The 51,769-nt window shown below is 68.5% G+C and carries 45 protein-coding genes (1 of these 45 cut by a window edge); 33 read left to right on the top strand and 12 right to left on the bottom strand.

The annotated features are described in order from the left end of the window. Together EZM51_RS14395 and EZM51_RS14400 are read left to right on the top strand one after the other, a co-directional pair. A protein-coding gene (locus tag EZM51_RS14395; protein ID WP_136709000.1) for a hypothetical protein crosses the window boundary here: on the top strand, positions 1 to 705 show its 3' portion. The gene continues 33 nt to the left of window position 1, outside the view; the window shows 705 of its 738 coding nt (coding positions 34-738); its start codon lies beyond the left edge, outside the window; it ends in the stop codon at positions 703 to 705. 406 nt (positions 706 to 1,111) lie between these two features. Then, positions 1,112 to 3,382 carry a family 78 glycoside hydrolase catalytic domain gene (locus EZM51_RS14400; protein WP_136709050.1) on the top strand — a complete coding sequence of 757 codons (2,271 nt, stop codon included), beginning with the start codon at positions 1,112 to 1,114 and terminating at the stop codon, positions 3,380 to 3,382. Positions 3,383 to 3,459: 77 nt separating this feature from the next. On the opposite strand, the gene EZM51_RS14405 is transcribed toward EZM51_RS14400, so the two are convergent. From EZM51_RS14405 to EZM51_RS14420, 4 genes are read right to left on the bottom strand one after another with little or no spacing between them, the layout of a single operon-like run. Next, entirely contained in the window at positions 3,460 to 4,401 is a 942-nt protein-coding gene (locus EZM51_RS14405) for a U32 family peptidase (RefSeq protein ID WP_136709001.1), read from the bottom strand. After that, positions 4,398 to 5,456, bottom strand: coding sequence for a Gfo/Idh/MocA family oxidoreductase (locus EZM51_RS14410; RefSeq protein WP_169053920.1), 1,059 nt, complete (start codon positions 5,454 to 5,456; stop codon positions 4,398 to 4,400). Before EZM51_RS14410 ends, EZM51_RS14405 begins: the two co-directional genes overlap by 4 nt. Further along, positions 5,393 to 6,247 carry a cyclase family protein gene (locus EZM51_RS14415; RefSeq protein WP_136709003.1) on the bottom strand — a complete coding sequence of 285 codons (855 nt, stop codon included), beginning with the start codon at positions 6,245 to 6,247 and terminating at the stop codon, positions 5,393 to 5,395. Before EZM51_RS14415 ends, EZM51_RS14410 begins: the two co-directional genes overlap by 64 nt. 59 nt (positions 6,248 to 6,306) lie before the next feature. After that, entirely contained in the window at positions 6,307 to 7,029 is a 723-nt protein-coding gene (locus EZM51_RS14420) for a GntR family transcriptional regulator (protein ID WP_136709004.1), read from the bottom strand. 126 nt (positions 7,030 to 7,155) lie between these two features. Between EZM51_RS14420 and EZM51_RS14425 the strand changes: the two genes are divergently transcribed. From EZM51_RS14425 to EZM51_RS14465, 9 genes are all read left to right on the top strand, one after another. Beyond that, a complete protein-coding gene (locus EZM51_RS14425; RefSeq protein ID WP_136709005.1) occupies positions 7,156 to 8,232 on the top strand; it encodes a sugar ABC transporter substrate-binding protein in 1,077 nt (358 codons plus the stop codon). Between the two features lies 1 nt (position 8,233). After that, positions 8,234 to 9,235, top strand: coding sequence for an ABC transporter permease (locus EZM51_RS14430; RefSeq protein WP_136709006.1), 1,002 nt, complete (start codon positions 8,234 to 8,236; stop codon positions 9,233 to 9,235). Further along, positions 9,232 to 9,993, top strand: a complete 762-nt coding sequence (locus EZM51_RS14435) for an ATP-binding cassette domain-containing protein (RefSeq protein WP_136709007.1) — start codon at positions 9,232 to 9,234, stop codon at positions 9,991 to 9,993. Before EZM51_RS14430 ends, EZM51_RS14435 begins: the two co-directional genes overlap by 4 nt. A gap of 71 nt (positions 9,994 to 10,064) precedes the next feature. Further along, on the top strand, positions 10,065 to 11,162 hold the full coding sequence (locus tag EZM51_RS14440; RefSeq protein ID WP_169053921.1) for a mandelate racemase/muconate lactonizing enzyme family protein: 1,098 nt from the start codon (positions 10,065 to 10,067) through the stop codon (positions 11,160 to 11,162). Positions 11,163 to 11,174: 12 nt separating this feature from the next. Continuing rightward, positions 11,175 to 13,295 carry a DUF6259 domain-containing protein gene (locus EZM51_RS14445; RefSeq protein WP_136709009.1) on the top strand — a complete coding sequence of 707 codons (2,121 nt, stop codon included), beginning with the start codon at positions 11,175 to 11,177 and terminating at the stop codon, positions 13,293 to 13,295. Further along, positions 13,292 to 14,668: an aldehyde dehydrogenase family protein gene (locus tag EZM51_RS14450; protein ID WP_136709010.1), complete on the top strand. Its 1,377-nt coding sequence runs from the start codon at positions 13,292 to 13,294 to the stop codon at positions 14,666 to 14,668. Before EZM51_RS14445 ends, EZM51_RS14450 begins: the two co-directional genes overlap by 4 nt. Next, complete coding sequence (locus tag EZM51_RS14455) at positions 14,665 to 15,099, top strand: helix-turn-helix transcriptional regulator (protein ID WP_136709011.1); 435 nt, start codon at positions 14,665 to 14,667, stop codon at positions 15,097 to 15,099. Before EZM51_RS14450 ends, EZM51_RS14455 begins: the two co-directional genes overlap by 4 nt. A 57-nt stretch (positions 15,100 to 15,156) precedes the next feature. Beyond that, positions 15,157 to 16,800, top strand: coding sequence for a haloalkane dehalogenase (locus tag EZM51_RS20610; RefSeq protein ID WP_169053922.1), 1,644 nt, complete (start codon positions 15,157 to 15,159; stop codon positions 16,798 to 16,800). Further along, the gene (locus EZM51_RS14465; protein WP_169053923.1) at positions 16,797 to 17,237 is read left to right on the top strand and encodes a nuclear transport factor 2 family protein; all 441 of its coding nucleotides are present in this window, start codon (positions 16,797 to 16,799) and stop codon (positions 17,235 to 17,237) included. Before EZM51_RS20610 ends, EZM51_RS14465 begins: the two co-directional genes overlap by 4 nt. Before the next feature lie 95 nt (positions 17,238 to 17,332). Here the strand turns inward: EZM51_RS14465 and EZM51_RS14470 are convergent, their stop codons facing one another. Then, entirely contained in the window at positions 17,333 to 18,070 is a 738-nt protein-coding gene (locus EZM51_RS14470) for an SDR family oxidoreductase (protein WP_136709013.1), read from the bottom strand. Then, complete coding sequence (locus tag EZM51_RS14475; protein WP_136709014.1) at positions 18,063 to 18,698, bottom strand: TetR/AcrR family transcriptional regulator; 636 nt, start codon at positions 18,696 to 18,698, stop codon at positions 18,063 to 18,065. Before EZM51_RS14475 ends, EZM51_RS14470 begins: the two co-directional genes overlap by 8 nt. Before the next feature lie 207 nt (positions 18,699 to 18,905). Between EZM51_RS14475 and EZM51_RS14480 the strand changes: the two genes are divergently transcribed. The 13 genes from EZM51_RS14480 (at position 18,906) to EZM51_RS14540 (ending at position 33,090) form a co-directional block, all read left to right on the top strand. Next, positions 18,906 to 20,261: an MFS transporter gene (locus tag EZM51_RS14480; RefSeq protein WP_136709015.1), complete on the top strand. Its 1,356-nt coding sequence runs from the start codon at positions 18,906 to 18,908 to the stop codon at positions 20,259 to 20,261. Positions 20,262 to 20,322: 61 nt separating this feature from the next. Then, entirely contained in the window at positions 20,323 to 21,258 is a 936-nt protein-coding gene (locus tag EZM51_RS14485) for a 3-carboxyethylcatechol 2,3-dioxygenase (RefSeq protein ID WP_136709016.1), read from the top strand. Continuing rightward, positions 21,255 to 22,145: an alpha/beta hydrolase gene (locus EZM51_RS14490; protein ID WP_136709017.1), complete on the top strand. Its 891-nt coding sequence runs from the start codon at positions 21,255 to 21,257 to the stop codon at positions 22,143 to 22,145. The genes EZM51_RS14485 and EZM51_RS14490 overlap by 4 nt, the downstream gene beginning before the upstream one ends. After that, the gene (locus EZM51_RS14495) at positions 22,142 to 22,936 is read left to right on the top strand and encodes a fumarylacetoacetate hydrolase family protein (RefSeq protein ID WP_136709018.1); all 795 of its coding nucleotides are present in this window, start codon (positions 22,142 to 22,144) and stop codon (positions 22,934 to 22,936) included. The genes EZM51_RS14490 and EZM51_RS14495 overlap by 4 nt, the downstream gene beginning before the upstream one ends. 14 nt (positions 22,937 to 22,950) lie before the next feature. Beyond that, positions 22,951 to 23,421, top strand: coding sequence for a nuclear transport factor 2 family protein (locus tag EZM51_RS14500; protein WP_136709019.1), 471 nt, complete (start codon positions 22,951 to 22,953; stop codon positions 23,419 to 23,421). Beyond that, positions 23,418 to 24,188 carry an aldolase/citrate lyase family protein gene (locus EZM51_RS14505; RefSeq protein ID WP_136709020.1) on the top strand — a complete coding sequence of 257 codons (771 nt, stop codon included), beginning with the start codon at positions 23,418 to 23,420 and terminating at the stop codon, positions 24,186 to 24,188. The genes EZM51_RS14500 and EZM51_RS14505 overlap by 4 nt, the downstream gene beginning before the upstream one ends. Beyond that, positions 24,185 to 25,810 carry a bifunctional 3-(3-hydroxy-phenyl)propionate/3-hydroxycinnamic acid hydroxylase gene (locus tag EZM51_RS14510; protein ID WP_211195924.1) on the top strand — a complete coding sequence of 542 codons (1,626 nt, stop codon included), beginning with the start codon at positions 24,185 to 24,187 and terminating at the stop codon, positions 25,808 to 25,810. Before EZM51_RS14505 ends, EZM51_RS14510 begins: the two co-directional genes overlap by 4 nt. A gap of 116 nt (positions 25,811 to 25,926) precedes the next feature. Then, entirely contained in the window at positions 25,927 to 26,922 is a 996-nt protein-coding gene (locus tag EZM51_RS14515) for an ABC transporter substrate-binding protein (RefSeq protein WP_136709021.1), read from the top strand. Positions 26,923 to 26,996: 74 nt separating this feature from the next. Then, on the top strand, positions 26,997 to 27,842 hold the full coding sequence (locus tag EZM51_RS14520; protein ID WP_248305669.1) for an ABC transporter permease: 846 nt from the start codon (positions 26,997 to 26,999) through the stop codon (positions 27,840 to 27,842). Further along, positions 27,839 to 28,612, top strand: a complete 774-nt coding sequence (locus EZM51_RS14525; protein ID WP_136709022.1) for an ABC transporter permease — start codon at positions 27,839 to 27,841, stop codon at positions 28,610 to 28,612. Before EZM51_RS14520 ends, EZM51_RS14525 begins: the two co-directional genes overlap by 4 nt. After that, a complete protein-coding gene (locus EZM51_RS14530) occupies positions 28,602 to 29,444 on the top strand; it encodes an ABC transporter ATP-binding protein (RefSeq protein ID WP_211195925.1) in 843 nt (280 codons plus the stop codon). The genes EZM51_RS14525 and EZM51_RS14530 overlap by 11 nt, the downstream gene beginning before the upstream one ends. Next, positions 29,441 to 31,099 (top strand): FAD-dependent monooxygenase, encoded by a 1,659-nt coding sequence (locus EZM51_RS14535; RefSeq protein WP_136709023.1) that lies wholly within the window; start codon positions 29,441 to 29,443, stop codon positions 31,097 to 31,099. The genes EZM51_RS14530 and EZM51_RS14535 overlap by 4 nt, the downstream gene beginning before the upstream one ends. Further along, on the top strand, positions 31,096 to 33,090 hold the full coding sequence (locus EZM51_RS14540; protein WP_136709024.1) for an NAD(P)/FAD-dependent oxidoreductase: 1,995 nt from the start codon (positions 31,096 to 31,098) through the stop codon (positions 33,088 to 33,090). Before EZM51_RS14535 ends, EZM51_RS14540 begins: the two co-directional genes overlap by 4 nt. 21 nt (positions 33,091 to 33,111) lie before the next feature. Here EZM51_RS14540 and EZM51_RS14545 read toward each other — a convergent pair whose 3' ends face one another. Next, on the bottom strand, positions 33,112 to 33,849 hold the full coding sequence (locus EZM51_RS14545) for a GntR family transcriptional regulator (protein ID WP_248305670.1): 738 nt from the start codon (positions 33,847 to 33,849) through the stop codon (positions 33,112 to 33,114). 62 nt (positions 33,850 to 33,911) lie between these two features. Between EZM51_RS14545 and EZM51_RS14550 the strand changes: the two genes are divergently transcribed. From EZM51_RS14550 to EZM51_RS14560, 3 genes are read left to right on the top strand one after another with little or no spacing between them, the layout of a single operon-like run. Then, positions 33,912 to 34,802 (top strand): VOC family protein, encoded by an 891-nt coding sequence (locus EZM51_RS14550; RefSeq protein WP_169053924.1) that lies wholly within the window; start codon positions 33,912 to 33,914, stop codon positions 34,800 to 34,802. Between the two features lie 24 nt (positions 34,803 to 34,826). Then, entirely contained in the window at positions 34,827 to 35,678 is an 852-nt protein-coding gene (locus EZM51_RS14555; RefSeq protein WP_136709026.1) for a fumarylacetoacetate hydrolase family protein, read from the top strand. A gap of 22 nt (positions 35,679 to 35,700) precedes the next feature. Beyond that, on the top strand, positions 35,701 to 36,588 hold the full coding sequence (locus EZM51_RS14560) for an alpha/beta hydrolase fold domain-containing protein (RefSeq protein WP_169053925.1): 888 nt from the start codon (positions 35,701 to 35,703) through the stop codon (positions 36,586 to 36,588). Between the two features lie 67 nt (positions 36,589 to 36,655). Here EZM51_RS14560 and EZM51_RS14565 read toward each other — a convergent pair whose 3' ends face one another. Both EZM51_RS14565 and EZM51_RS14570 read right to left on the bottom strand, forming a co-directional pair. Continuing rightward, positions 36,656 to 37,144, bottom strand: coding sequence for a DUF6326 family protein (locus EZM51_RS14565; protein WP_136709028.1), 489 nt, complete (start codon positions 37,142 to 37,144; stop codon positions 36,656 to 36,658). Between the two features lie 95 nt (positions 37,145 to 37,239). After that, the gene (locus EZM51_RS14570; RefSeq protein WP_136709029.1) at positions 37,240 to 38,280 is read right to left on the bottom strand and encodes an NAD(P)-dependent alcohol dehydrogenase; all 1,041 of its coding nucleotides are present in this window, start codon (positions 38,278 to 38,280) and stop codon (positions 37,240 to 37,242) included. A 117-nt stretch (positions 38,281 to 38,397) separates the two neighbouring features. Between EZM51_RS14570 and EZM51_RS14575 the strand changes: the two genes are divergently transcribed. Further along, positions 38,398 to 39,072, top strand: coding sequence for a TetR/AcrR family transcriptional regulator C-terminal domain-containing protein (locus tag EZM51_RS14575; protein WP_136709030.1), 675 nt, complete (start codon positions 38,398 to 38,400; stop codon positions 39,070 to 39,072). A gap of 82 nt (positions 39,073 to 39,154) precedes the next feature. Here the strand turns inward: EZM51_RS14575 and EZM51_RS14580 are convergent, their stop codons facing one another. Beyond that, the gene (locus tag EZM51_RS14580; RefSeq protein ID WP_136709031.1) at positions 39,155 to 40,390 is read right to left on the bottom strand and encodes an IS110 family transposase; all 1,236 of its coding nucleotides are present in this window, start codon (positions 40,388 to 40,390) and stop codon (positions 39,155 to 39,157) included. 537 nt (positions 40,391 to 40,927) lie between these two features. Next, the gene (locus EZM51_RS14585) at positions 40,928 to 42,103 is read right to left on the bottom strand and encodes an AAA family ATPase (protein ID WP_136709032.1); all 1,176 of its coding nucleotides are present in this window, start codon (positions 42,101 to 42,103) and stop codon (positions 40,928 to 40,930) included. 750 nt (positions 42,104 to 42,853) lie between these two features. On the opposite strand from EZM51_RS14585, the gene EZM51_RS14590 reads away from it, so the two are divergent. Then, on the top strand, positions 42,854 to 44,608 hold the full coding sequence (locus EZM51_RS14590) for a family 16 glycoside hydrolase (protein ID WP_136709033.1): 1,755 nt from the start codon (positions 42,854 to 42,856) through the stop codon (positions 44,606 to 44,608). A gap of 42 nt (positions 44,609 to 44,650) precedes the next feature. Here EZM51_RS14590 and EZM51_RS14595 read toward each other — a convergent pair whose 3' ends face one another. Beyond that, on the bottom strand, positions 44,651 to 45,670 hold the full coding sequence (locus EZM51_RS14595) for a LacI family DNA-binding transcriptional regulator (RefSeq protein WP_136709034.1): 1,020 nt from the start codon (positions 45,668 to 45,670) through the stop codon (positions 44,651 to 44,653). A 188-nt stretch (positions 45,671 to 45,858) separates the two neighbouring features. Here EZM51_RS14595 and EZM51_RS14600 point away from each other — a divergent pair, with 188 nt between their 5' ends. The 4 genes from EZM51_RS14600 (at position 45,859) to EZM51_RS14615 (ending at position 51,389) form a co-directional block, all read left to right on the top strand. Further along, complete coding sequence (locus tag EZM51_RS14600; protein WP_136709035.1) at positions 45,859 to 47,235, top strand: extracellular solute-binding protein; 1,377 nt, start codon at positions 45,859 to 45,861, stop codon at positions 47,233 to 47,235. A 66-nt stretch (positions 47,236 to 47,301) separates the two neighbouring features. Then, the gene (locus EZM51_RS14605) at positions 47,302 to 48,234 is read left to right on the top strand and encodes a sugar ABC transporter permease (RefSeq protein WP_136709036.1); all 933 of its coding nucleotides are present in this window, start codon (positions 47,302 to 47,304) and stop codon (positions 48,232 to 48,234) included. Positions 48,235 to 48,237: 3 nt separating this feature from the next. Beyond that, positions 48,238 to 49,206 carry a carbohydrate ABC transporter permease gene (locus EZM51_RS14610; RefSeq protein ID WP_248305671.1) on the top strand — a complete coding sequence of 323 codons (969 nt, stop codon included), beginning with the start codon at positions 48,238 to 48,240 and terminating at the stop codon, positions 49,204 to 49,206. Between the two features lie 59 nt (positions 49,207 to 49,265). Beyond that, positions 49,266 to 51,389, top strand: coding sequence for a glycoside hydrolase family 2 TIM barrel-domain containing protein (locus tag EZM51_RS14615; RefSeq protein WP_136709037.1), 2,124 nt, complete (start codon positions 49,266 to 49,268; stop codon positions 51,387 to 51,389). Positions 51,390 to 51,769: the final 380 nt, after the last annotated feature.

A 51,769-nucleotide genomic window follows, 5' to 3' on the forward strand; every position in this document is an offset into this window, starting at 1 on the left:
ATGGCCGGCATCGCGGTCTGCGCCGCCGCGGTCGCCCTCACCGTCACCGGTGCGTTCGGGATCTCGCTGTTCGAGCCGCCGGGTACCGAAGTCGTGGCGGCGGGCGAGACCGGGGGCCTCGACGGCGAGGAAGCGAGCGGGGCCACCGTCGACCCACCGGCCACGGAGCTGTTCCACTCCGAGCTCGTGTCGATCGAGGACCAGTCCGAGTACATGGGGCGCGAGCAGGTCATCGCCGAGTGCATGGCCGAGAAGGGCGTAGACTACCTGCCCGCGGCGCCGTGGCTCAATCAGGATCGGCAGCCGCGCGGGCTGAGCTACGAGCAGTCGATCATCTGGCTCAACGCGTTCTACGGCGAGGCGCGCGAGTCCTGGTCGGCGCCCGCTTCAGACTGGCAACGGCGAGGATGCCTTGGGGTGGGCGATCACGCCGTGGAGGTCGCCCGGGCGGCCGGAACCCCGCTCTCCGCGCCCCTGCCCGAACCCGACCCGAACGCGTTGACCGAGGAGGAGGAGTGGGCGGCGTTCCAGGAGGCGATCGCGTCGTGCATGGCCGAGGAGGGCTTCGGTGCGTTCGACGACGGCACGGACGAATGGTGGGACGCGATGTACGGTGACGCAGGCACCGGTGCCGCCTATCGCTGGGAGGACGCGGGATGCGACGGTTACGCCGTGCACGTGACCGGTAACGACAACATGCATTGAGCGTTCGGGCGCGGCATCCGCTCGCCGATTGTTCCGGTCGCGGGCGGCAGCGCGTTCGCCGGTCCACCTTCTGCATATCGACCCGGCAGAGAGCGACGAGTCAGTCGATGATCCGTTGAGGGCTGCGGTGCGCATGGACTCCGCTGAACTCGTTCCGCCGATCGGAAGCGGGCTCGTCCGATCGAGTACCTCGAGATCGAGTGCTCCGCGGCGCCGACACCATGATCCGAATGTCGTCGAAGTGATATTGGATTGCAAGCACTATGGGCGAACACGTGGAACGGCCGGCCCGGCCGAGGAATCGGCATTAATGCGGATGCCGACGAGCGACGATCCTGCTTACCGTGTATCGGTGACCGCCGTTGAGATGGAGTCCGCCCTGCCGATGATCGCGTGGCGTGCCCGCATGATCGCCGCCGACACCGACTTCGACGGTGCTCCGTTGTTCCGGGGGGAGTTCCAGCTCGATGACGGGCACGGGGATGTCGTGGCGGCCACGTTGCGCGTGTCGGCACTGGGGGTCGTCGAGGCTTGGGTGAACGGTTCCGCGGCCTCCGACGAACTGCTCACGCCGGGATGGACGAGCTATGAATGGCGCGTGCGCTATGCGGAGTGGGATGTCACTGCGCTCGTCGCCCCGACGACGGTGATCGGACTCGCGGCCGGCAACGGCTGGTACCGGGGACGCCTCGGTTGGACCGGGGGATCCGGATACTACGGTGACGAACTCGGGGCGTTCGCCGAACTCCGCGTGAGCTTCGCGGATGGACATGTGCAGGTGGTCGGCACCGACGACTCGTGGACGGCCGGACCTTCGCCCACGACCGCCAACGACCTCTACGACGGTCAGAGCATCGATGCCCGCCGGCGCAGCGATGCGTGGCTGCGACCCGGCTTCGACCACGATGCCTGGAGTGGTGTGCATGCGCTCGACTTCGACGTCGCGCGGCTCACGCCATATCTCGGGCCGCCCGTGCGACGGCAGGAGGCGATCGCACCGGTGCGAGTCTGGGAATCCGACCGGGGAACGGTGCTCGTCGATTTCGGGCAGAACCTCGTCGGCTGGGTTCGTGTCGAGGTCGCAGGCGAGGAGGGCAGCACCCTCACGTTGCATCATGCCGAGGTGCTGGAGCAGGGTGAACTCGGAACGCGGCCCCTCCGCACGGCGGACGCAACGGATCGATACACCCTGTCGGGCGGGTTCGACGTGTTCGAGCCGACGTTCACGTTCCACGGATTCCGCTATGCGGAGGTCGAGGGCTGGCCGGGGGGTGCGGCGGCACTCCGCGCGCATGGCGGGCTCGCCGCCGTCGTCGTGACGTCCGACCTGCGGAGGATCGGCCGATTCGCGACATCCGACCCACTGCTCAATCGCCTGCACGAGAACGCCGTCTGGGGCATGCGCGGCAACTTCCTCGACGTGCCGACCGACTGTCCCCAACGCGATGAACGTCTCGGCTGGACAGGTGACATCGCCGTGTTCGCGCCCAGCGCTGTGTTCCTCGCGGACGCGGGCGACTTCCTGAGGGACTGGCTGCACGACCTCGCCCTGGAGCAGCAGCATCACGACGGGCGGGTGCCGTTCGTCGTGCCCGATGTCGTCAAGTACATCGACCATGGATCGTCCCTTCTCAAGGATGAGACGACCGCGATCTGGAGCGACGCCGCCGTCTGGGTGCCGTGGGCGGTCTGGATGGCGTACGGCGATCGCCGGGTGCTGGAGGAGCAGTGGCCGTCCATGGTCAGCCATGCGCGGCGCGTACGGGGGCTGCTGTCGCCGAACGGTTTGTGGGACACGGGTTTCCAGTTCGGCGACTGGCTCGACCCCGATGCGCCGCCCTCGGCTCCATGGGAGGCCAAGGCGGATCGCGGAGTGGTCGCGACGATCTGCGCGTACCGGACGGCATCACTGGTCGCGCGTGCCGCCGGTGCGCTCGGCGAGGACGCAGCCGTCCGCGAGTTCCGGGGGATGGCCGAGGGACTCCGCGCCGCATTCACGCAGCACTACCTCGACTCCGGCCGGATCGTGAGCGACTGCACGACCGTGTACGCGCTCGCGATCGCGTTCGACATCCTCGAGGAAGCCGATCGCCGTGCGGCCGGGGCGCGGCTCGCGGAACTCGTTCGTGCGAGTGGACACCGCATCTCCACCGGTTTCGCCGGAACCCCCTACGTCATGGACGCGTTGACTCGAACGGGGTACCTCGACGACGCGTACCGGCTCCTGCTGCAGCGGGATTGCCCGTCCTGGCTGTACCCCGTGACGATGGGTGCGACCACCATCTGGGAGCGTTGGGATTCGATGCTGCCCGACGGCAGCATCAACCCCGGCGAGATGACGAGCTTCAACCACTACGCGCTCGGTGCTGTCGTCGATTGGCTGCACCGGACGGTCGGAGGCCTGGCTGCGCTCGAGCCCGGGTACCGACGCATCCTCGTGGCGCCCCGGCCCGGCGGTGGGATCGACTGGGCCGAGACGAGCCTCGAGACGCCGCACGGCAGGGCAGCGGTGCGGTGGTCCGTCGAATCAGGAACGTTCACGGTGGTCGCCGAGGTGCCGGAAGGAACCGCCGCGGTGCTTCGGTTGCCCGGCGTGGCTGACGAATCAGTCGGGCCCGGCCGGCACCGTCGATCGGTGCGCCTCCCGGTGGACCTGTTCTCCGTCACCGCCGGCTGACTGGGGGAACGACCCGACAGCGGGCCGTTCCCCTCCCCACCGGCGTTCCCCGTTCGGCCGCCGGATACGCAGGCGCATCACGACACGGGCAGCGCCAAGCCGGCGGCGTGCGGTCGGGAGAAGGCGATCTCGGCTCCAGAACGCTCGACCTCGTCGAGACCGAGGCGCGCCCGGCGCACACGACTCCGGGCGAGCGAGATCGTCGTCGCCTCGAGGTGGCTTCCCGATGGGTACACGTCCGGTGCGTTGCGCAACCCGAACTTCACGTACATCGGCGCCGCCGCGGCGATGAGGTCGGCGATCTCGTGGTGTCGGACGAACCCGCCGATGTTGTCGGGCGCCTCGACGTACACGTCGAGTGGCAACGAGGTCGCCCTGCGCAGGCTTGCGATCTGCGCCAGGGTGAGGTCGGTCGGCACGTTGATGGTCGAGGCGCCGAGCCGTTCTGCGACAGCGGCCGTCGCGGCATTCGCGATCGGCAGCATCACCGATGTCTTCGCCTGCATGTCAGCCGGGAGGTCGCCGCTCCGCTTGAGCTCGCCGAACACTGCGAGAACGCCGAAGTCCGCCACGAGCACGCTGCGGATACCGAGGTCGGCCGCGCGGCGGATCTGGTTGACGGCGGCAGCGAGTTGCTCGGGTCCTCGTGCCGCCGCGGCGATGGCAGCGCCTGCGGCCGAGGAGCTCATCGCGGAGGCATCCCAACCTGCACCGGGCCGCGCGAACAGCGAGACCTCCACCCCCGCGGATGCGGCGATGTCGGCCATCCGCCGGATCTCGCGATCGGTGAGCATACCCACACCGGACCCCTGCGACGCCCGGGTCACCGGGACGTCGAGCCGTGCTGCTTCGTCGAGGACCGCCTCGAGGCACGCCGGCCCTTCGACGCTGGGGATCTCGACTCGGGCGGGAGCTCCGTCGGGGAAGGACTCCGCGGACCGTTGCAGCGGTGCCCACGGGTCGTGCTCGAGGGTCGAGCGCAGGTCTCCTCGGGGAACGATCGTCGTGGCGCTGGTCATGTCTGGTCCTCTCTGTCGGTCGGCGGGCGGATGCCGCGAGTGGTCGTTGCGTTCATCGAGACGGCGTCGATGACCTCGGCGACCACGGCGGCGTCGTCGAGGGTGGAAGCCGGTTCGGCCTCGCCGCGGAGCACGTCGCGGAACGCGCGAGCCTGATGCTCGTAGGTCTCGACGTACAGCGGCATGCCGAAGGTGAAGGGGCCGTCGGGGTCGATGGTCGTGGCGCTGCGCCACGAGTACGACGTCGTTCCCGTCGTCCCGAGCGCTTTGACCGAGAAGGTGCCCGGGTCGGGGCCGAGGTCGTCGACCGCGAACGTGCCGTACAGCATCGCAAGCGTGCCGTCGTCGTACTCCCATACCATCCACGCCTGGTCGTCGGAGTCGAGCCGGGACCATCCGGTCGTGGACACGCCGCCGTGCACCCGGTCCGGCCGGCCGAGGGTCGCAAGTGCGATGTACGCGTGGTGCACCATGACTTCGCGGAGCACCCCTCCGTAGTGACCGGCGAGTTCCTCGTCGTGGCGAATGGCGTACGAGATATGGAGTGACCTGGTCCTGCCGATCATGCCGTCGTGCACGTGCCGGACGAGTCTGGCGCACTCGGGCTGGTGAAGGTAGTTGTGGCCGGGGATGATGACCACTCCTGCCTCTCGCGCGACGCGTTCGAGCGCGCGAATCTCGTCGGGGTGCTCGGCCACGGGCTTCTCGACGAAGACGTGCTTGCCGGACCCGATCGCCCGTCGTGCGATCGGCAGGTGCACGGCGGTCGGCGCGGCGATGAACACGGCATCGACGTCGTCGGCGTCGAGCAGCTCGTCGATACCGGCGCCCCGGGCGTCGAAGCGTCCGGCGAGGTCGGCGGCCCGCTCGGCTCGCATGTCGGCGACGCCGACGAGTGCGAGGCCGGGAACCGCAGCGATCGCGCTCGCGTGCAGTCGGCCGGCGGCGCCGGCGCCGATCAGGCCGATACGGATCGGGCCGTTCGTCGCGGTCAGCACATCAGCACCGGTCGCACCCAGGAGCCCGTTGCGCCGGTGATCTTCAGCGGCAGGCACACGAGCATGCCCACGGCGACCTCGTCGTCGGCGACCTCTTCGAGCGTGAGGTTCTCGATGAGGTGCACGCCGCGATCGACGAGCATCGCCTTGTGGGTGGTGTGTGATTCGTCGGGGAACGGCAGCGGTTCGGTCCCGGTGGTGTCGGTGCCGAGCACGGCCATGCCCTGCTCGTGGAGCCAGATCGCTGCGTCCGGTCCGATGCCGGGTTGTGCTGCCTGGTAGGCGTCGGGATCGCTGAGGTACTGGCGCGACTTGCCGGTGCGAATGCAGACGATGTCACCGAAGCGGATGGACAGCTCGGTCGCATCGAGCACTCGCCGGATGTCGTCGACAGTGACCTCGTATCCGTCGGGCAGCGGGTCGCGTCCGAGGACTCCGGCGACGTCGAGCACGAGAGCACGGCCGACGATCGGCGGCACGCGCTCCATGCCGTGCACGCTGAATCCGCGGTCGCGGCGGACGTCGCCCACCGCGGCGCCGCCGAAGATCCGGCCGTTCGCGGAGACGTGGGCGAGTCCGTCGATGTGGGTGCTCACGTGGAGGGCGCCGGTGATCGTCTCGGCGGCGAACTCGTGCGCGTGCCCGGCACGCACGCATTCCTCGGGCGTCGTGCGCCAGGTGAACGAGAACGGCGTGAACGCACCGGGGGCGCCCTGCGGCACCCGCTCGCTGAGTTCCTGGCCGAGGTCGTACACGCGACCGGTGCGCACCAGTGCAGCCGCGTCTCGCACGTGCTCGTTCGTCAGCCTGGACAGGGCGCCGTGGGTCATCGTCGACTCGTCGGGCAACCGGGTCTCCTCTCAGTCGGTCCGACTGGCGGTCGTTCACTGCCAGTCAGTCGTTGGTGTCAACGCTCCGGTGCCTCGGTCTGCAGGACCGGAAGCAGATGCGACAGCCGCTTCTCCGCCCGACGGATGTGCTTGTCGCTGAGAAACACGAACAACTCGCCGTCGCGGTCGTTCAGCGCGTCGACGAGCGCGTGGTGCTCGGCCTGCGCCTCGTCGAAGTCGATGACGCCGACCCCGGTGTAGAGCCGACTGACGTGGAGGTGGAAGTGCAGGCTCTGCCATGCCGAGAGCAGGAACTCGTTCCCCGACAGCCGCACGATCTCGCGATGCAGGTCGCTGTCGAGCCGGCTGAACGCGGAGTACTGCTCGTACGAACCGCGATGCTCGATCGAATTCATCCGGTCGACCAGCTCGGCGAGGCGATCGACGTCGGACTGCTGGAGGTCGCGCACCCAGGCCAATGGCCGGTCGTCCGCTCCTCGGGCGGCCGCCATCTCGATGGCGTGGCGTGCCGAGAAGAGTCGGTGGAACGCCGAGGAGTCGAGCAGCGGAGCGACGCGGTACCCGCGGTTGGCGTCGGCCCGGGCGAGGCCGACGGCCGCAATGCGGTTCAGCGCCTCACGCACGGGCGTGATGCTCATCTCCAGTTCGCTGGCCAGAGCATCGATTCGAAGGTAGTCGCCGGGTTCGACATCCTGCGCGAAGATCCGTTCCGCGATGAACTCGAAGGCCTCGTCGACACGCGAGGGCCTGGCCCGGCCTGGGACCGTGAGTGTGCTCATAGGAATACATCATGCATCTTCTGGAGGCGAATCTCAATCCTTGCCGTCAAGAATGAGGCTTGTGCAACCCGATCATGCATGATATTCCTTCTGTAACCCGACTCCCCTTTGACAGGAGGCTCCAACGTGAAGCACATCTCCGGGCTGTCGTCCGCCCTGGCCATCTCAGCGACGGTGCTGCTGATGGCCGGTTGCGCGACCGCCTCGAACGATTCCGCAGAACCCGCCGCGGCGGCCGGCGAAGGCCGGTACACGCAACAGGACGTGACGGATGCCACCGGCATCCACGATGTGACATCCGTGTTCTCGGTGCCCAAGCAGCTGCCCGACGACCTGAACCTCGCCTACATCAACCCGTCGCTGGCGACATCGTTCTTCAAGGCGATGAGCGATGGCTACAAAGCCGCTGCCGACTTCTACGGCGTCGACCTGCACGAGGCAGACCTCGGCAACTTCAATTTCGCCGACGCGGTGAACAAGTACGACACGCTTGCCGTCTTCGAGCCCGAAGTGGTCGGCATCCTCACGCCGTCCGGCGCCGGGCTCGTCGACCGCACGCGAGCCGACGGCGTGAAGCTCCTCGCGAGCGGCATCCCCATCGAGGGCGCCGACGGTTTCATCGGTACTCCCGAGCGCGAGACCGGGATGCTCGCCGGAACGGTGCTCGCGGACGGCGTTGCGCCGCTGCTCGAAGACGAGTGGGCGGGTCGCGAGCTCGTGTTCGTCGGTCTCGGCCAGGCCGCGATCCCGACGACGATGGAACGCGTCGAGAGCGGCCTCGAGGGATTCGAGGCGGCCGGCATTCAGCCGGCCTCCGCGGAGTTCCCCGATCTCGGCAAGTCGGCGACGGTCGCCGACGGGACTCGCATCATGGCGGACTTCCTCACCGCGCATCCCGATCAGGTGCTCGCGGTGGTCGCGATGAACGACCAGGCGGGCGTGGGTGCCCTGCAGGCGGTCCAGGCCGCAGGTCGCCAGGACGACGTTCGCATCGTCACGATCGGCGCCGATGAGGTCGGCCGGTCGGCCTTCAAGAACGACGACGGCATCATCGTGGGCGAGGTCGACCTGAATCCGTGGGGTGCGGGTTGGCGATGGGTCGAAGCGGCGATCGCCCTCTCGATGGACGAGGAGTTCGTCATTCCGGCACCCGACCGCGTCATCACTCGCGACAACGTCGCCGAGTTGTACCCGGAGGACTGACATGACCGCGACCACCGTCGCCCAGCAGGGCACCCCGCCCACCTCACCGCCGCCGAAACCGAAATCGGATCCCATCGACCGCATCCTCGACGTCGGGATCTACATCGCCCTCGGCGTGCTGGTCATCGTGTTCAGCATCGCGTCTCCGTATTTCCTCACGGTGGGCAACCTCCTGAACATCGGGCAGGCCGTGGCCCAGACGGGCATCCTCGCCGCAGGTGTCACGATCGCGCTCATCGCCGGTCAACTCGACATCTCGTTCGGTTCGGTCATCGCGGTCACGGCCGTGCTGGTCGCCGTGCTCACCGGAGCCGGACTGCCCGCGGCGGTGGCCGTGCTGGGGGCGGTGGTCGCAGGACTCCTCGTCGGCATCCTCAACGGCGTGCTGATCGTGAACCTGAACATCTCCAGCATCATCAGCACCCTCGCCGTGGGCACCGCCGTCACCGGCGCGGCGTACCTCCTCGCGAACGGACAGGTCATCCCTCTCCCGGATCCCGCCGCGTTCAGCTGGGTGAACGTCAGGGTGTTCGGCCTCCCGGTGCCGATGCTCATCGCCATCGCGGTCTACGTCGCGGGATGGGTGCTGCTTGCGAAGACGAAGCTCGGCGCCCACATCTACGCCGTGGGCGGCAACAGCTCCGCCGCACTTCGCGCCGGGATCCCCGTCAAGCGCATCTACTACACGGTGCTGGTCATCAGTTCGTCGCTCGCGGTGCTCGCCGGGGTGATCGTCCTCGGGCGCACCGGAGCCGGGGATCCGAGTTATGGAGCGGCCGACATGTTCACGGTGCTCGGTGCTGTGCTGCTCAGCGGCATCGGCCTCGGTGGCGGCACGGGGTCGGTGCAGCGCACCTTCGTGGGTGTGCTCATCATCGGCGTGCTCGCCAATGGCCTCGTGCTGCTCGGGGTGCAGTCCTACTACCAGCAGCTCGTCAACGGCGCCGTGCTCGTGCTCGCCGTCGTGATGGAAGCGATCCGACGGAAGAGGCGATCACGATGACCATCGACCGCGTTCCCACAGGCGCCCCCCTGCTTTCGGTGCAGGGGATCTCCAAGTCGTTCGGCCACATCCAGGCGCTCACCGATGTCAGCTTCGACATCGCGCCGGGTGAGGTGCTCGCACTGCTCGGCGACAACGGCGCCGGCAAGTCCACCCTGATCAAGATCCTGAGCGGCCTCTACGCCAACGACACCGGCGAGATCCGCATGCGCGGCATCCCGCAGCGATTCCATTCGCCGGCCGATGCCAAGGCCGCCGGCATCGCCACCGTGTACCAGGATCTCGCGCTCGTCGACACCAGGGATGTCGCCGCCAATCTCTTCCTCGGGCGGGAGTACACGAAAGGCCCCTTCATCGACGTCAAGCGCAACGTCGCGGAGAGCCGTCGGGTACTCGAGGGCCTGAAGCTGGGACACCTACCGGCCAGCGGCGTCGCGGTGGGCGTGATGTCAGGGGGGCAGCGACAGGCCGTCGCCGTCGCCCGAACGGTCGTCTCCGGCGCCGAACTGATCATCATGGACGAGCCGACGGCAGCGCTCGGAGTCAGCGAATCCGCGAAGGTGATGGACCTCGCCCACGAGCTGCGAGACAGCGGATGCGCCGTCATCATCATCAGTCACAACCTGCAGCAGGTCTGGGACTTCGCCGACCGCTTCGCGGTCCTCCATCTCGGGCGACTGGCCGGCATCCGACGACGAAGCGAGACCACCGTGGAGGAGATCGTGCAACTCATCGTGTACGGGGCGGGCGAGGCATGACCACCGAGCTGCAGGAAGTCCCTCACGCCGGACGGACGACGGGTTCTCGTATCGAGCGTATCGAAACCTATGTGCTCCGCCCCCCGTTGCGTCGACCGCTCTCCGACTCCATCTACGACCGCACGCACTGGGTCGTCCCGGTCGTCGAGATCACGACCGCCGATGGGCTGGTCGGCACCGGGTACTCCGGGCTCTGGACGGGTGAGGACTTGGTGGTCCGTGCGATCGTCGAGTACCTGGCGCCACGCCTGCGCGGCGCGGACGCCGCGCTCATCGGTGCGATCTGGCAGGACGCGTACTGGTCGCCACTGCACTGGGTGGGCCGGGCGGGTGTCGCACACATGGCTCAGGCGATGGTCGACATCGCGCTCTGGGACCTGGCGGCACAACGCGCAGGCATGCCACTGTGGCAATTGCTCGGCGGGCGGCATCCCGTGCTCGAGACCTACAACACCGACGGCGGGTGGTTGAACTTCACGGTCGACGAACTGATCGACGACATGCAGGGCATGGTCGAGGCCGGCTGGACGAAAGTGAAGATGAAGGTCGGCGGGCCGTCGCTCCGAACCGATCTCGCCCGCGTCGCCGCAGTCCGCGAGGCACTCCCCGCCGACGTCGAACTGATGGTCGACGTCAACCAGCGCTGGGATCGCGTCACCGCGCTTCGCGCACTACGTCCCCTCGCGGACCTCGGCATCGGATGGCTCGAGGAGCCGCTACATCCCGACGACGTGCTCGGGCACGCCCGACTCGCGCAGACCGGCGCCCTTCCGATCGCGCTCGGCGAGAGCGTCTACTCGGCCGAGAGCTTCGCCACGTTCCTCGATGCCGGTGCGGTGGATGTCGTGCAGGTCGACGTGACTCGGGTGGCCGGCATCACCGAGTGGCTACGCGTGGCGCATGCCGCGCAGGAAGCCTCACGATGGGTCGTCCCGCACGCGGGCGACATGATGCAGGTCCACCAGCACCTCATCGGCGGCGTCGGTGCCGGTCGAGAGGCCATGGTCGAGTACCTCCCCTGGGGCCTCGAGCTGTTCGCCGAGCCCGTGCACGTGGACCGCGGGCGACTGCGACTCCCACTGACGCCGGGAGCGTCCACACGGATCAGCGCCGAGGCGAGGGAACGCTTCGAGGACCGCGAGAACCGACCGACCCCGCACGGAGACTAGGAGCATCACGCGATGACCGGATCGATCGACTTCGCCGACGAGCACATCAGACTGTCCTTCGGCCACCAGACCGGTGTCCTGCTCGCCCTCGAAGACGCCGTCGCGGGGACTTCCTTCGTGGTCGAACAGACGCTGGCCGAGAACTGGCGCCTTCTGATACCGCTGCCCGAACTCCGGCACCACTACGTCAGCGGGCGGGAACAGCTGCTCTCGTCGTTCGACGTCGGCGACGGCGAGCTGCAGCTGACCTGGCACGGGATCCGAAGCGATGTCGTCGGCGACCTCGACATCGACGTGACGCAGACCTGGCGGTTCGCGCGCACGGGCGTCGAGGTCGTCACCGCACTGCGCAACGGAAGCCCTCATCAGGTCGAGGAGGTCGTGTCGCCCGCCCTTGGCGGGCTCGGTCGCCCCGACGAGGACGAGTGGAAGCTGCACCATCCCGGGCCGCTCGGGCCCGGCGACGAGTTCGAGGTCTTCACGGAGTTCCCCGGGACCTACCTCGGACCGCGAAACCCCGTCTGGCTCCTCCCGTACCACACGAAGTCCGGCATGCCGTGGGTCGATGTCTACGCCAAAGGTGCACGGCGCGGTCTCTACCTCGGCATCCACGATCCGGCCGGTGCGCACGCGGTGTTCCAGCTCCAGCTCTTCCCGGGCCCGGTGTACCGCGGCGACCGGCAGGTCTGGCCAGACCCGACCGTCCTCGGCCAGGAGACGCCCATCGGGCTCACGGCGGCATGGTCGTCGTTCCCCTTCCTGACGACCGGAGGCACGTGGACGTCGGCACCCGTGGTCCTGCGATTCCACGACGGCACATGGTGGTCCGGCGCGCGCATCTTCCGGGAGTGGTGGGACGAGCACTTCGACCCCGCTCCCCGCAGCTGGCTGGCCGAGGAGGATGCCTGGCAGTCGACCATCATCAGCTATCCCGACGGGGAGATCGGCTTCCGGTACTCGGATCTCCCTGCGCTCGCCGAAGATGCGCGGACGGCCGGCATCCGCGTCATCCAGATCTGCGGCTGGCATGACGGGGGCCTCGACCGGAACTACCCCGACTACTCCACCGACCCCCGGCTCGGGACGTCAGAGGAATTCACCGAGGCGCTGCGGGCCTGCGAGGAGCTCGGCGTGAAGGTGCTCGTGTTCGGCAACCTCCAAGTGGCGAACCTCGAGACCCCCGAGTGGGAGTCGCTCCGCGGCTACGCCATCACCGACCCGCACGGCCATCACTACGCCACGGTGGGTTGGGACTACAACACCACCACCGGGATCGAGCAGCTGTCCGGGTACCGGATGGCATGGATGAACCCTGCGCACGACGGATTCCGCGAACGCTGGATGAGGGAGATGCGCGGCATCCTCGACCGGCATCCCGCGGGCATCCAGCTCGACAAGGTACTCGGCGGTGGATTCTTCGGCATGGACTACAACCCCGACGCGCCCGGAACGCCGGCCACGACGCTTGCCGTCGGACTCCAGTCCGCGATGGAGGAGCTGCTCGAGGAGGGGCGACGCGAGCGGGAGGACTTCTGCCTCGCCGCCGAATCGCACTGGGATCGCACGCCTCGGTTCGCGAACGCCTCGTACGCGCGCTACTTCACGGGTGACCACCTGCCGACGTTCGCCGCGGTCTTCCCCGAACACCGGCAGACGTGTGCGGTCACCGGCCCGCACGACTTCGGGCTCGTGAACAACTCGCTCAGGTTCGGGCACATCATCTCGCTGGAACCGGCCTGGATGCACGGCTCCGCATCGGACGTGCCCGTCACCTCCGAGTACGTGCGTCGCGCACTCGAGTTCCGCCGCGGCCTCCGAGGGTGGATCTGGGAGAGCTCGCTCGTCGACCCGTGGGGATGGATCGTGGAGGAGCCCGACGCGGTGTCCTCGTCCGCCCATGCGTCCTGGGACGGACGTGGCGAAGCGCTCGTGCTGAACCACTTCGAGACCGGCGCCCGGACGGTGCGGATCCGGCGCCGAGCCGACGCCGGCGAGCTGCTCACCGTGCACCGCATCGGACTTCCCCCGGAGCCGCTCACCGGTGAGGTGACGATCGCGCCCGACGAGGTCGTCGTCGTGACCGCCGCGGTGCCCGGATCCGACGCCGCCGCGCGCGAACGGGGCACACGATGACCGAGCCGGCATCGACCGCAACGGCCCGGAGCGCCGTGCCCGCAGACACCACGGCCGACGCCCTGGCCGCCTTCACTCGTCGCGCCGCGCTTGCGGCCCCGACGCTCGCCGTCGCGCACCCCGAGACGCGTCGGTCCTGGCTCGAGCGCATCGCAGACCGCATCGAGGGGTCACGCGCAGAACTGCGCGAGGTGGCCGCCGCCGAGACGGCGCTCGCCGAGGATCGTCTTGACGCGGAACTGGACCGCACCGTGCATCAGTTGCGCTTCCTCGGAGCGGAGGGCGTGCGTGCTGCGGCCGCCGAGGTCGTCGAGCAGGGCTTCCTTCGACGGACCCGCCCGATCGGCCCGGTCGCCGTCTACGCAGCGGGGAACTTCCCGTTCGCGTTCTCAGTCGCGGGCACCGACACCGCATCGGCGCTCGCCGCCGGATGCCCGGTGGTGGTGAAGACCCATCCCGGCCATCCCGAGACGTCCGCCATGACCGCGGCGCTGGTCGGGCAGGCGCTCAGCGATGAGGCATCCGTCGACGGAGCGTTCGCCGTGGTGAACGGCTTCGATGCGGGGGTCCGGCTCGTCGGCGACCCCGCGATCCGTGCCGCCGCGTTCACCGGCTCGCCGTCCGGCGGACGTGCACTCTTCGACGCCGCGACGAGGCGACCCGACCCCATTCCCTTCTACGGTGAGCTGGGGAGCATCAACCCGGTCGTGATCACGAGCGCCGCCCTCCGCGAACGGAGAGCCGAGATCGCGCAGGGATTCGTCGACTCCTTCCTGCTCGGGAGTGGACAGCTCTGCACGAAACCGGGTGTCGTCTTCCTCCCCGCGGACCACGAATTCGAGGGGCTCCTCCGGAGGGCGATCCGTCGACGCTCGGCGAATCGGCTGCTCACCGAGGCGATCGCGTCGGCCTTCGATGCCAGTCTCGGCGCGGCCACCGCGGTCGCCGAAGTCGTCTGCACGGGCGGTGCGGGGACGGTGCTCAAGACGGATCTGGCGACCTTCCGATCCGCGCCGCAGTTGGCGGACGAGATGTTCGGTCCTGCGGCCGTCCTCGTGGAGGTCGGCAGGGACAGGGACCTGGTCGACGCGCTCTCATCGATCGAGGGCTCGCTCACGGCGACCATCCACGCAGAACACGAGGATGCGGAGCTTGCGCGACGCCTGGTCACGGTCGCCACGCGCATCGCCGGACGCGTCGTCTGGAACGGGTGGCCCACCGGAGTCGCGGTCAACCGCGCGATGCATCACGGCGGGCCGTGGCCGTCGACCACGTCGCCGTTGCACACCTCGGTCGGCGCCGCTGCACTCGACCGCTTCCGCGTGCCCGTCGTCTACCAGGGCGTGCCGGACGGGTTGGTGCCCGCCGGATGAAGCTCAAAGCCGATCGAGACCTCGACGAGATCATGGCACTCATGCGACGCCATGGCGCCGAGCGATTGCCCTTCCTCTGGAGATTCGATCAGATCTGGTTGGCGGTCGAGATCGACGCGCTCCGGCGGGCCGGCCACGGGCCCCCGTCGTTCGACGTTCGCCTTCGGGCGCATCCGACCGAGCTTCCATCCGGGCTCACGCCCGCTGAACTCGATGTGCTCACGCAGCTCATCGTGCGCGACACCGACGCCGAGATCGCGACGGCGCTGCGGGTGAGCGTCCGAACGGTGCACACGCACGTCGCCCGCGTCCGCCGCAAGCTCGGACTCGGCCGGCCCCAAGCGGCGGCGCGCGCCCTCGTACGCGGCTGGTACTGCCCGCAGGGGCCGGGGGCCTCCGCGATGGAAGCCATCCTCGCGCTCAGGAACTGAGCGCTCGGACGACCCCGCCCCCGACCCGACCGGACCTGAGACAAGGAAGTACTGCACATGAAGACGACCCTCACCCACGTCGGCACGGCGACGGTGATCATCGAGTTCGGGGGCATCCGGTTCATCACCGATCCCGTGCTCGACCCGCCCACCGAGTACGACCTCGGCCCGATCACGCTCCGCTCGACCGAGGGCCCCGCGCTGACCCTCGAGGAACTCCCCGACATCGATGCCGTCCTCCTGAGCCATGACGAGCACGTCGACAACCTCGACGCGACCGGCCGAACCCTGCTCGCCGGGCGCCCGACCGTGACGACCGTGGCTGCAGCCGGCCGGCTCGGCGAATCCGCGATCGGGCTGGCACCCTGGGAGTCGACGGAACTCACCTTCCGTGGGCGGTCGGTCAGGGTCACCGCAATGCCGGCGGACCACGGAGACACCGGCGCGGAGGTCATCGGCTTCGTGCTCGAATCGCCGGATGAGGATGGGGCGCTGTATCTGAGCGGTGATACCGTCTACGACTCGGCACTCGACGTGATCGGGCAGCGGTTCGCCATCGGCATCGCCGTCCTCCACCTCGGCGCTGCACGAATCGCGGCGCTCGGCGACGAGCTCATCACGATGGACGGTGCGCAGGCCGCGGAATTCGCCGGGTTCCTCGCGGCGGACGTCGTCGTCCCGATCCACTTCTCCTCGTGGGATCACTTCACCGAAGGGTCCTCGGAGATCACCGCCGCCTTCGGAGCCGCAGGCCTCGCCGGCCGACTGCGGTGGCTGCGTCCAGGCACGGCCGAGTCGATCGAGGTCGACGCTCGCGGGCCGTTCGCGGTCGAGCCGTATGCGACGAAGAAGCGCGTCCTCGCCCACGGGCGGGAGATGGCCGTGATCGACGAGGGGGCGGGACCGGCGTTCGTGTTCGTGCACGGCGACATCATGTCGTCGTACCTCTGGAGGAATGTCCTGCCTCACGTCCGTCCGCTCGGTCGGGTCGTCGCGGTGGACCTCATCGGCGCCGGCGACTCCGAGAAGCTCCCGGACTCCGGCCCCGGACGCTACTCGTTCACCGAACACGCACGCTACCTCGACGGGCTCCTGCAGCACCTCGACCTCGGCGCCGACGTCACCCTCATCGGACACGACTGGGGGTCGAACCTCGCCATCGACTGGGCGATGCGCAACACGTCGCGCGTGCGCGGGATCGTGTTCGGCGAGGCGATCCTGCCGCCGTTCGAATGGTCGGACTGGCCCGAGCCGATCCGACCGGAGTTCGAGTTCCTCCGCACTCCAGACGGCGAGCGCGCCGTGCTCGAGGAGAATCGCTTCCTGAACAACGTGCAACGGGCCGTGTTCCGGCCCATCTCGAGCGTCGAGCTCGACGAGATCGCGCGCCCCTATGCCACCCCCGGCGAAGGGCGACGCCCCACCCTCGAGTGGCCGCGTTCCGTGCCGCTGGGCAACGTCGATACGCCCACCAAGGCTGCCCTGGAAGCCCAGGCGGATTGGATGACCCGGTCGGCCATCCCCAAGCTGCACTACCGCGGCGTGCCGGGTGCGGTCTGCAACGGTCGGCGGGCGGAGACCATCGCGGGGTTCGCGAACCTCACCGAGATCGGCGTCACCGGCACCCACTGGACGCCCGAGGACGACCCCCACGGGATCGGACGAGCGATCGCCGATTGGGTGGAACGGGTGCTGCGGTGACCGCCGACGCCGAACCCGCGGCGCTGGGAACCCGAGGGACACGGTCCGGTTCGGACCGTGACGATCTCCGGCAGATCCTCGACGTCGTCGCCGACTACGTCGAGGGATTCGAGACCGGGAACGCAGCGCGACTCGCGCAGGCCATGCATCCGGCCTGCCGGCTGACCGCAGCGATCGACGGTCGGCTCGTGACCCTCTCCCGCGACGACTTCATCGCGGCCGTCTGCGGGTCGGGGGTGTGCGAACCGGGTGCGCCCGTGCTCCGCCGACGCGAGGGCGAAGGTGTGCTGCTCGTGTCGATCGGTACGGCGAGCACCGCGTTCGTGCGCGTCGCCGACGCGGACGCGGAGGCTGCCTACATCGACGATCTGCAACTCCTCCGGCTCGAGGACGGGTGGACGATCATCGCCAAGTCGTGGCATCCGGAGCCTCGTTGAGCGCGAGCGGGGGCACCGAGTCTCTCAGCCGTTGATGACCTGTGGCACGGCATCCATTGCGTTGGCGTGCGCGCAGTGCGCCCCCGCAGCGCTGGTCAGATCGAGCGGGTCTCCCCGCCGTCGGCACGCAGGTTCTGGCCCGTGATGTACGCCGACTCCTCGGTGGCGAGGAAGCGGATCACACGAGCCAACTCGGCGGTGCTCTGTGCGCGGCGGAGGGGGATGCCCTCCGTCCACTCCGCGGGCACGGCCGACGGATCGTCCTTCGTGAGACCGGGGAGCACGTTGTTCATGCGGACGCCCTGGGGACCGTACTGCGTGGCGTAGAGCTTCGTGAACGACGCCAGCGCCGCGCGCAGCGTCGCAGACACGGGGAATGCCGCGCTCGGCTCGAGCGCGCCGGCAGTGGACACGTTCACGATCGCGCCGCCGCCCGCGGCGACGAGGTGCGGCGTGGCGAGCCGCGCCATGCGCACGACGTTCATGAGGTACAGGTCCATGCCGGTGAGCCACTCGTCGTCGGTGAGCTCGAGGATCGGTCCGCGCGCCGCGTGCCCGCTGCTGTTGATCACGACGTCGATGCGGCCGAAACGGGAGATGGCGAGGTCGACGACGGCTCGCAGCGCCTCGGGGTCGGTGTTCGATCCGTCGACACCCGCCCCGCCGAGCGATTCGGCGAGTTCGCGGGCGCGTCCCGAGGGCGACATCGCGACGACCCTGTAGCCGTTCGCCGCGAACTCGCGGACGCAGGCCCTGCCGATGCCCGAGCCGCCTCCGACGACGATCGCGACCTTCGCACTGGCGGGATCCGGCGCGGCGGGGGTGTCAGGCATTGGCGAGCTCCATGATCCGCGTGTTGATGAGGTATTCGAGGGCGTCCGCGGCCATGTCGGCGGCGCGTTCGAAGTCGGTGTCGTCGCCCGCGGCCGCCGCGACGCGGAAGCCGTCGGTGAGGGCGCGGCCCATGCGTGCGATGTCGAACGCGAGGTCGCGCGCGGCATCCTCCTGCAGAGCCGGGAACTCGTCCTGGAGGCGGCCGGCGATGAGCTCGAACATCTCGGCGCGGATGGCGAGGTACCGCTGGCGCGCCAGGTTGTCGGCGAAGCGGCGCTCGAACGCGAACACCAGGCCGATGCTCCAGAAGGCCGCGGCGGGATCCGTGGACCCACCGGACGCCGCGGCGGAGGACGCGATGCTGCGCCGCAGCCGGTCCCGCATGGTGCCGCTCGGCGGGTTCACCTCCTTCCACACCTCGAAGCAGTAGTCGAGCAGCTCGACGAAGAGCTGCTCCTTGTTCTGGAAGTGCCAGTACACGGAGCCGATCGGCAGACCAGACGCGCGTGCGACGGCCGCCATGGTGGTGCCCTCGTAGCCCGCCTCGACGGCAAGCGACAGCACACCCTCCAGGATCGCGCGCTTGGATTCGGCCGACGCCTGATGGGTCGTCTTCCTCGCGGCCATGGAGCCTCCTCGAGTCGTGTGGCGTGAGCGCCGCACTGGACGGGTCGAATTTGACAGTACGGATGTCGTGCACTCATGATATCCACATATTCTAGAATTACGGTTCTAGAGCCGACCTTCCAGATTCGTGTTCGAACATTCGGACTCGTGCCACCCGGAGACCGACGAAGAAGCGGTCCACCCGATCCCAGAGACAGAGAGGCCTCCATGAGGATCACCGAGCACATCGCCGGCTCGCGCATGAGCGGGCTGCAGATCCGGACCGTCATCATCGCGATCGGCCTCGTGGTGCTGGACGGCTACGACGTGGCGCTCGCCTCCTTCGCGGCGCCGTACATCGAGCAGGACTTCGGCGTGTCGAAGACGGCTCTCGGCCTCGTGCTGTCCGGCGCCCTCATCGGCATGCTCATCGGCTCGATCGTGGTCGCCCCCTTCGCCGACCGCATCGGCCGCCGCAACATGGGGGTGCTCGCGACCTCGACCATCGCGCTCGGCATGCTCATCGGCCCGTTCGCCAATGCCGAGATCGGCACCGGGCTGCTCGTGGTGAGCCGCATCGTCACGGGCGTCGGCATCGGCGCGCTGGTGTCGGTGATCGGCGTCATCCTCGCCGAGTACACCGGCCGACGGGTCTACGCCCTCGTGATGGCGATCTATGCGGCCGCGATCAACATCGGCGGCTTCCTCGGCTCGCTCATCGTCGGACCCATGCTCGGAACGAACGGCTGGCAGTTCGGCTGGTGGGTCGGCTTCGTCCTCAGCGTGTTCGCCGCCGTCGCCACCTTCTTCCTGCTGCCCGAGTCGCTCGCCTGGCTGGCCGAGGGCCGCCGCGCCGACTCCCTGCCGCGCCTGAACGTGCTCCTCAGGAGGATGGGCCAGCCGACCCTGGCCGCCCTCCCCGAGTCCGAGGACGAGGTCGTCAAGCAGACCGGCGCGATCCGCACGATCGCCCGCGGCCCGCTGCTCTGGCAGACGCTCCTCATGGTCGTCTCGTACGTCGCCTTCATGGTCAGCTTCTACTTCATGACCACCTGGTCGCCGGCGACGGTCGCGGGCGCGAACCAGAACCCCGCACTCGCGCCGCAGCTCGTCATGGCGTTCAGCCTCGGCGGAATCCTCGGCAACGTCGTGTTCGGCGTCATCGGCAACCGCGTCAACGTCCGCATCCTGACGCCGGTCTTCCTGGTGCTGGCCACGGCCGCACTGTCGTTCTTCGGCCTCAACGGCCCTGCGTTGCCGGGCGCGTGGTGGGCGCTGTTCGTCGCGTCCTTCTTCGTCTCCACGGGCACCGCCGGCTTCTACGCCATCGTCCCGACCCTCTACCCGACGCTCGCCCGCTCGACCGGCTACGGGATCGTCATCGGCATGGGTCGCTTCGGCGGCATCATGGCGCCCATTCTCGGCGGGATGGCCTTCGACGCAGGCTGGGGCATGGGGACGGCTTTCACCGTCTTCGCCCTGCCGATGCTGGTCGCCGCCGCGGGCGTGCTGATCCTGCACCTCGGCCTCAAGCGCTCCTCGCGCCGCCCCGCAGCGGCCGAGCGCCTCATCGCGGCACCCTGATCCGTCCCGGATCAGCGCCGCTCTTCAGAACCGCAGTCCAGAAATAGAAACGGAGCCAGCAATGTCGATCGCCGTCGCCGCCCTGTCCCACGCGCCCTCCTTCGGCAACGTCGATCCCGGCGGGACCACGTTCGCCGAGATCACCGAGGCCATCGATGAGGTCAAGGCGTTCGTCGCCGACTTCGACCCCGAGGTGATCGTGGTCTTCGGCCCCGACCACTTCAACGGTCAGCTGTACTCGAACATCTCGCCCTGGGTCGTGGGCGCGCAGGCCGAGGGCATCGGCGACTACGGCACCACCGAGGGCCAGATCCCCGTCGACAGCGAGACCGCCCGCGAGCTGCACCGCCTGGTGCTCGAGCAGGGCATCGACATCGGCCGTTCCGAGCGCATGAAGGTCGACCATGGCGTACTGCAGCCGGTGAACTTCCTGTTCGGCACGGAGTTCACCCAGCCGATCATCCCCGTGTTCGTCAACTCGCTCGGGATTCCGCTGACGCCGATGAAGCGCGTACGCCTGATGGGTGAGGCGTTCGGCCGGGCGGCCCAGCAGCTCGACCGGCGCGTGCTGTTCATCGCATCGGGCGGCATCTCGCACGACCCGCCGATCCCGCGCTGGGAGGGAGCTCCCGGCACCCTGCAGGAGCGGCTCATCGACTATGCGCCCACCCCAGAGGAACGACGCGCGCGCGAGAACGCGATCGTCTCGTCGATCCAGAAGATCGCCGACGGCGGCGGTTCCAGCGATCCGCTGAACGAGGAGTGGGACAGCCTGCTGCTCGACACCTTCCGCTCCGGCGACCTGACCCCGGCCGACACGTGGGACAACGCCTGGTTCCTCGCCGAGGGCGGGTCCGCGGCGCACGAGATGCGCAGCTGGCTCGCCGCGTACGCCGCGCTGTCGACCGGCGGCGCGTACGAGTTCCCCGTCGACCACTACTGGGCGGTCAAGGGCTGGGCGGCCGGCTTCGCGATCCAGGCGGCGCGCACGGCATGAGCGGCCTGTCCACCTTCTGGGAGGCGGTCGCGGACCTTCCGCATCTCCTGCACTACGTGCACGTCGGCGCCTGGCGCACGCGCGTGCTCGAGATCGAGCCGGTGGGCAGCGAAGCCGGATCGGAGACGGTCGTCCTCGCGAACGGCACCAGCGGCCACATCGAGGCTTGGACCCAGAACGTCCGCGCGTTCGCCGAGGCCGGCTTCCGGGTGATCGGGTACGACTACCCGGGTCACGGCTACACGACGCTGACGGATCACGACCTCGAGATCCCCGAGTACGAGCAGCACCTCATCGACCTGCTCGACACGCTGGGTCTCGACCGGGTGCACCTCGCGGGCGAGTCGCTCGGCGGATGGCTCGCGGTGAAGTTCGCCGAGCACCACCCCGAGCGCCTGCGCACGGTGATCCTGAGCGCGCCCGGCGGGCGCGTGGTCGGCGAGCAGAAGGTGGACAAGGCGCAGTCGGTGAGCGTGCAGGCGGTCACCGAGCCCACGTTCGAGAACGTGCGGAAGCGTCTCGAAGTCGTCATCCACGATCCGGAGAAGATCACCGACGAGCTCGTCGAGGTGCGCCGCGCGATGTACGGCCAGGACCCGACCGGGCAGAACATGGCGCACATCTCGGTACTGCGCCGACCCGAGCCGCGCTGGCGCAACCGCATCACCGATGAGGACTTCGCCGCGATCCCGGTGCCCGCTCTCTTCGTCTGGACCGACCACGAACCCACCGGAGACGAGGCGGAGGGGCGGCGCCTCGCGGAGCTCATCCCCGACGGCGAGTTCCTGCTCGTCGAAGGAGCCGCCCACTGGCCGCAGTGGGAGGGGGCCGATGTGTTCAACGCTGCGGCGGTCGCCTTCCTCCAGAAGCACAGGAGCAACGAATGACCGTCGACACCGAGACCGTCAAGGCCATCGCGCGCGAACTGCACGATGCGAAGGAAGCGGTATACACCGTCCCCTACGTGAGCCCGCGCCTGCCCGATCACGACCTCGACTCGGCGTACGCGATCTCCGAGGAGTTCGCGTCGCTGCGCGAACGCGAGCTCGGCGTACGCCGGGTCGGCCGCAAGGTCGGCCTGACGAACCCGCTCGTGCAGCAGCGCGTCGGGGTGTTCGAGCCCGACTACGGGATCATCCACGACGACATGGTCTTCGAATCGGGGGTCGTGCTGCCCGCGTCGAAGTACAACCGGCTCCTCATCGAGGCCGAGGTCGCCTTCGTCCTGAAGTCCGACATCCTCGAGTCAACGCTCGAGAACGTCGCGGCGGCGATCGACTACGTCACCCCCGCCTTCGAGATCGTCGACTTCCGGTACGACGGCAGCGTCGGGCAGATCGTCGACACGATCGCCGACAACGCCGGATGCAGCGGCCTCGTGCTCGGCGAGGAGCAGCACCCGTACGGGTCCGTCGATCTCACGCAGGTCGAGATGGTCATCACCGCGGGCGACACCGAGATCACCCGCGGTGTCGGCAGCAACGTGCTCGGCGATCCGATCAACGCCGTTCAGTGGCTCGCCGAGACCGCGATCCGCACGGGGCATCCGTTGCGCGCGGGCGAAGTGCTGCTGTCGGGCTCGATCGGCTTCATCGAACCATGGCCGGCCGACGTCGAGTGCGTCGCCACGATCACCGGGCTCGGCCGCGTCACCGCGACCGTCGACTCGAACGCCTGAGGAAGGACCTGAGGATGACCGACTACCGTCCGGTTCCCGCGATCACCCGTGTCGAGATCGAGCAGCTGATCTCCGAGATGCTGTACCGCCTCGACCACGACCAGGCCGACACGACCTGGGAGCTCTACACCGAGGACGGCGTCTCCGTCGGCCCGATGGGCGACATGGACCGCGAGGCCATGAAGGCCTGGGGCGCCAAGCGTGCCCTGCAGACCGACATCGTCGGCCGCCACTTCATCGGCGCGATCCGCCTCGTCGCCGGCGACGTCCCCGACGAGGTGCGCGGCACCGTGCAGTACCTGACGTTCCGCGACGCCAACGAGCCCTCGACGCAGCCCGCGTCGGTGGGGGAGTTCCGCGAGGTCTACCGTCGCGTCGACGGCGACTGGCGCTACGCGCGCCGCGAGATCGTGCCGGTGTTCGGCGGACAGGCCGCGGCGGCGCACGCCGCGCGCCTCGCTGGTCGAGGGGAGCAGGCGACATGAAGGCCGCGGCGCTGGGCGGCGCGCAGCCGGTGCTGTTCCATCAGTCGTTGCCGTCGTTCTCGGAGTCCGAGTGGGCCCTGAATGCCGGCTACGACGGGGTGATCCTCGACCTGCAGCACGGCGAGCTCGGCCTCGAGGCGGCGTGCGGCATCCTGCGCTCGCTGCCCCGAGGCAACGCGTACGCGTACGCCCGTGTGGGATCGATCGACGCGTGGCCGATCCTGCGTCTGCTCGACAGCGGCGCGCGCGGCATCATCGCCCCGACCGTCGAATCGCGTGCCGAGGCGGAGGCGCTCGTCGCTGCCACGAAGTACCTCCCGGTCGGCAACCGCAGCATGGGGCCCTCGCGGCCGGCGCTGTACACCGGCGACTCGTACGCCGACGCGGGCAATCTCGCCGTGTCGACCATCGCCCAGATCGAGACCCGGATCGGCGTCGAGCATGCCGAGGCGATCATCTCCACCCCGGGCCTCGACTCCATCTACGTCGGCCCCGCCGACCTCGCCGTCTCGTACGGCCTGCCCGGCCGCGGCGACTGGGAGGACGGTCCCGTCCGCGACGCGATCACGCACCTGCGCGAGCTCACGACCGCGCACGACGTGACGCTCGGCATCTACTCGGGCCGCCCCGACTACACGGCCGCCCTCTTCGCCGACGGCCTCGTGGACTACGTCGGCCTCGGCATCGACCTCGTCCTGCTGAACCGCGCGTTCGGCGACACCATCTCCGCCCTGAATGCGGCGCGATCCTCTGGGAGCACTTCATGACGCAGATCCGGATGACTCCGACCTCCGATGTCCTCATCATCGGCGCGGGCCCCGTGGGACTGACCCTGGCGAACCTGCTCGGTCAGCAGGGCGTCGGCGTCCTCCTGGTCGAGAAGGGCGACGAGCTCATCGACTATCCGCGCGCCGTGGGCATCGACGACGAGGCGCTGCGGGCGATGCAGACCGCCGAGATCGTCGACGAGGTGCTGCCGCACACCATCCCGGATCAGAAGATCTACATGGTGAACGGGGATCGTCGCATCCTGTCGGAGGTCGACCCGACGACCCGGGAGTTCGGCTGGCCGCGCCGCAACGGCTTCGTCCAGCCGCTCGTCGACCGGGTGCTGCTCGAGGGCCTCGAGCGCTTCCCGAGCGTCACCGTGCGATTCGGCACCGAGGTCACCGACCTCCTCGAGGAGGCGGACGGCGTGGTCGCCACGCTCGCCGACGGCGAGAAGGTGCGCGCACGCTGGGTCGTCGCCGCCGACGGCGGAGCGTCACCGACGCGCAAGCGGCTCGGCATCTCGTTCGAGGGCGAAACCCGACCCACGGACGGTCTCGTGATCGACGTCGCGAACGACCCCGTCGGCACGCCGCACGCCGTCTTCGGCGGCGACCCGACGCGCAGCTACGCGTCGATCTCGCTGCCGCACGGCATCCGTCGGTGGGAGTTCACGCTCTTCGAGGGGGAGGAGGCGAACGCCGACGACGAGGAGTACGTCCGATCCCTGCTGGCCCCGCACGTGCCGGATCCCTCGAAGCTCGAAATCATCCGCAGTCGTGTCTACCGCCACCACGCGCGCGTCGCGGGCACGTTCAAGGTCGGCCGGATCATGTTGGCCGGCGACGCCGCCCACGTGATGCCCGTCGTCGGAGGCCAGGGATGGAACTCGGGCATCCGCGACGCGTTCAACCTGGGCTGGAAGCTCGCGGCAGTGGTGAACGGGCACGCGGGCGAGGCCCTGCTCGACACCTACGAGCAGGAGCGTCTCGGACACGTCGCCCAGATGGTGTCGGTCTCGCTGGGCATGGCGAAGGAGATGACCGACCACGATCCGGCCGCGGCGGCACAGCGCGACCGCATCGCCGCCAACCGAACCCCCGAGGAGCGCGAGGCGCAGAAGCGCCAGGCGTTCAAACCGCAGCCGAAGTTCGACCGGGGCGTGGTGGTGCACACCCCGCTGCCGACGTCCAAGTCGCTGCCGGCGCGCGACGTGCCGCGGATGGCCGGGTCGATCTTCCCGCAACCGCAGGCGACGGATGCCGCGGGCGTCGAGATGCGTCTCGACGACGCGACCGGGCAAGGGTGGCGCGTGATGATGTGGAACAACGACCCGGCGAAGTTCGTGACGCCCGAGAAGGCGGAGACGCTGGCTCGCATCGGCGGACGTCTGGTGCAGGTCGTGCCGAAGGCGCAGCTGCCGTGGGTGCGCGAGCACGTGTCCGAGGGCGTCACGGTCGTCGGCGACCTCGGAGGCGAGGCGAGCCTGCAGGCCTGGTTCGATGCGCGTCCGGTCGGTGCGTTGATCGTGCGCCCCGACCACGTGGTCGCCGCCGAGTGCCTGGCGCAGGAGCTCGACGAGGTGCTCGGCCGCGTCTACGAGGCCGCCAGCATCCTGTAACGCGCACGCCGCGTTCTGGATAGCAATATACTATTTCTGAATACTGCACTATCTGTAGTATCGTGTACTCACCCGAACCGGCCCGCCCGGATCTGAACTCAAAGAAGAGGTCGACAATGTCGTCAGCACGCAAACTCGCAATCACCGGTGTCACCGCCGCCCTCGCGCTCGGCCTCGTGGGCTGCGCAGGAGGGTCGGTCGACGGCAGCGCAGCCGCTCCTGCCGCCGACATCACCGAGGGCGGCCTCACGCCGATCTCGATCGGCGTCTTCACGTCGCCGTCGGTCGCCGTCATCCAGGCGGGCGAAGACCAGGGCTTCTTCGAGGACCACGGCTTCGACGTCGAGATCATCCAGGCCGCGTCGTCGGCGGCTCAGCTGCCCGCGCTCGACAGCGGCAAGATCCAGTTCATGCTCGCGAGCCCGGTCTCGCCGATCCTCGCCAACACGCAGGGACTCGACGTTCAGATCATCGCCGGCTACGCGCAGAACGACCCGGCCACCGTGAACGACTCCACCGCGCTCGTCGTCGGCGCCGGCTCGGCCGCCACGAGTCCCAGGGATCTCGAGGGCAAGACGGTCTCGATCAATGCCCTCGGCTCGATCGGTGAGATCGGTATCAACGCGGCGGTCGAGGCCGACGGTGGCGACCCGAGCAGGATCACGTACATCCAGCTCGCCCTCGGCGACGTGCCCGCCGCGCTCGAGTCGGGCCAGATCGACGCCGGCATGACCGGCGCACCGTGGATCGGCCAGGTCGAGGCTGCGGGCGGATCTGTGCTGAGCGACTTCATCCAGGAGGACGGCCTCGGCAGGAACGAACTCGTCATCGCCGGCAACGGCACGTTCGCGAAGGAGCACGCCGACCAGACCGCCGAGTTCGTCGCCGCGCTCGAGGAGACCTACGAGTACGCGAACGCCAACCACGACGCGCTCGCGGCGCTGCTGCCCTCGATCCTCAACATCCCGGAGAAGGCGGCTCAGGCACAGGTCTGGACGACCTACTCGTCCGAGCTCGACCCGGCCGTCCTCGACACCTTCGCCGAGCTGATGACGCGCTACGAGATCGTCTCCACCGAGCCCGACATGGACGCGGTGATCTGGAAGCACTGACGCGGACCCGCGGGAGGCGTGGCCCAGCCGCGTCTCCCGCGCCCAGTCACAGAGGAAGGGTGGATGAAGGAAGCATGCTAGCTCCTCTTCCCGTCACCGGCACGCAGGTCATCCGCGTCGTCAAGGCGATGCGCCGCGACCGCCGCGCGCAGTGGGGCCCGGTGGTGCTCGGCGTGGCCGGCGTCGTCGCGTTCCTCGTCACCTGGCAGCTCTATGCCGAGTTCGGGCCGGTGTCCGACGAGTTCCTGCCGTATCCCGCGCAGGTGATCGGCCAGTTCTTCGCGAACTTCGCCCTCACCTCGTTCTGGGCGGCCATCGGCGCCACCTTGTGGGCCTGGCTGCTCGGCCTCGTCATCTCGTCGGTCGCGGGCCTCGTCGTCGGCGTGCTGATCGGATCCAGCCGATTCCTGCGCCGCGCGACCTTCACGGTGCTCGAGTTCCTGCGTCCCATCCCGTCGGTCGCGCTCATCCCGATCGCGGCGCTCGCGTTCGGTCCCCAGCTCGAGGCCGAGCTGCTGATCATCGTCTACGGCTGTTTCTTCGTCGTGCTCATCCAGACCCTCTACGGCGTCGCCGATGTCGACAAGATCGCCTACGAGACGACGCTCACGATGCGCATGACCTGGCTGCAGCGGGCCCGTCACCTCGTCTTCCCGACACTGCTGCCGTACTTCATGACCGGCGTGCGCCTGTCTGCGACGATCGCGCTGATCCTCGGCATCTCGGCCGAACTCATCATCGGTACCGACGGGCTCGGGCAGTCGGTGGCGCAGGCTCAACTCAACGGCGCGCCGGTGGCGATGTACGCCCTGATCGTCACGGCGGGCGCGCTCGGCATCGTCATCAACCTCGCGGCCAGGGCCGCCGAGCGCAAGGTGCTGTTCTGGCACGAGTCGATCCGCGCGGAGGTCCCCGCATGACCATCCTGAAGAACCTCGGGTACTGGCTGGGCCTGCCCATCGTGCTCATCGTCGTCTGGTACCTCGCGACGCTCGGCGACGTGAGCATCTTCGTGCCGCGTCCCCTGCCGCTCTGGGAGAAGTTCGTCTCGGTCTGGCTGGGCGACAACATCCTGAGCGACGTGGTGCCGAGCCTCGGCCGGCTGCTGCTCGCCCTCGCAATCTCGACGGTGCTCGGCGTCGCGCTCGGCGTCGTCATCGGTTCGTTCCGTGCGGCGCGGTGGTTCTCCGAGCCCATGCTGGAGTTCCTCCGTGCGATCCCGTCGACGATCATGATCCCGGTCCTGCTGCTGGTCATCGGCCTGAACGACACGATGCGCACCACCGTGATCGTGCTGGGATGCCTCTGGCCCGTGCTCCTGAACACCATCACGGGTGTGCGGTCGCTCGACGAGGTGCTCTCCAACACGGCGAAGGTGTACGGCGTTCGCGGCTGGAACCGCGTCTGGCACCTCGTGCTGCCCGGCGCGTCGCCGGCCATCATGGCCGGCGTGCGCCAGAGCCTCGCGGTGGGCCTCATCCTCATGGTCGTGTCCGAGATGTTCGCGTCGGCGAACGGCATCGGCACGCTCATCACGAACTTCCAGAACCGGGTTGCGGTGCCCGAGATGTGGAGCGGCGTGCTGCTGCTCGGCGTCGTCGGCGTGCTGCTCTCGGCGATCTTCGCCCTCGTTCAGAAGGGCGTCCTCAAGTGGTACGACGGACTCAAGGCGGCGGCTGATGACAATTGACACGAACGGCAGTGGGCGAATGGGCGGCGATGTCCGTCTCCATGTCGAGAACCTGAGCAAGATCTACCGGGGGCGCGCCGGCGCCGTGGAGGCGGTGCGCAGCCTCACCTTCGACCTGCACCAGGGCGAGTTCGCGTGCCTCGTGGGGCCGTCGGGCTCGGGCAAGACGACCCTGCTGAAGATGATCTCGGGCCTGCTCGAGCCCACGGGCGGCATCGTCGCCCTCGATGGCAAGCGCGTGCAGGGCCCCGCCGAGGGCCTCGCGGTGGTGTTCCAGGAGTACGGGCGCAGCCTCTTCCCGTGGATGACGGTCGAGGCCAACGTCGAGCTTCCGCTCAAGACGGCCGGCCTGCCCAAGGCCGAGCGCAGGGCTCGCGTGCTCGACGCACTCAACGCCGTCTCCCTGGGGCACGCGATGACGTCGTACCCGTGGCAGTTGTCGGGCGGTATGCAGCAGCGCGTGGCCATCGCCCGCGCGGTGGCCTCGCGCCCGACCGTGCTGCTGATGGACGAACCGTTCGCGGCCGTCGACGCTCAGACCCGCGGCGAGCTCGAGGATCTCGTGCGCAAGGTGTGGCGCGAGCACGACATGACGATCCTGTTCATCACGCACGACATCGATGAGTCGGTCTATCTCGGCAGCCGTGTGCTGGTGCTCTCCAGCTCGCCCACGATCATCCAGGACGACATCGCCATAGACCTGCCGGACGAACGCGATCAGGTCGGCACACGCTCCATGACGCGTTTCGCCGAGCTGCGCGCGCTCGTGTACGAGGAGGTGCAGTTCGCCAAGACCAACGCGGGCGGCGCCCGGGAGGATCGTGCCGCATGAGCGACACGATGCTCGATCTTCGCGATGTCATCGTGGTCGGCGGCGGACCGGTCGGGCTGACCGCCGCACTGTGGCTCGCCGACGGCGGTGCGAGCGTCACCGTCGTCGAGTCGCAGACCGCTCCCGGCGATCTGCCCCGGGCGATCAGCATCGCGGATGAGACCTTCCGGATCATGGATCGCCTGGGCATCTGCGACGAACTCAAGGCCGAGACACTGCTCGATACGGGCAGCAAGTACTTCGGATTGAACGACCGCCTGCTCGCGGCGTCGAAGCCACTGCCCAGCCGCACCGGTCATCCGGCCAAGAGCCAGTTCGACCAGCCGGTGCTCGAGGGGCTGCTCTGGGATCGCGCCGTGACGCATCCCCGCATCGACTTCCGAGCGGGCATGCTGGCGGTCGCGGTGAGCCAGGGCGCCGAGCGAGTCGTGGTCGAGGTGCGCGCGCCCGGCGACGACGATGCGCCGTCCGAGCGGATCCAGGCGAAGTTCCTGATCGGCGCGGACGGCGGGAAGTCGTTCGTGCGCACCGCGATCGGCACACGACTCGTCGGCTCGACCCAGCAGGAGCGCTGGATCGTCGTCGACCTGCTGAACGTCGCCACGCCGCGGGGGCCGTACGCCGAGTTCCATGGCAACGGCGAGCGTCCCTACGTGCTCGTGCCCGGGGTGAAGAACCGCCTGCGCCTCGAGTTCATGCTCTTCGACGGCGAGGACGGCGACGCCATGTGCGCGCCCGATCGGATCATCGGGCTCTGCGAGCCGATCCAGCCCGGCGTCCGCCCGGAGGACATCCGGCGGGCGGTCGTGTACGTCGCGCATCAGCGCGTGGCCGAGCACTACCGACGCGGGCGCGCCTTCCTCATCGGCGACGCAGCCCACCTCATGCCGCCCTTCAGCGGCCAGGGGCTGAACGCAGGCCTGCGCGACGCGAGCAACATCGCGTGGAAGCTCCTCGACGTGCTGGCCGGGCGCGGAACCGACGCCCTTCTCGACAGCTATGAATCCGAGCGGCGCACCCACGGCGCGAAGATGGTCACCGTCTCGCGGCGCACGGGCGCGGTCGTGATGGCCATCGGCGCCACGAAGACCCGCCTGCGCGACGCGGCCTTCCGCGCGGTCAGCGTCGTGCCGCGAATCAACGACTACCTGCGCAACATGCGCTTCATCACGCCGCCGCACTACGCCGACGGGGTGGCTGCGCCGGCGTCGAGCCCGAAGATGCCGCTCGCCGGCGTCATCGGGCGCCCCCTCGGGCAGCCCACGGTGACATTCGCCGACGGCACCACGGGCGGCCTCGACCGCGCGCTCGGCGGCGACTGGGCACTCGTGCAGATCGGCGACGGCGCAGGAATCGACGCGCGGGGCGGCTACTGGAGCGGTCTCGGCGCGCGTCACGTGCGGGTGCTGCCCGCCGGCAGCGGCATTCCCGCGCCGGCGGAGCAGGACGACGTCGTCACCGTCGTGGAGACGGCCGACACCGTGGTTTCGCTCTGCGGGGAGGCGCGCGCGGCGGGAGCGGGCGCGGTCGCGTTGCTCGCCCGCCCCGACAAGTACGTCGCCGCGGTCATCTCGCCCGGCGACGAGGACCGGGTCATCGCCGCACTGCGGGCCTACGAGGCCCCGCTCCTCGTCACCAGCAAGGAGGAAGCATGACTCCCGACGCCGGATCGCTCGCCGCACCGCCGGTCGCCCCGCTGACGGTCCCCTACGACGACCTGTTCTGGCGGGACGAGTACGAGCCCATCACCGAGTCGGACGACGAGCTCGCGCGCATCGTGGAGCGGGCCGACCTGCCGGCCCTGCTCGCCGCGCTCGCCGCGGCCCTCGGCGATCCGTCGATCCTCGAGGGCGACCTTCGCCCGCCGCTGACGGTCGTCGACACCTACGCGCAGCCGCACGGCGGGATGACCCCGGTGCAGGTGGACCGGGCGCGGTCGGTGGCGCTCGCGGCCCTGCGGCGGCTGCGCGCCGGCGCCATCCGCTCGGTCGGCGTACTGCCCGCAGAGCAGGTCGACGCGATCCTCGACTTCCTCACCAACGGGCAGCCCGAGTACTGGCCGTCACTCAAGCACGAGCTCGACCTCGCACCCGACAAGAACGGCACCCCCGGCTTCACGTACGCGGATGTCGCCGGCGACCGCGAGTTCAGCGTGCTCGTCGTCGGCACCGGTGTCTCGGGCATCGCGGCGAGCTATCGCCTGCTGCAGGCAGGAGTGCCGTTCACGGTGATCGAGGAGGCGCCTGAGCTCGGCGGCACGTGGTGGAAGAACCGTTACCCGGGTGTGCGCCTGGACACCCCCACATTCGGCTACTCGTACTCGTTCGCGCAGAAGACCGACTGGCCGCATCAGTTCGCCGAGGGCGCGGAGATTCGCGACTACCTCGTCGAGGTCGCCGACCGCGCGGGCATCACGGAGCGCATCGAGTTCGGCACGCGGTTCGAGTCGGCGCGCTGGGACGAGGAGGCCGCGCAGTGGGTGGTCGCCCTGGCCGGGCCGCACGGCACCGAGGAGCGCCGGTTCCATGCCGTGATCTCGGCGCTGGGACAGCTGGACCGGCCGCACATCCCCGACTTCCCCGGCCTCGAGACGTTCGCGGGCAGGGCGGTCCACTCGCAGGACTGGGACGAGACGGTGGACACCTCGGGCAAGCGGGTCGTCGTCATCGGCACCGGCGCGAGCGCGTACCAGATCGTCCCGGCCATCTACGAGGAGGTGGCGCAGCTGACGGTCTTCCAGCGCAGCGCGCCCTGGATGATCCCGGCCGACAGCTACCACGAGCCCATGACCGAGACCTTCGACTGGCTGCAGCGGAAGGTGCCGTACCACGGCCAGTGGTTCCGGCTCTGGACCGTGCTCCTCGGCATCCCGGGGCGGTTCCACACCGTCACCGCCGAGGAGGGTTGGCACGGCGTCCCGCTGTCGGTGAGCGCGAAGAACCACGAGGTGCGCGAAGCGCTCATCGCGCGCATGGCCGAGCAGTACCGGGATCGCCCCGAGCTGCTCGAGCTCGCCATTCCGAACTATCCGCCGGGCGCGAAGCGGATGCTCCGCGACAACGGCGTGTGGGCCGAGGCGATGCAGGCGCCGCGGACCACGGTCGTCTCCTCCGGGGTCGGTCGCATCACTCCCGAGGGTGTGGTCGATGGCGACGGCGTGCTGCACGAAGCCGACGTCATCGTCTTCGCCACGGGCTTCAAGGCGAGCGACTTCCTCGACGGCATCGAGGTGTTCGGCCGCCGAGGAGTGGAGCTGCACGACTACTGGGCGGGCGACTCGCGCGCGTACAACGGCATCGCCGTGCCGGGGTTCCCGAACTTCTTCCTGATCTACGGCCCCAACGTGAACGGCGTCGTCGCCGGGTCCGGCCATCTCATGATGGAGCGCGCGGCCGAGTACGCCGTGCGCGCCGTCGGCGAGCTGCTGCGCCGCGGCGCCCGATCGCTCGACGTCACCGAGGCGGCGACCGATCGCTTCGTCTCGTGGGTCGACGCCGGGAACCGTCGGATGGCGTGGGGCCAGGACTACATCTCGAACTGGTACCAGAACGCCGCCGGCCGCGTCGTCACGATCTGGCCGTACACGAACGTCGAGTACTGGGCGGCCACCGAGACCATCGCCGATGGCGACTACACCTTCGACTGAAGCCGCGGTCAGGTCGCGACTTCAGCCCGCGTCCTCCTGGTGAGCCCTGTCTTCCTGGTGGGCGCGATGCAGCACGATTTCGCTGGTGCGCTGGAAGTGCGCCTGCAGCAGCGCGACCGCGGTCTCCGTATCTCGTGCGAGGACCGCGTCGAGGATGTCCCGGTGCTCCTTCTCGACGTCACGGACGCGTGCGTTCGGGTCGGGGGCCGACCAGCGGCGGAAGAGCTCGGTGGCGTTGGTCAACTGACGCGCGAAGCCGCAGAGCGACGGCACACCGCAGGCCTCGATGAGCTTCTCGTGGAACGCGCGGTGTGCGGCGAGCCAGTCGGCGCTGGTGTGCGTGGGGTCGTCCTCGGTGCGGCGCGGAGTGCGAGCCAGCAGGTGATGGGCGGCGATGAGCTCGCCCTCCCACTCGACGCCGCCGCGCTCGATGGCGAGCTCGAGGGCGCGCCCCTCGATCAGGCAGCGCGCGTCGGTGATGTCGCGCAGGCCGCCTTCGGTGAGCGCCGGCACGAAGAATCCGCGGTTCGGTTCGATGGTGAGGAAGTTCTCGCCCGCGAGCCGGGTGAGCGCCTCGCGGATCACGGTTGTGGATGTCTCATAGCGCTCGGCCAGCTCTCCGGGAGGGACGCGGCTGCCGGGAGGCCAGACCCCGCTCAGGACGTCGGCGCGGATGGCGTCGATCACCTGCCCGCGCTTGCGCGTTCGCTCTGTGGCCATGGCTTCAATCTTGGTCGATGTGAGCGGATCATCCAGCAATGATCCATGAATATACGATACGCTGATAATATACTTTCGAGTCCATCATGAAAGGAGAGCTCATGGCGTTCGGGGTGATCAGTGAGATCGGATACGTCTCGCTCCAATCCAAGGAACTCGAGGGCACGATCGCGCATGCACGCGACATCCTCGGTCTCACCGAGACCCACCGCTCGGGCAACGCGGTCTATCTCTCGAGCCGCGCCCGCCGGCACCACGAGCTCGTCTACCTCGACGCGCCGGAGAACGGCGTCGGTCACATCGGCCTCGTCGCCGCAGGCAAGGCGGGCCTCGATCTCGCCCGCACCCGCATCCTCGACGCCGGCTACCCGATCCTGTCGAACACCCCGCTGCACCCCGGCGTGGCCGACGGGTTCGCCTTCGTCGGCCCGGAAGGCTTCGTCTTCGAGATCTACATCGGCCTCGAGCCCGCAGGCGTCACGCCCACGGGCCATGCGCCAGACCGCTTCGGCCACGTGAACCTGCACCCGCAGCATCTGCAGCCGATGCTGACGTTCTTCACGGACGTCCTGGACTTCCGCATCTCCGACGTCATCGGCGACGACTTCGCCTACTTCCTGCGCTGCAACGCGGAGCATCACGGCGTCGCCCTCATGAAGGGGAAGGGCTGGATGCACCACCACGCGTGGCAGGTGCAGTCGATCGCCGAGCTCGGCAAGCTGGGCGACCGGCTGCATGACGCGGGATCGCGACTGCTCATGGGACCCGTGCGCCACGGCGCCGGCCACAACGTCGCCGCGTACTACGTCGAGCCCACGGGGGCCGTGGTCGAGCTCTACACCGACATGGAGTGGATCCTCGACGACGACCGGCCGCCGATCGTCTGGCCGCAGGACGACCGTGCCTGGGCCACGAAGTGGTCGATCTACGACTTCAGCGAGTTCCGCTCGCACGGACTCTTCCCCGCCCGCGAGCACATCGCGGCGAACTGACCCCTTTCCTCAGGAGCAACCCGATTGACGAAGTTCACCAGTTACTATCGCCCTGCCTCTTCCGGGGAGGGCACCTCGATCGCGTGGGGCCGTCTCGACGGCGAGACGATCTTCGACGCGACATCCGTGGCACCCTCCCTCGCCGCGGCGATCGCCGACAGTGCCCTCGAGGGGCTCGCCGCGCACAGCGAGGACCCCGTCGCCCTCGCCGACGTGCAGCTCGCCCCGGTCATCCCGCACCCGGGCAAGATCATCTGCATCGGCGTGAACTACCGCAGCCACCAGGACGAGATCGGCAAGGCCGCCCCGGCCGCGCCCGTCATCTTCGCCCGCTACGCCGACAGCCAGATCGGCCACGGCGAGGAAGCACTGAAGCCCCGCATCTCGAATGAGTTCGACTACGAGGGCGAGGTCGCCCTGGTCATCTCGAAGCCCGCCTACAAGGTGAAGAAGGCCGATGCGTACGACCACGTCGCCGGCTACGCCGTGTACAACGACTTCTCGGTTCGCGACTGGCAGCGCGCGGCCAGCCAGTGGCTGCCGGGCAAGACGTGGCTGGGCACCGGCGGCTTCGGCCCGTATCTCGTCACGGCCGACGAGGTCGGCGACGTCACCAGGCTCGAACTCACCGCCCGCGTCAACGGCGAGGTGCGCCAGCACGGCGTCGTCGCCGACCTGATCAACGACATCCCGTCGATCATCGAGTACGTCACGACCTTCACCCCGCTCGCCCCCGGCGACGTCATCGTCACCGGTACTCCGGGTGGCGTCGGCCTGTTCATGGAGCCGCAGGGCTTCGTCGTCGACGGCGATGTCGTCGAGGTCGAGGTCACGGGCCTCGGAACGCTGCGCAACGTCGTCCGCGAGGTCGACTGATCCGGGACCTCCGGGAAGACGGATGATCCCCGCCGACGTCTGGGCCGCGCTGCGTGAGCACGGGCGCTCGTTCACGCCCGAAGTGGTCGCCGCCCAGCGTGCGCTGTTCGCGGAGCTGCTCGGGCCGGCCACGGCGCCGGTCGTGATGCGCGACGTCGCCTACGGGCCGCACGAGCGGCAGCGCCTCGACCTGCACGCCGCGGCACCGCTCGAGGCGGGCGCATCGCGTCCGATGCTGCTCTTCGTGCACGGCGGCGGCTTCGTGGGCGGCGAGCGCCGTGATCCGGTGCAGCCGTTCCACGACAACGTCGGCGCCTGGGCCGCGAGCCATGGGTGGATCGGCGCGACGATGTCGTACCGACTCGCGCCCGGGCATCTCTGGCCCGCGGGAGCGGAGGATGTCGGATTCGCGGTGCGTGCGCTGCGGGCGCAGGCGCCGGAGATCGGAGGAGACCCCGACCGGATCATCCTGTTCGGGCACTCCGCGGGCGCCGCACACGTCGCCGGGCACCTGGCCGGGCACGGCGGCGCGATCGAATCGGGACTCGCGGGAGTGGTGCTGCAGTCCGGCATCTACGACCCCGCGACGGCCGGGGAGGAGATCGCCGGCATGGTCGCGCTCTACTACGGCGGCCGCGAGGTGTCTGCCGTGCCCGCGCTCGCCGCGCTGTCCGTTCCGCTGTGGCTGGGCGTCGGCGAGCACGATCCGGTCACCTTCTACGGCCAGGCGGCGCGCGTGGCCGAGCCGCGGATCGCGGCCGGCCACAGCCATTTCACGTCGGTCTACTCGCTCGGCCTCGACACGGCGTACCCGGCTGCGGTGGCGGAGTTCATCCAGGACGCGCTCGGCCGGCCCCCGCGCGGACACCGGATCGTTCGTGAGCAGGTTCTCTGCGCATACCGCGACTGAGTGGTCACGGTGAACTCGGTGTCCGCGGCGGCGGCGGGCTTCACGCGGTACGACGTTGCACGGGCACCTACTGTCGAATGCCCTCTCGAAGGTCGGTTGTCGCGGGACCGGCTTGGACGGCGGGGTTTCGGGGCCATGTCCAGGCCGAGCGCAGGATGAAGGCCAGGAGCAGCACCTCGATTCCGATGGAGAGGCCGTAGAAGAAGGCCCACTCCCAGGTCGCCCCTGCCGCGTTGAACATCGAGTAGGGAATGTAGAGCGACGCGATGACGAGGTTCGTGGCGCGATTCACCCGGGCGGGCAGCGTCATGGAGAGCATCACCATCAGGGCCGGGATCGCCACGGACGCGAGCATGATCGTCAACAACGTCGAGCTGACGTCGAACCTCCAGACGAGGCCATTCAGGATGCCGTCGACGACGCCGGGCTTGTAGAGGTTGAAGAAATCGACGTAGATGTAGAGGAACATGAAGCTGGTCCATGCGGCGGCGAGCTTGACCCGCACGGGGATCGGCGGGTTGTCGAGCATGGTCGGGGTGTTCGTTCGGATGGTCATCGGTTCTTCTTTCATGAGAAGCGGTCCGTCCGCCGGATGGCGGCAGGTCTGGGCGTGCGTACGCACTGGTTGGGTCGTTCTCGCCGGTCCGGTCGTCAGACGGTGATCACGACCTTCCCTCGGGTGTGGCCGGCCGCGACGTAGCGGAGGGCGTCGGCTGCTTCGTCGAGGGGGTAGGTGCGGTCGATGACGGGCGTGACCTGCCCGGTCGCGAGCAGGTCGGCCAGGGTGAGCAGGTCCTGGCGCTTCCCGAACGACGTGAAGGGCTTCAGCCGCTGACGGGTGAACCCGGACAGCAGGCGCGCTTCGACGATCCGGCCGAGGGGGCCGAGCCAGCGGCCGCCGCGTCCACTGTTGGGGATGAGGGTGCCGGTGGGCGCCAGCGCTCGGCGGACAGCCGCCAGCGGCTTCGCTTCCACGTTGTCGAGGATGACGTCGTAGCGCTTCTCGGTGCGGGTGAAGTCCGTCCTCGTGTAGTCGACGACGTGGTCGGCACCGAGTGAGCGGACCATGCCGACGTGGCGGGTGCTGCACACACCCGTCACCTCGGCGCCGAACGCCTTGGCGATCTGCACGGCGAAGGAGCCCACGCCGCCCGACGCGCCCGTGATCAGCACGGTCTGGCCCGGTCGAACCCTCGCGATCTCGCGCAATGCCTGCAACGCCGTCATGGCCGACGTGGGCACCGCTGCCGCCTCCGCGGCCGACAGGTTGGCAGGCACGGAGACGAGGTTGCCCGCCGGGACGCAGGCGTACTCCGCGAGCGTTCCCGTGGTGCTCCAGCCGAACACCTCGTCGCCCGGGCGGAGAGTGGTGACATCCTTCCCGACCGCGGCCACCACGCCGGCGAGGTCCCTGCCGGGGATGCCGTGGCGCGGCCGGCGGAGCCCGAACACCAGGCGCACCACGTAGGGCTCACCGGTCATGACGAAGGTGTCGCCGGGATGCACCGAGGCCGCGCCCACCCGGACGAGCGCGTCGCCTCGACCGGGCAGCGGTATCCCGACCTCGGACGACTCGAGCACCGAGGGCGGGCCGTACCGGTGCTGGGCGGCAGCCCGCATCGTCGCCTCCCCGGCCTGACTCGCCCCCGACACCAGGCGTTCTCCGGCGTTCGTTCGCTGTTCGGTTCCCACAGAAGCCTCCTCATGTCCGAGCTGCGATTCTCCCGTGCTCGTACACTGTACGTCGTACGCTGTACGATAGGCGTACGCTGTACGATTGTCAAGCCGTTCGAGCGAGCGAGGAGACCCATGTCCGCGAAGGAACAAGGCCAGGTCGCGTCAGAGGCGGGGCTGAGCAAGCAGCGGGTGGTGGTCGAGGCGGTCCGGCTCGCCGACCGCGAGGGCGTCGACGGGCTGAGCATGCGCCGACTGGCCGGCGCGCTCGGCGCGGGCGCCATGTCGCTCTACCACTACGTGGCGAACAAGGACGAACTGCTGGACGCCATGATCGACGTCGTGTTCGCGGAGATCGAACTCCCGCCCGAAGAAGCCGACTGGCAGTCGGCGATGCGGTGGGAGGCGGCATCCACCCGACAGGCGCTCGCGCGGCACCCGTGGGCGATCGGCCTGATGGAGTCGCGGACATCGCCGGGGCCTGCGAATCTCCGCCACCGCGAAGCGGTCACCGCCTGCCTGCGAAGGGCCGGCTTCTCTGTCGTGATGGCGACCCACGCCAATTGGTTGATCAACAGCTACGTCTACGGTTACGCCCTGCAGGCAGCCACCCTGCCGTTCGACACCGCCGACGAGCTCGCGGACATGACCGAGGACGTCTACCTGCCCCAGCTTCCTCCTGACGAGTTCCCCTACCTCAACGAGTCCGCCGCAGCGCTCATCGCTGCCGGTTACGACCCAGCGGAGGAGTTCATCTTCGGCCTCGACCTCGTCCTCGCCGCCCTCGAGCCCCTGAGGGCCTCCGCATAGCGACGATCACGGACCGAGTGAATCAACGTGTGAATCAACGTGATGCCGATTTCGTGACTAGTACGAGAGTTGAACGTGCGGTTCAGGCGGCCGTTGGGGTGATCACGACCTTGTAGCCGAGGTTCTCGAGTTGGCGGATGGCGGTGTGCTTGGCGCGGTCGGGGTTGAGGTGGGCGTAGTGGTCGGGGCCGAGGTCGGTATAGCTCTCGCCGTTGTGGAGCATGTGCCAGACGGCGGTGAGGATGGTGTGCTCGATCGCGACGATCGCGCGGGCCGGGCCGCGGCGGGCCAGGATTCGCCGGTACCTCGCCGCGAGGTAGGTGCCCTTGGCGCGTGAGGCGGACATTGCCGCGATCCCGAGCGCGGCCTTCAGGTACGCGTTCCCGTGCGTGGTCGCGGAGGACTTCACCCTCCCGGCGGATTGGTTCAGGCCGGGACAGACACCGGCCCAGGAGGCCAGGTGCGCGGCGGTGGGAAAGGCGGTCATGTCCGCGCCGGTCTCGGCGATGATGATCTCGGCGATCGTGGTGGACACGCCCGGGATGCTCACGAGCGCGTCCCGGGCGGGCCGAAAGGGTCCGATGTTGTGCTCGATGCGTTCGGTGAGCTGATCGATCATCGCCTGGTGCGCGTCGATCTGGGTCAGGTACTGGCGGACCATGAACGCGTGGTGCTCGGTGAACCGGCCCTGCAGTGCGTCGATGAGTTGCGGGATCTTGTGCCGTAGCGTGCGCTGGGCCAGGTCGGCGAGCACGGCCGGGTCGCGCTGGCCGTCGATGAGGGCGTCGAGCATCGCCCGCCCGGACACCCCGGTCAGATCCGACACGACGCTGGAGAGCTTGATCCCGGAGGACTCCAGCTGCTTCTCTAGGCGTTGCACCTGCCGGGCCCGGTCCCGTGCCACGACCTGTCGGGCCCGGGTCAGGTCGCGCAGTTCCCGGATCGGCGGGGGCGGCACGAACGAGGGCCGCAGCAACCCGTGCGCGGCCAGCTGCGCCAGCCACGCCGCGTCGGACACGTCGGTCTTGCGGCCGGGGATGTTGCGGGCGTGCTTGGCGTTGACCAGCATCACCGGCAGCCGGTCCTCCATCAGGTAGTAGAACGGCTTCCAATAGTCACTGGTTGCTTCCATCGCCACCGTCGTGACCTGCTGCCCTGCGAGGTACTCGACCAGTTCGAGCACCTGCGACGTCGTCGAACCCCACGTCGTCACGCTGGTCTGGAACGTGCCCTTGCGTTTGCCCGGCACCCGGACGGCGACCTTCGCATCACGCTTGGACACATCGATGCCCGCAGCCCGCTCGTGGATGATGTCCATCACCAGCCCCCTTCCCCGTCGACATGCCGGTGCGGCGCCAGTCGCGGGGAGGACAGGATGAAAATCTGGAATCTAGTACTCGTGCTCGAGGCAACAATCCACGGTTCCCGTGGGCGTCCCCCGCGTCAAGCTATTCATCGGGCTCGGCGGCACCATAGTCAGCCGACGTCGACCACGACCGGCACCCCCAGCCTGCGCCCTGCCACGCGAGCCGACAAGAGGCGACCACCCACGAAACTCTCGACACCCCACGGCGCGGGCAGCGCCCAACAGCTATTAAGTGACTACGAGGCCCGTTTGCAATCGAAAGTCGCAGGTCGCGGAATGGGAAAATCCCAGATCAGAGCCGATGACGGGAATCGAACCCGCGCTGTCTGCTTGGGAAGCAGAAGTTCCTAAGTGCCGTATCACGGTGCTTCACTACGTCTCACGAGCCGTGGAATCCCGCGAAATGTGAAACGCAGTGAGGCGCCGTGAACTCGGCAAAACCGTGAGTTAACCGTGAGCGGCCAGGTTTCGTGGTCGTTGCTCGGGCCCCTAGTCAGCGAATTGTCGCTGGATGAACGCGGCCATGTTCGGGACGGTGAATGCGACGCGGCCGCGTTCCGGCATGAAGATGATGCCCTTGCTGATCAGGTTCTGTCGCGCGGGGCTGAGACTGGCGGGCTTCACCTTGAGGCGTTCAGCGAGCTCGGACGTGCGTGAGCCGTCTTCGCCGTCTCGAGCCATCGCGCGGAGGTAGTTGCGTTCGGCTGGTGTGGCTCTGTCCCAGCGGGCGGGGAAGAAGCCCATATCCAGCTCGGCGTTTCCCTCGATGATCGCTTCCCTGGCGTCGTCAGCCGTGATCACTCGGCCCTCCGCGATCCCCCATGCCGATTGGCCGTATGTTTGCAGGAAGTAGGGGTATCCGCGTGCGGCGTCGACGATCACGTTGATTGCCTCGTCTTCGTATCGCGCTCCTTGCCGTGTGGCGGGCACAGTCAGGGCGTCCGCTGCCGCGGGGCGTTCGAGTGCTCCGATGTTCCGGTAGTTGAAGAGCCGTTCGGCGTACGAGCGGGCTTCGCTGAGCACTGATGGGAGCGAGGGGAGACCGGCGCCGAAGATGTAGAACGGCCAGTTCTTCTGTCCTGCCCGATGCTGGGCTGCGAGCAGCGCGACGACCAGCTCGCTGTCGAGGTCCTGCATCTCGTCGATGAATAGCGCGAACGCGGATGATGCTTCCCGAAGGGCGGGTGCGAGGTCCTCGACAAGCTCCTCGAAGTCGATCTCGATCTGACCGGAGTCTGCGCGACCGGGATTGGCGTCAAGCCCGAGCTCGACCGAGGCGACGCCGAGCGAGAGGCTGAAGGACTTTATGGTGCCGAGGGCCTGCTTAACCTTGCCGGTCGCATGCTTGCCGCGCAGGAATCGTCTGCCAGCGAGCATCATCAGCCGGGCAAGCCGCTGCCTCACGGCCTCCTGACCCGTCTCAGTCGGGCGACCCTCAAGTTCGATGATGAACCACTCGGCCCGCTCAGCCTGCTCTCGGAACTGATTCAACAGCACCGTCTTGCCCACGCCGCGCAGCCCGTGGAGGATCATGCCCCGGTTGTGGTGGCCCGCGCGCGTTCGCGCAACGACGAGGTCGAACGCGTCGATCTCCGCCTGGCGCCCGACCAGATGGGGCGGGTTCAGGCCGGATCCCGGCGAATACGGGTTCAGTTCGGGCCGCATGTAGCCAATCTAGCTTCCTCTAGCACTCTATAGCGAGATGCACAGATACGGCTATCAAGTCCAATAGTTTCTGGAACGTCGAACGACGGGGCTCCAGGGTTGCCCTTCCACGCTCGCACCCGTAGTGTTTTGCACACGTTGGCAAACGCTGCGATGTCGCACGGCTGTCACGTCGGCGGCGTCGCCTCCGACGAAAGGCAGCAACGTGAGACGAACAGCACCAATGGGGATCGCCGCGGTGATTCTCGCGGCGGTCGCGATCGTGGCGATCCCGGCTCCCGCGACCGCGGTCGCTGACGGATCGATCTTCTTCAGCCCGGACCTCGCGTCGTATCCGAACGGCGACGCGAGCTATCCGCGACTCATCCGAATCGAGAATGACGGCAGCGCGAACGACACCCTGCTCGCGACCTTCGCCAAGCGCTTCCAGGGTGCGCCAACGAACCTCCCGATCTATCGCAGCACGAACGGCGGGCAGAGCTGGACCCAGATCTCGACGATCACCTCCAACACCTCCGGCTGGGACATAGAGGCGCCCGTGCTCTACGAGGTGCCGTACACCGCCGGCGGACTCGAGGCCGGGGACATCCTCGCCGCAGGGACCGCCTGGGATGTCGGCGACTACACGGCCCAGAAGGTCGAGGTGTTCCGCAGCACCGACCAGGGATCGAACTGGTCCTACTTGTCGACCTGGCCGCCACGTCCGGCGAGCCGAACACCTGGGGCCACGGGATCTGGGAGCCCTGGTTCGTGCAGACGGAGGACGGCACACTCGCTTGCTACATCAGCGACGAGCGGCCGTCAGGCGGTGCGACGAACAACCAGATCATCGGCCACTACGAATCGACGAACGGCGGATCGTCGTGGTCGAGCACGATCACACAAGACGTCGCGTTCCCGTCCGACAATCTCGCACGGCCGGGGATGCAGACGATCGTCCGGCTCCCGGACGGAAGCTACATGATGAGCTACGAGATGTGCCGCGACGCGACCGATCCAGACCACGCCTGTCAGGTATACGTGAAGACGAGCGCCGATGGACTCGATTGGGGTACCGCGAGCGACCCGGGCGAGCTCGTCGAAACCGCGGATGGTCGTCAGCTGCTGCACACCCCGTATCTCGCCTGGACGCCAGCGGGTGGCCCGAACGGCACCCTTCTCCTCTCCGGGCAGCGGGTAGTGACGGGCATCACGGGGAGCTATACGGTGCAACCGGAGTCGGGCCGGGTGATCTTCGCCAACACGACCATGGGCACCGGGGACTGGGAGGAACTCACCGCGCCACTCACCATCGACCCGACCGGCGGCTACAACACGGGTGAACCCTCGTGCCCTGGCTACAGCTCCCCCATCCTTCCCAGCGAGAACGGGGAAAGCCTGCTCTATCTCGCGGGGACCTGGATCTCGGGCGCGGGCAACCAGTGTGAGGTCCGCATCGGCTCGGCCAGCCTCGGCCAGGTAGATGCGGTGCCGAGCTTCGCCTCGACCACCAAGCAGGGCTTCGCGGAGTACGGCGGCACATGGACCACGGGCTCCGGCGTACTCGCGCAGACCGCAAGCGTCGCGGGCGCGAAGGCGCTGATCGGTTCGACCGGATGGGCCGACGGTGTGTTCGAGACGGATGTCCGCCTCGATTCAGCCGGTCAGGCCGGCGTGCTTGTGCGCGTGACGGATCCGGACGTGGGGGCGGATGCTCATTCCGGCTACTACATCGGGATCGAGTCGAGCAGCGATGAGCTCGTGCTCGGCCGGCAGAACCACAACTGGACCGGCATCGCGGCCGAGCCCGTGACCGGCGGCGTGTCCGCCGGCGTGTGGTATCGGCTGCGAGTCGCCGTCGAGGGATGCGACTTCGACATCAGCGTGCAGCCGGTCGACCAGTCGTCAGCTGCGACCACGGTCAGCGAGACCGTGCCTTCATGCGTGACCACCGGGATGTTCGGATTCCGGGCACACTACACGAGCGGAAGCTGGCGCGACGTCGACCTCACACCGAACGGCTTCGACGAGTACGGTGGCACGTGGACCGGCGGCGGAGGCGTCGTGAGCGTCACGACGAGTACCGCAGGCTCGAAGAGCCTTTGGGGCCACCCGTCATGGACTGATTACCGCGTCGAGGCCGACGTGCGCCTGGATGCCGCAGGTCAGGCCGGACTGCTCACACGCGTCACGAACCCGTCGACCGGCGCCGACGCGCACACCGGCTACTACGCCGGGATCGACTCCGCATCCGACACCCTTGTGTTCGGCTTCCAGGACAACGGCTGGACCGGGATCGCGAGCACCTCGGTCACAGGCGGCGTATCGACGGGCGTCTGGTACCACCTCTCGATCGCGGTCGACGGCTGTGATTTCGTGATCAGCGCGCAGCCGGCGGACCTCTCGTCGGCGGCGTCCACGATTTCGCAGACCGTAGCGGGGTGCGCGTCGGCCGGAGCGCCAGGCCTCCGGTCGCACTACACGACCGCGAGCTGGCGTGACATTGCGGTGAGTTCCGTCGGGTGACCGACGGCGGCGGGGCCCGGACAAGCCGCCCGGGCCCCGCCATCAGCTTCCCGAACCGAGCGTGCTTTCGCGCGCGAGGAGCGTGTGCGGTGCGACGATCTCCTCGGCGGGGGCGTCGGGGTCCTCGATACGGGCGGCGACGCGGGCCACGGCCTCGCGAGCGATGAAGGGCGTATCGAGCGACACGGTGCTGAGCGTCGGGCGGGAGTAGCGCCCCTCTTCTATGTCGTCGATGCCGATGATCGCGACGTCCTCGGGCACTCGGAGCCCGGAATCGAAGACCGCCCGCATCGCACCCATCGCGAGCAGGTCGGAATAGCAGAAGATGGCATCGGGCGGAATGGATGCCGCGAGCAGGTCGCGTGCGGCCGCGTACCCGTCAGCCCGGCTGTAATGAGCGGCCGGATGCAGGAGCGCCGGGTCGGGTTCGATGCCTGCCTCGCTGAGCGCCATCTCGTAACCGGCGGTGCGCTGCTGCGGGGTCGCGTAGCTCTCATCCGGCTGCGCGCCGATGGCGGCAATACGGGTTCGGCCACGCGAGAGCAGGTGCGCTGTGGCGTCGCGGGCGGCTCGCACGTTGTCGATCGCGACATGGTCGTAGTGACCGTCGAACTCGTGCTCGCCGAGGAGGACGAGCGGCATGCTCGTCGCGGCGTTCATCTCGCGGAGCTCGTCGCGTGTGACGAGTGGGCTGAAGAGGATACCGTCGAACAGCATCGTACGGTCTTCGCCGGTGAGGAGTTGCCGTTCGCGCTCGTGGTCGTGCCCGGTCTGGTCGATCATTACCCTGTAGCCGACCTCGGCGGCGGCGTTGATCACGTCCCGGGCGAGTTCTGAGAAGTACGGCACGTCGATCTCGGGAACGATGAGCCCGAGCATTCCGGTGCGTCCGGTGCGGAGGGTTCGAGCCACGGGGTTCGGGCGGTAATCCAGCTCGGCGATCGCCGCGAGCACGCGCGACCGCATCTTCTCGCTGACGTGCTCGTAGCCGCTCACGACGTTCGAGACGGTTCGTACCGAGACGTTCGCGCGGTCAGCGACATCACGCAGTGTTGCCGGCATCCAGGTCTCCTTCGCCGTCGTCAGCGCATTCACGCCGTCCGTGATGCCATCTCACCACAATGTTTGCAACGTGTGCAAACTTGAGCTAACGTTTTGCATACGTTGGCAAACGCAGGGAGTCCCAGTCGTCGCCCCTTTCCGAAGCACTTGTTCGGAATGACGCTGGACTCACACCACAAAGGAGTGTCATGCACCAGCACCAACTGCGGGCCGGCCCTCGAGCCGTCCGCCGTGTCGCCGCCCTCGGTGCGGCCGCGCTCGTCACGATCGGCTTCACCGCCTGCGGCCCGTCGATCTCGGGCGCAGACGACGCCGGCGATTCGAGCACCCTGCAGGCCCCCACCGAGGAATCGCCCGAGGGCACCATCACGATCTGGGACCGTTCGGGCGACCTCTACGAGGTCTTCGAGTCCGTCATCGCCGAGTTCAACGAGAAGTACCCCGACATAACCGTCGACCACCAGGCCGTCGACATCGACGCCAAGCTCCAGAACACCCTCATCACCGGCACGGATGTGCCCGACGGCGTGTTCCTCGATGACGCGAAGGTTGCCGGGTTCGCCGAATCGCTGTGGGACCTCTCGGACGTGCTCGAGCCTTACGCGGGCGACATCGCCCAGCAGAAGCTTGACGTGAACTCGCTCGACGGCGGCATCTACGGCGTTCCGTGGGACCTCGACCCCGGTCTGCTCTTCTACAACGCCACGGCCCTCGAGGCAGCGGGCGTCGATGCCGAATCGATCGAGACCTACGATGACCTGCTCAATGCCGCTCGTCAGTACAAGCAGGCGGTGCCCGACGCCGGTCCGATCCACCTCGAGCAGAGTGCGTTCCTTGGGCAGCTCCAGCTCGAGATGTACGCGAGCCAGCTCGGCACGAGCCTCGCCGACGCCGACGGCGAACTCCGCCTCGACTCACTTGAGTACGAGCAGATCCTGACCTTCCTCGACACCGTTCAGCAGGAGGGTCTCGGCACCCGCGCGGAGTACCTGGGGCCGACCGACATCGAGACGCTGGAGGCCGCGAAGCAGGTGTTCTACCCGTGGGCGATCTGGTTCGACTTCGCACCCCAGCAGCTGCTGCCCGAAACGTCCGGTGACTGGCGCGCGATGCCCCTCCCCGCGTGGGAGGATGGCGGCGCGCGCTCCGGCGCCATGGGCGGATCGAGCTTCGTCATCCCGAAGGACGCCGAGAACCCCGAGCTCGCCTGGCTGTTCTACGAGTTCCTCGTCTTCGACGAGGCCGGCTACTCCGCCGTCTACGGCCCGAACGACGTGTACCCGAACGGGCTCAACACGTCGATCCCGAGCTACACGCCAGCCGCGGATCCCGACGAGCCGCTGTTCGGCCCGGTCGAGGCGCTCGGTGGGCAGGACCTCTGGAAGACCGCGGTCGAGGCCGGTGCCGAGATCCCCGGCGGCGCGCCGATCCCCACCTGGTGGGCCGGAGCCGTCGACTACCTCGGCAACAACATCCAACGGATGCTCGACGGCGACCTCACGCCGCAGGAGGTGATCGAGCAGTCGAGCGCCGACATCCAGTCGAACCTCGTCGACCGCCAGTGAACCCCGAGCGGATGCCGCGACTCGCGCGGCCGCGGCATCCGCTCGCCCTCGACCGGAAGTGAACCGATGACCGCCAGCACCGCACTCGACACGAGGATGCCGCCACCGCGCGCACCGCGTCGCCGACGGCTGACCCGGACCGCCCTGCGCCGGCGACTCGCGCCGTACGTCTTCATCCTGCCGTTCATCGCGATCTTCGCGCTGTTCAGCGTCTACCCGATGATCTTCACGCTGCGCCTGAGCTTCACCGACTGGCGCGGCACGGGCGCGGCGACCTGGGTCGGCCTCGACAACTACGCCTACCTCCTCACGAACCCAGGCTTCTGGTCCTCGCTCGGCAACTCGGCCGTGATGTGGCTGCTCATCGTGCCGGCACAGGTCGTCATCGGCTTGCTCGCCGCGGTGCTGCTGAACAACGCGAAGCTCAGGATGCGCGGCTTCTACCGCACCGCGTTCATCGTCCCATTCGTGACGCCGCTCGTGGCGATCGCCCAGATCTGGATCGTCGTCTTCGACCAGAACTACGGCCCCGTCAACGACCTCCTCGGGGTGCTCGGACTCCCCGGCATCGGCTGGCTCACGACGAGCGAGTGGGCGAAGCCCACGCTCGCCCTGCTCTTCCTCTGGAAGACCACGGGGTTCGCGATCATCATCCTGCTGTCGGGCCTGCAGTCGATCGATTCGACGCTCTACGAGGCGGCGGAGCTCGACGGAGCGAGCCGACGACGCCAGCTCTGGAGCATCACGGTTCCGCTGGTCCGACGCACGCTCATGTTCCTCGTCGTGCTGCAGACGCTGGCTGTGTTCCAGATGTTCGCTGAGCCGTACGTCGTGACGAAGGGCGGCCCGTACTCGTCGACGACCACCGCCGGCCTCTACCTCTACAACCACATCACCCGCGCCGACCTCGGCACGGGCGCCGCGAACTCGTTCCTGCTCGTCATCCTCGTGATGGCGCTATCGCTGCTGTTCGTACGGCTCCTGCGAGCGAAGGACTGACCGATGACGACCGCCATGCATGGATCGAAGGTCGAGGCGACGGATGACACGGGTGCCCCGCCGCAAGACACCGCGAACGTCGCCCAGGCCGGCCGTCCCGCGGCATCCGCTCGCCGTCGACGCCCGCGCCGCGAGTTGCCGCAGTTCGGATCGCAAGTGCTCCTCATGCTGCTCACGCTCGCATTCCTGGCGCCAGTGGCGTGGGCGGTCGTGTCAGCGTTCAAGCCGGCGGTGGAGATCATCCGCGACCCGCTCGGGTTCGACCCGACGCGGTTCACGACCGACAACTTCGTCGCGATGTTCAGCGACGTGCCGCTCGCGTCGGGATTCGTCAACACGGCAATCGTGCTGGTGCTGAAGGGCGCGATCACGATGTTCTTTGCGCCGTTGGCGGGCTACGCGTTCGCGAAGTACGACTTCCCGGGCAAGAACATGCTCTTCGGCACCGTCCTGTTGACGCTCATGCTGCCGACGATCGTGCTCATCATCCCGCTTCTGCTCGAGATGAAGGAGTTCGGATGGGTCAACACCTACCAGGCGCTCATCCTGCCGGGCTCGGTCGACGCGTTCGCGATCTTCTGGATGCGCCAGGTCATCTCGGCGGTGCCCGATGAGCTGCTCGACGCCGCCCGAGTCGACGGGTGCGGCGAGTTCGGCATCTTCTGGCGCATCGTCGTGCCCGTGATCCGGCCGGGCCTCGCAGGCCTCGCCGTGCTCACTGTCATGAACATCTACAACGACTTCGTGTGGCCGGTTGTCGTGACGACGAGCGACACGATGCAGACGCTGCAGGTGGTGCTGTCGACACTCGCGCAGAACATCAGCGGCAACACGATCGGGGCCGACTACGCGACCATCACCGGCGAGCTGCTCGCCGCGAGCTCGGTCGCGCTTGTGCCGCTGCTCATCATCTTCATCCTGCTGCAGAAGCACTTCATCAACGGGATCCTCGCCGGCAGCGTCAAGGGCTGATCGACCCGACCCGGAACTCCGTCATCTCCTCCTCCAACCACCGAAAGGCACCACCGCACATGACCGACACCCTTCGTCCCGACTTCGGCGCCGCCGCGCTGCCGGTGAGGCAGACGGATGCCTCCGCCGCCTCCGTCATCCCGAAGCCCGAGTACCCGCGGCCCGACCGTGACCGATCCGACCGTTGGCAGACCCTGAACGGGTCGTGGCGCTTCGAGTCGATCGACGGCGTCGCCGAGATCGCGGTGCCCTTCGCCTGGGAGACGCCAGCCTCGGGCATCGGCCGTACCTGGCTCGAACACGCAACCTACTCGCGTGAGGTCACGGTGCCCGCCGACTGGACCGACGCGCGGGTCGTATTGTGCTTCGGCGCTGTACACCACCGTGCGGTCGTCAGCATCGATGGTGTCGTCGTCGGCGAGCACGTCGGCGGCACGACCTCATTCGAATTCGACATCACCGATGGCGCACCCGCAGGCTCGACCGTCGAACTCCGCGTCGAGGTTGAGGCACCGGCCGACAAGCGGGCGATCCCGCACGGAAAGCAGCGCTCGATTCCACGCGACGATTACGACGGCGTGTCATTCACCCCGACGTCGGGCATCTGGCAGAGCGTTTGGCTCGAGGCGCGTGGGCGTACCCTTCTCGACTCGGTTGCGTTGCGAGGTGATTCGCTCAGCTCGATTGCCATCACCGGGCGGCTCGTCGGCGACGCTCCGGTGGGCGCCCGGGTCGTCGCGCGCGTCGTAGAGGGTTCAGATGCCGCCGAGTCGATCGAACTCATCGCCGACCGCGACGGCGTCGTGCGTGGAGAGCTCGCCCTTCGGCATCCGCGGCGCTGGTCGCCCGCCGACCCGCACCTCTATGCGGTCGAATTCACGACGGGTGAGGGCGACTCGGCCGACCGGGTGATCGTGACGACGGGACTACGCACGATCGAGACCCGCGGCGAGCACCTGCTCCTGAACGGAGAGCGCCTGTACTTCCGCGGCGTGCTCGACCAGGGCTACTGGCCCGAGACGGGCCTCACGGCGCCGACCGGTGCCGCCCTCCTTGCCGACCTCGATCACGCCCGCGACCTCGGCTTCACGCTCGTGCGCAAGCACCTCAAGTTCGAAGAGCCGCGCTGGCTCCACGAGGCTGACCGCATGGGCATGCTCGTGTGGGCGGAGCCGCCGTGCCCGAGCCGCTACAGCCCCGAGGCATCCGCTGGATTCGAAGCGCAGCTCGCACCGATGGTGGAGCGTGACGGAAACCACCCGTCGATCGTGATCTGGGGCCTCTACAACGAGGAGTGGGGGCTCGACTGGGACATCCCGGGGAGCCCCGAGCGAGCGGATGCCGCCGCGCACGCCTACGACACGCTTCGCGCGCTCGATGACTCCCGGCCGATCGTCGAGAACTCGGGCTGGGCGCACGTGCGCACCGATCTCGTCGACTGGCACTACTACGACGAAGACCCGGCCGCGTGGGCCGAGAACGTCGCCGGGCTCGCCGCAGGTGCGCGTAGTGATTGGCCGGTCAAGCTCGGTCCCGAATTCGTCGTCGACAAACCGCTCGCGGGGACACCGACGTTCTCAGTCGACGGGGTACCCATCGTGAACAGCGAATACGGGGCCGGTTTCACGAGCCTCGAACGGGCCTGGCACGTCCGATGGCAGACGCAAGAGCTGCGCCGACACGACCGCTTCGCCGGCTACGTCTACACCGAACTCACCGACGTCGAGCACGAGATGGCAGGCCTGCTCACGACCGCGAGGCACCGCAAGGACTGGGGCGGCCTCGACCCAGCACACGTCAACGCCGACACCGTGCTCGTCGTCGACCTCGTACCCAAGCACGCCGGCGCCGACATCGAGGTGCCAACGGAGCCGCTCGAGCTCGCCGTGCACGTCTCGCACCACGGCACCACGCCGGTTGCCGGCACCGTGCGCGCGGCCTGGGTCCGGGCGGGGAGGCCGTTCCCCGCCGATCCGCCTGCGGCGCAAGCGGAGTCGCACCTGCTCGAGGCGATGCCGTTCGCCCTGAGCGATGCCGCATACCTGACCGTGCCGCCGCCCAGCGGACCGGCGCGGTTGCTGCTCTGGTTCGCGGAAACCGGCGGGCGCGTGCTCGCCCGTACCTTCGTCGACGCAGCCCCCATCGAGCCGCCGAACCGCCGGGGAGCCCGGCCGGTCGGCTAGAGACGGCGTGACGCGCGCCGACCGCCAACGTGACGCGCGTCACGCCTTCCCATGTACTGGGCCGCTCACGAGGCCGGTGCCACTGCGGCACACCACATGGATGGGCGACCGTCTTCGCGGGCTTCGGGACCCGGTTGTCGGACGGGGTAGTGTGGCTGCCTCGTTTCCGGAGTCGGGGCTGAGCAGTGTTGCGCCCCAGGTTCATCGGTGGGTCGTCGTCGCCCGTTCGCGGTCGGGTCCGGGCTGGGCCAAAGAAGCTGCTGCCGCTCCATGACGGCAGGGCTTGGGGCGCCAGCAGAGTTGAGCGCGGTAGCCTCACCAAAACAAACTGAATCATTTTCGGCTCTCCTGACGCTTCCGTGGGTGGTTGAGCGCGTCGG

It is taken from the genome of Agromyces sp. H66 (genome assembly GCF_004959775.1).
GTDB lineage: Bacteria > Actinomycetota > Actinomycetes > Actinomycetales > Microbacteriaceae > Agromyces.

What these genes read in the sequence shown, in the direction of transcription:
- EZM51_RS14400 (WP_136709050.1), top strand. Translation starts at nt 1,112, where the DNA reads ATGATCGCCGCCGACACCGACTTCGACGGTGCTCCGTTGTTCCGGGGG.
- EZM51_RS14405 (WP_136709001.1), bottom strand. Translation starts at nt 4,401, where the DNA reads ATGACCAGCGCCACGACGATCGTTCCCCGAGGAGACCTGCGCTCGACC.
- EZM51_RS14420 (WP_136709004.1), bottom strand. Translation starts at nt 7,029, where the DNA reads ATGAGCACACTCACGGTCCCAGGCCGGGCCAGGCCCTCGCGTGTCGAC.
- EZM51_RS14430 (WP_136709006.1), top strand. Translation starts at nt 8,234, where the DNA reads ATGACCGCGACCACCGTCGCCCAGCAGGGCACCCCGCCCACCTCACCG.
- EZM51_RS14435 (WP_136709007.1), top strand. Translation starts at nt 9,232, where the DNA reads ATGACCATCGACCGCGTTCCCACAGGCGCCCCCCTGCTTTCGGTGCAG.
- EZM51_RS14445 (WP_136709009.1), top strand. Translation starts at nt 11,175, where the DNA reads ATGACCGGATCGATCGACTTCGCCGACGAGCACATCAGACTGTCCTTC.
- EZM51_RS14450 (WP_136709010.1), top strand. Translation starts at nt 13,292, where the DNA reads ATGACCGAGCCGGCATCGACCGCAACGGCCCGGAGCGCCGTGCCCGCA.
- EZM51_RS14455 (WP_136709011.1), top strand. Translation starts at nt 14,665, where the DNA reads ATGAAGCTCAAAGCCGATCGAGACCTCGACGAGATCATGGCACTCATG.
- EZM51_RS20610 (WP_169053922.1), top strand. Translation starts at nt 15,157, where the DNA reads ATGAAGACGACCCTCACCCACGTCGGCACGGCGACGGTGATCATCGAG.
- EZM51_RS14470 (WP_136709013.1), bottom strand. Translation starts at nt 18,070, where the DNA reads ATGCCTGACACCCCCGCCGCGCCGGATCCCGCCAGTGCGAAGGTCGCG.
- EZM51_RS14475 (WP_136709014.1), bottom strand. Translation starts at nt 18,698, where the DNA reads ATGGCCGCGAGGAAGACGACCCATCAGGCGTCGGCCGAATCCAAGCGC.
- EZM51_RS14480 (WP_136709015.1), top strand. Translation starts at nt 18,906, where the DNA reads ATGAGGATCACCGAGCACATCGCCGGCTCGCGCATGAGCGGGCTGCAG.
- EZM51_RS14485 (WP_136709016.1), top strand. Translation starts at nt 20,323, where the DNA reads ATGTCGATCGCCGTCGCCGCCCTGTCCCACGCGCCCTCCTTCGGCAAC.
- EZM51_RS14490 (WP_136709017.1), top strand. Translation starts at nt 21,255, where the DNA reads ATGAGCGGCCTGTCCACCTTCTGGGAGGCGGTCGCGGACCTTCCGCAT.
- EZM51_RS14495 (WP_136709018.1), top strand. Translation starts at nt 22,142, where the DNA reads ATGACCGTCGACACCGAGACCGTCAAGGCCATCGCGCGCGAACTGCAC.
- EZM51_RS14500 (WP_136709019.1), top strand. Translation starts at nt 22,951, where the DNA reads ATGACCGACTACCGTCCGGTTCCCGCGATCACCCGTGTCGAGATCGAG.
- EZM51_RS14505 (WP_136709020.1), top strand. Translation starts at nt 23,418, where the DNA reads ATGAAGGCCGCGGCGCTGGGCGGCGCGCAGCCGGTGCTGTTCCATCAG.
- EZM51_RS14510 (WP_211195924.1), top strand. Translation starts at nt 24,185, where the DNA reads ATGACGCAGATCCGGATGACTCCGACCTCCGATGTCCTCATCATCGGC.
- EZM51_RS14515 (WP_136709021.1), top strand. Translation starts at nt 25,927, where the DNA reads ATGTCGTCAGCACGCAAACTCGCAATCACCGGTGTCACCGCCGCCCTC.
- EZM51_RS14520 (WP_248305669.1), top strand. Translation starts at nt 26,997, where the DNA reads ATGCTAGCTCCTCTTCCCGTCACCGGCACGCAGGTCATCCGCGTCGTC.
- EZM51_RS14525 (WP_136709022.1), top strand. Translation starts at nt 27,839, where the DNA reads ATGACCATCCTGAAGAACCTCGGGTACTGGCTGGGCCTGCCCATCGTG.
- EZM51_RS14530 (WP_211195925.1), top strand. Translation starts at nt 28,602, where the DNA reads ATGACAATTGACACGAACGGCAGTGGGCGAATGGGCGGCGATGTCCGT.
- EZM51_RS14535 (WP_136709023.1), top strand. Translation starts at nt 29,441, where the DNA reads ATGAGCGACACGATGCTCGATCTTCGCGATGTCATCGTGGTCGGCGGC.
- EZM51_RS14540 (WP_136709024.1), top strand. Translation starts at nt 31,096, where the DNA reads ATGACTCCCGACGCCGGATCGCTCGCCGCACCGCCGGTCGCCCCGCTG.
- EZM51_RS14550 (WP_169053924.1), top strand. Translation starts at nt 33,912, where the DNA reads ATGGCGTTCGGGGTGATCAGTGAGATCGGATACGTCTCGCTCCAATCC.
- EZM51_RS14560 (WP_169053925.1), top strand. Translation starts at nt 35,701, where the DNA reads ATGATCCCCGCCGACGTCTGGGCCGCGCTGCGTGAGCACGGGCGCTCG.
- EZM51_RS14565 (WP_136709028.1), bottom strand. Translation starts at nt 37,144, where the DNA reads ATGACCATCCGAACGAACACCCCGACCATGCTCGACAACCCGCCGATC.
- EZM51_RS14575 (WP_136709030.1), top strand. Translation starts at nt 38,398, where the DNA reads ATGTCCGCGAAGGAACAAGGCCAGGTCGCGTCAGAGGCGGGGCTGAGC.
- EZM51_RS14580 (WP_136709031.1), bottom strand. Translation starts at nt 40,390, where the DNA reads ATGGACATCATCCACGAGCGGGCTGCGGGCATCGATGTGTCCAAGCGT.
- EZM51_RS14585 (WP_136709032.1), bottom strand. Translation starts at nt 42,103, where the DNA reads ATGCGGCCCGAACTGAACCCGTATTCGCCGGGATCCGGCCTGAACCCG.
- EZM51_RS14595 (WP_136709034.1), bottom strand. Translation starts at nt 45,670, where the DNA reads ATGCCGGCAACACTGCGTGATGTCGCTGACCGCGCGAACGTCTCGGTA.
- EZM51_RS14600 (WP_136709035.1), top strand. Translation starts at nt 45,859, where the DNA reads ATGCACCAGCACCAACTGCGGGCCGGCCCTCGAGCCGTCCGCCGTGTC.
- EZM51_RS14605 (WP_136709036.1), top strand. Translation starts at nt 47,302, where the DNA reads ATGACCGCCAGCACCGCACTCGACACGAGGATGCCGCCACCGCGCGCA.
- EZM51_RS14610 (WP_248305671.1), top strand. Translation starts at nt 48,238, where the DNA reads ATGACGACCGCCATGCATGGATCGAAGGTCGAGGCGACGGATGACACG.
- EZM51_RS14615 (WP_136709037.1), top strand. Translation starts at nt 49,266, where the DNA reads ATGACCGACACCCTTCGTCCCGACTTCGGCGCCGCCGCGCTGCCGGTG.